The 57,671-nt window shown below is 47.5% G+C and carries 37 protein-coding genes and 1 pseudogene; 16 read left to right on the top strand and 22 right to left on the bottom strand.

Annotated elements, in window-relative coordinates; genetic code table 11:
- Positions 1–148: 148 nt before the first annotated feature.
- The 4 genes from IXB50_RS09445 to IXB50_RS09430 all read right to left on the bottom strand — a co-directional run bounded on the left by IXB50_RS09445 (position 149) and on the right by IXB50_RS09430 (position 8,397).
- Complete coding sequence (locus IXB50_RS09445; RefSeq protein ID WP_215608711.1) at positions 149–1,540, bottom strand: sensor histidine kinase; 1,392 nt, start codon at positions 1,538–1,540, stop codon at positions 149–151.
- Complete coding sequence (locus tag IXB50_RS09440; RefSeq protein WP_215608710.1) at positions 1,537–4,353, bottom strand: CHASE2 domain-containing protein; 2,817 nt, start codon at positions 4,351–4,353, stop codon at positions 1,537–1,539. The genes IXB50_RS09445 and IXB50_RS09440 overlap by 4 nt, the downstream gene beginning before the upstream one ends.
- A gap of 117 nt (positions 4,354–4,470) precedes the next feature.
- Positions 4,471–5,382, bottom strand: a complete 912-nt coding sequence (locus IXB50_RS09435) for a DUF928 domain-containing protein (RefSeq protein ID WP_215608709.1) — start codon at positions 5,380–5,382, stop codon at positions 4,471–4,473.
- A gap of 453 nt (positions 5,383–5,835) precedes the next feature.
- Positions 5,836–8,397, bottom strand: coding sequence for a CHAT domain-containing protein (locus tag IXB50_RS09430; protein ID WP_215608708.1), 2,562 nt, complete (start codon positions 8,395–8,397; stop codon positions 5,836–5,838).
- 184 nt (positions 8,398–8,581) lie between these two features.
- On the opposite strand from IXB50_RS09430, the gene IXB50_RS09425 reads away from it, so the two are divergent.
- A complete protein-coding gene (locus tag IXB50_RS09425) occupies positions 8,582–11,674 on the top strand; it encodes a beta strand repeat-containing protein (RefSeq protein WP_215608707.1) in 3,093 nt (1,030 codons plus the stop codon).
- A gap of 527 nt (positions 11,675–12,201) precedes the next feature.
- On the opposite strand, the gene IXB50_RS09420 is transcribed toward IXB50_RS09425, so the two are convergent.
- Complete coding sequence (locus IXB50_RS09420; protein ID WP_215608706.1) at positions 12,202–14,868, bottom strand: beta strand repeat-containing protein; 2,667 nt, start codon at positions 14,866–14,868, stop codon at positions 12,202–12,204.
- A 248-nt stretch (positions 14,869–15,116) separates the two neighbouring features.
- Positions 15,117–17,834 carry a beta strand repeat-containing protein gene (locus IXB50_RS09415; RefSeq protein ID WP_215608705.1) on the bottom strand — a complete coding sequence of 906 codons (2,718 nt, stop codon included), beginning with the start codon at positions 17,832–17,834 and terminating at the stop codon, positions 15,117–15,119.
- 279 nt (positions 17,835–18,113) lie between these two features.
- On the opposite strand from IXB50_RS09415, the gene IXB50_RS09410 reads away from it, so the two are divergent.
- The 5 genes from IXB50_RS09410 to IXB50_RS09390 all read left to right on the top strand — a co-directional run bounded on the left by IXB50_RS09410 (position 18,114) and on the right by IXB50_RS09390 (position 21,977).
- A complete protein-coding gene (locus tag IXB50_RS09410) occupies positions 18,114–18,875 on the top strand; it encodes an ABC transporter ATP-binding protein (RefSeq protein ID WP_215608704.1) in 762 nt (253 codons plus the stop codon).
- Between the two features lie 85 nt (positions 18,876–18,960).
- Positions 18,961–19,785, top strand: a complete 825-nt coding sequence (locus tag IXB50_RS09405) for an ABC transporter permease (protein ID WP_215608703.1) — start codon at positions 18,961–18,963, stop codon at positions 19,783–19,785.
- A gap of 14 nt (positions 19,786–19,799) precedes the next feature.
- Positions 19,800–21,134 carry a cytosine deaminase gene (locus tag IXB50_RS09400; RefSeq protein WP_215608702.1) on the top strand — a complete coding sequence of 445 codons (1,335 nt, stop codon included), beginning with the start codon at positions 19,800–19,802 and terminating at the stop codon, positions 21,132–21,134.
- A gap of 113 nt (positions 21,135–21,247) precedes the next feature.
- Complete coding sequence (locus IXB50_RS09395) at positions 21,248–21,499, top strand: UPF0175 family protein (protein WP_215608701.1); 252 nt, start codon at positions 21,248–21,250, stop codon at positions 21,497–21,499.
- On the top strand, positions 21,492–21,977 hold the full coding sequence (locus IXB50_RS09390; protein WP_215608700.1) for a DUF3368 domain-containing protein: 486 nt from the start codon (positions 21,492–21,494) through the stop codon (positions 21,975–21,977). Before IXB50_RS09395 ends, IXB50_RS09390 begins: the two co-directional genes overlap by 8 nt.
- Positions 21,978–22,094: 117 nt before the next feature.
- Here IXB50_RS09390 and IXB50_RS09385 read toward each other — a convergent pair whose 3' ends face one another.
- Complete coding sequence (locus IXB50_RS09385; RefSeq protein WP_215608699.1) at positions 22,095–22,778, bottom strand: HEAT repeat domain-containing protein; 684 nt, start codon at positions 22,776–22,778, stop codon at positions 22,095–22,097.
- Positions 22,779–23,373: 595 nt separating this feature from the next.
- On the opposite strand from IXB50_RS09385, the gene IXB50_RS09380 reads away from it, so the two are divergent.
- Together IXB50_RS09380 and IXB50_RS09375 are read left to right on the top strand one after the other, a co-directional pair.
- Positions 23,374–23,760, top strand: coding sequence for a hypothetical protein (locus IXB50_RS09380; RefSeq protein ID WP_215608698.1), 387 nt, complete (start codon positions 23,374–23,376; stop codon positions 23,758–23,760).
- A 641-nt stretch (positions 23,761–24,401) separates the two neighbouring features.
- Entirely contained in the window at positions 24,402–26,954 is a 2,553-nt protein-coding gene (locus IXB50_RS09375) for a DUF3536 domain-containing protein (protein WP_215608697.1), read from the top strand.
- A 30-nt stretch (positions 26,955–26,984) separates the two neighbouring features.
- On the opposite strand, the gene IXB50_RS09370 is transcribed toward IXB50_RS09375, so the two are convergent.
- Together IXB50_RS09370 and IXB50_RS09365 are read right to left on the bottom strand one after the other, a co-directional pair.
- The gene (locus tag IXB50_RS09370) at positions 26,985–27,587 is read right to left on the bottom strand and encodes a peptidoglycan-binding domain-containing protein (RefSeq protein WP_215608696.1); all 603 of its coding nucleotides are present in this window, start codon (positions 27,585–27,587) and stop codon (positions 26,985–26,987) included.
- Between the two features lie 251 nt (positions 27,588–27,838).
- A complete protein-coding gene (locus IXB50_RS09365; protein ID WP_215608695.1) occupies positions 27,839–28,777 on the bottom strand; it encodes a peptidoglycan-binding domain-containing protein in 939 nt (312 codons plus the stop codon).
- 550 nt (positions 28,778–29,327) lie between these two features.
- Between IXB50_RS09365 and IXB50_RS09360 the strand changes: the two genes are divergently transcribed.
- The gene (locus IXB50_RS09360) at positions 29,328–30,278 is read left to right on the top strand and encodes an ion channel (RefSeq protein ID WP_215608746.1); all 951 of its coding nucleotides are present in this window, start codon (positions 29,328–29,330) and stop codon (positions 30,276–30,278) included.
- Between the two features lie 223 nt (positions 30,279–30,501).
- Here the strand turns inward: IXB50_RS09360 and IXB50_RS09355 are convergent, their stop codons facing one another.
- From IXB50_RS09355 to gyrA, 5 genes are all read right to left on the bottom strand, one after another.
- Positions 30,502–31,614 (bottom strand): response regulator, encoded by a 1,113-nt coding sequence (locus tag IXB50_RS09355; protein ID WP_215608694.1) that lies wholly within the window; start codon positions 31,612–31,614, stop codon positions 30,502–30,504.
- Positions 31,615–32,501: 887 nt separating this feature from the next.
- Positions 32,502–34,676 (bottom strand): polyphosphate kinase 1, encoded by a 2,175-nt coding sequence (gene ppk1 / locus IXB50_RS09350; RefSeq protein WP_215608693.1) that lies wholly within the window; start codon positions 34,674–34,676, stop codon positions 32,502–32,504.
- Between the two features lie 28 nt (positions 34,677–34,704).
- Positions 34,705–34,911, bottom strand: coding sequence for a hypothetical protein (locus IXB50_RS09345; protein WP_215608692.1), 207 nt, complete (start codon positions 34,909–34,911; stop codon positions 34,705–34,707).
- A 262-nt stretch (positions 34,912–35,173) separates the two neighbouring features.
- Positions 35,174–36,796: a mechanosensitive ion channel gene (locus IXB50_RS09340; protein ID WP_215608691.1), complete on the bottom strand. Its 1,623-nt coding sequence runs from the start codon at positions 36,794–36,796 to the stop codon at positions 35,174–35,176.
- Positions 36,797–37,158: 362 nt separating this feature from the next.
- On the bottom strand, positions 37,159–39,963 hold the full coding sequence (gyrA, locus tag IXB50_RS09335; RefSeq protein ID WP_215608690.1) for a DNA topoisomerase (ATP-hydrolyzing) subunit A: 2,805 nt from the start codon (positions 39,961–39,963) through the stop codon (positions 37,159–37,161).
- Positions 39,964–40,275: 312 nt separating this feature from the next.
- Here gyrA and IXB50_RS09330 point away from each other — a divergent pair, with 312 nt between their 5' ends.
- Positions 40,276–41,211, top strand: coding sequence for a histone deacetylase family protein (locus IXB50_RS09330; protein ID WP_215608689.1), 936 nt, complete (start codon positions 40,276–40,278; stop codon positions 41,209–41,211).
- A 151-nt stretch (positions 41,212–41,362) separates the two neighbouring features.
- On the opposite strand, the gene glgP is transcribed toward IXB50_RS09330, so the two are convergent.
- Positions 41,363–43,993: an alpha-glucan family phosphorylase gene (gene glgP, locus IXB50_RS09325; RefSeq protein ID WP_215608688.1), complete on the bottom strand. Its 2,631-nt coding sequence runs from the start codon at positions 43,991–43,993 to the stop codon at positions 41,363–41,365.
- A 249-nt stretch (positions 43,994–44,242) separates the two neighbouring features.
- Between glgP and IXB50_RS09320 the strand changes: the two genes are divergently transcribed.
- On the top strand, positions 44,243–44,443 hold the full coding sequence (locus IXB50_RS09320) for a hypothetical protein (protein WP_215608687.1): 201 nt from the start codon (positions 44,243–44,245) through the stop codon (positions 44,441–44,443).
- Positions 44,444–44,456: 13 nt separating this feature from the next.
- Here IXB50_RS09320 and IXB50_RS09315 read toward each other — a convergent pair whose 3' ends face one another.
- A complete protein-coding gene (locus tag IXB50_RS09315; RefSeq protein WP_326520762.1) occupies positions 44,457–45,869 on the bottom strand; it encodes a hypothetical protein in 1,413 nt (470 codons plus the stop codon).
- Between the two features lie 229 nt (positions 45,870–46,098).
- On the opposite strand from IXB50_RS09315, the gene IXB50_RS09310 reads away from it, so the two are divergent.
- The gene (locus tag IXB50_RS09310) at positions 46,099–47,805 is read left to right on the top strand and encodes a phycobilisome rod-core linker polypeptide (RefSeq protein WP_215608686.1); all 1,707 of its coding nucleotides are present in this window, start codon (positions 46,099–46,101) and stop codon (positions 47,803–47,805) included.
- A gap of 191 nt (positions 47,806–47,996) precedes the next feature.
- Here the strand turns inward: IXB50_RS09310 and IXB50_RS09305 are convergent, their stop codons facing one another.
- Positions 47,997–48,980 carry a phycobilisome rod-core linker polypeptide gene (locus IXB50_RS09305; RefSeq protein ID WP_246564322.1) on the bottom strand — a complete coding sequence of 328 codons (984 nt, stop codon included), beginning with the start codon at positions 48,978–48,980 and terminating at the stop codon, positions 47,997–47,999.
- A 523-nt stretch (positions 48,981–49,503) separates the two neighbouring features.
- Between IXB50_RS09305 and IXB50_RS09300 the strand changes: the two genes are divergently transcribed.
- A complete protein-coding gene (locus IXB50_RS09300) occupies positions 49,504–50,421 on the top strand; it encodes a HEAT repeat domain-containing protein (protein ID WP_215608685.1) in 918 nt (305 codons plus the stop codon).
- 512 nt (positions 50,422–50,933) lie between these two features.
- Positions 50,934–51,143 (top strand): hypothetical protein, encoded by a 210-nt coding sequence (locus IXB50_RS09295; RefSeq protein WP_215608684.1) that lies wholly within the window; start codon positions 50,934–50,936, stop codon positions 51,141–51,143.
- Positions 51,144–51,413: 270 nt separating this feature from the next.
- Here IXB50_RS09295 and IXB50_RS09290 read toward each other — a convergent pair whose 3' ends face one another.
- Together IXB50_RS09290 and IXB50_RS09285 are read right to left on the bottom strand one after the other, a co-directional pair.
- Complete coding sequence (locus IXB50_RS09290; protein WP_215608683.1) at positions 51,414–51,902, bottom strand: globin family protein; 489 nt, start codon at positions 51,900–51,902, stop codon at positions 51,414–51,416.
- A 183-nt stretch (positions 51,903–52,085) separates the two neighbouring features.
- On the bottom strand, positions 52,086–52,640 hold the full coding sequence (locus IXB50_RS09285; RefSeq protein WP_215608682.1) for a globin family protein: 555 nt from the start codon (positions 52,638–52,640) through the stop codon (positions 52,086–52,088).
- Positions 52,641–53,353: 713 nt separating this feature from the next.
- On the opposite strand from IXB50_RS09285, the gene IXB50_RS09280 reads away from it, so the two are divergent.
- Positions 53,354–53,971 carry a phycobilisome rod-core linker polypeptide gene (locus tag IXB50_RS09280; RefSeq protein WP_246564320.1) on the top strand — a complete coding sequence of 206 codons (618 nt, stop codon included), beginning with the start codon at positions 53,354–53,356 and terminating at the stop codon, positions 53,969–53,971.
- A gap of 212 nt (positions 53,972–54,183) precedes the next feature.
- Here IXB50_RS09280 and IXB50_RS09275 read toward each other — a convergent pair whose 3' ends face one another.
- Positions 54,184–55,479, bottom strand: a complete 1,296-nt coding sequence (locus IXB50_RS09275) for a HEAT repeat domain-containing protein (RefSeq protein WP_215608680.1) — start codon at positions 55,477–55,479, stop codon at positions 54,184–54,186.
- Positions 55,480–55,765: 286 nt separating this feature from the next.
- Here IXB50_RS09275 and IXB50_RS09270 point away from each other — a divergent pair, with 286 nt between their 5' ends.
- A complete protein-coding gene (locus IXB50_RS09270; RefSeq protein ID WP_215608679.1) occupies positions 55,766–56,560 on the top strand; it encodes a phycobilisome rod-core linker polypeptide in 795 nt (264 codons plus the stop codon).
- A gap of 115 nt (positions 56,561–56,675) precedes the next feature.
- Here IXB50_RS09270 and IXB50_RS09265 read toward each other — a convergent pair whose 3' ends face one another.
- On the bottom strand, positions 56,676–57,284 hold the full coding sequence (locus IXB50_RS09265; RefSeq protein ID WP_215608678.1) for a HEAT repeat domain-containing protein: 609 nt from the start codon (positions 57,282–57,284) through the stop codon (positions 56,676–56,678).
- Between the two features lie 243 nt (positions 57,285–57,527).
- Positions 57,528–57,671 (bottom strand): annotated as a pseudogene (locus tag IXB50_RS09260) (bleomycin hydrolase); the annotation flags it as partial.

Below are 57,671 nucleotides of genomic sequence, written 5' to 3'. Positions count from 1 at the left end.
AATGAGGATTCAATTAGGTTATATCTTTTGATGTACAGGTTGCCATGGCAACCGCTTCAGACATAATTTTTGGATCTTATAAAATCCTTATCCCTTAAAAACCTTAAAAAGGTGAAATATATTTGAATCACAATCCGCCACTCTACAACTAAGCTTCCGACGCTTTAATCGGTAACATCAGGATAAAACAGGTTCCCTTACCTAAGGTAGATGCCACATCAATTGAACCACCGTGCTTATCGACTACAATTTGCCGGACAATCGCCAAGCCTAATCCTGTCCCACGGCCAACACCCTTGGTAGTAAATAAATGATCAAAGATGCGAGGTTTGATCGTCTCATCAATGCCCGCACCATTATCCTCAATAGTGATCAGAATATTATCATTGTCCTCAGCCAATCCAGTACTCACGATAATTTTATTAGTCTGAGCATCAAGATCACAGCAGGATAGCTCAACCTCATCAAAAGCATCAATCGCGTTTGCCAACAGATTCATAAAGACCTGATTGAGTTGTCCTGCAAAACATTCAATCTCTGGGATCTCTTGATAACATCTCTGAATGTGAATTTCAGCTCTGTTCTCCCGTTCCTTCAAGCGATGCTTCAAAATGAGTAAGGTACTGTTAAGCCCATCATGCACATTAAAAGGCACCTTATATTCTTTATCGGCACGGGAAAATGTTCTTAAACTCACACTAATGTTAAAAATCCGATCTATCCCTACAGCCATTGATGCCAACAATTTTTGTAAGTCTTGTCGCAAGAAGTCCAGATCAATATTGGCAATCTCATCCTCAATCACCTGATCAGATTCAGGAAACGTTTTCTGATAGAGATCAATCAACCGCAGTAAGTCATCAATATAGTCTTTAGCCGGTTCGAGATTACCTTGCAGAAAATTGATGGGATTGTTGAGCTCATGGGCTACACCAGCGATTAAATTGCCCAAAACTGACATTTTTTCACTCTGAACCAACTGTAGCTGAGCCTGCTGTAGTTGCCTCAGAGAGTTTGACAACTCGGAGGTACGCTGTTGTACCCTATTTTCCAGATCTTGCATCAGGTGCTGTAGTCGAGATTCAGCAACCGTCTTTTCAGAAATTTCCTGGGTTAGTAAGGTATTTTGTGATTCTAACTGTTGAGTCAGCAAACTTAGTCGCAAATGAAGTTTGACCCGAGCTAATACCTCCTCTTGCTGAAAGGGTTTAGTAATATAGTCCACTGCTCCCATCTCCAATCCCCGGACCTTATGGACTGCATCTGCAAGGGCCGTCATAAAAATCACAGGTATTGCCTGGGTATCGGCTTGTGCTTTTAAGCGTTGACAGGTTTCAAAACCATCAATCCCGGACATCATCACATCCAGCAGAATTAAATCAGGCTGTGCATATTTAGCCTGTTCAATGGCAGACATACCATCAGTTGCCACTAACGTCGTCCAATCATTTCCGTGGAGCGCATCGGATAGCACCCTCAGGTTCATGGCATTATCATCCACAAGTAAGATTCGAATGGGTTTACTTGAGATGGAAGTCATAACAGCTCTTGTGGTGATACGTGAGCATGCAACAGATGTTTAATCTGTTTGATTTGAAAATTAGCAGCTAATATTTGCAGCCGATCGACAAACTCTTGAGCGTGGGCGTCTGTCACTGCTATCTCTTTCACCTTCGTTTCAATCCCCTGAACATTGCCCATCATGGCTAAGTGATATAGCTCATCCATCACGGCAGAGGGCAAGGGTACCGCATTATAGGTTTCCCGCTCTAAAACGTTAGGGTGAGTCGTTTCCACAATAGGATGCTCGTAAATCCATTGCAGCCTTAGTATGGTCTGCAACGTATCCAATAATGCATCAAGATCAATTGGTTTAGGAAGGAACACACTCGCTCCAGCCGCTAAACTTTTCTGGCGGTCTGATTCAAAGACATTGGCACTCATGACAATCACGGGAATGGATTTACTCGTTGGAGTTGTGCCCATTGAAGGTTGGCACAACTGTTGAATTAACTCCACCCCACCTAACGTAGACGTCACTAATTCGGCAACAATCACATCAGGCTGCTGTTGTTGAGCCAGGGTCAACCCCATCAGGCCATCGGTTGCAATGCAGGTGCGAAACCCGATGGCCCCCAGAAAGTCGACTAGTAGAGACGAGTTTTCCGGATTATCATCAATCACTAAAACCGTTGGAACTGTTCCCTCAATCCCAATAATCTTCTTAACTGGTTTACTGGAGCGATGGTTATTGCCATAGTCCAGCACAGGTATATTCAGATCCACCCAAAATCGGCTACCTTCTCCAATCTGGCTACTCACTTGCAGCTGGCTACCCATGAGATTCACAATATGCTGACTGATGGCCAGCCCTAAGCCCGTTCCTTCTGCCTTACGCTGACCATTCACCATTTGCTCAAAGGGCTTAAAAATCATTTCCAGTTGTTCTGGAGAAATGCCCATGCCCGTATCCTCAACGCATATGCGCATGGGGCAAAGCTTCGAGTCTGAGTTGTTAGATATATCATTGACTAATGTCGAGTTAGCGGTCCTGGCGGTAGCTCTGTCTAATCGCTCAACACTAAACGTAACACTCCCTTGATCGGTAAATTTGATGCCATTACCAATCAAATTAATCAAAACCTGACGAAACCGTTTTTCATCGATCATCACGGTTTGGGGCAGTGGATGATCAAGGTCCAGATTTAATGTGACGCCTTTTGTTCGGGCCCTTACTTCACACATTTCCATCACCCCTAACAGTAATGACTCTAGGTCGGTTTCTGTGGGGAACAGCTCTAGTTTCCTGGCTTCCACCTTAGCCAGGTCTAAAATGTCATTGATCAACGTTAGTAAGTGGGCTCCACACTGGTGAATAATCGAAATTCTATTCTGGTCGTCGTCAGTCAGATGGTGGTTTTTTTGTAGAATTTGGGCATAGCCTAAGATGCCATTGAGTGGTGTGCGGAGCTCATGACTCATATTGGCTAAAAACTCACTTTTGGCTTGGTTAGCATTATCCGCTGCCTGCTTAGCGTCAACCAGCTCTTGGGTCCGCTCCTGTACTTTGGTTTCGAGGGTGGCTGCATAGTCCATCAGCTGTTGATTAGTCAGCTGCAAGCGTTGATTTTTAAACCGGCTAGTGGTTGCGATCGCACTTCCCACCCAAGCCACCAGTGGCGGCACTACTGGCAGCAGCAACCCCATCAAAAAACTGCCGTAGGCAATGCCTAGCAAGGTTACCACCCCACCAGTGGTGAATATGTTTGGCGTCAGTCGCCAGGACCGCTGCTGTTTCTGACGATGATTGTAGGTTTCCAGCCACCAATTACCCAGGGTTCCGGCCAAGGCCCAAGCCATGATCCAGGCCCATTGCTTGTACCGCGTCCATCCTGTCAAGAAAGGGCGCTTTCCCAGAGCGCTATCCAGCAGATAGCTCGTAATATTGGCATGCACCATCACCCCTGCCATGGGTGGATACTGGGGGCGAAAACCACCACTGTAGGGGGTGGCAAAGAAATCGTTGGTACTAGCAGCAATCGAACCGATATAAACAATGCGATCCCGCATCATATCGGTGGGTATATTTCCCGCCAACACATCAGTAATGGAAACCGTTTGAAACTGACAGCTAGGGCCATGCCAATCGAGCAGAATTTGATAGCCACCGAGATCATCATAAAAATAACCTGCGGCCTGCCGCACCATGGGCAGAAATGTAGCTTGCCCTAATTGATATTGCTGCCGCTCGGGGGCGACTGGCTCCAAGGTAATTCCATCTTGCTCTAAATAATCCAGCGCCATCTGGGTGCCTAACCCCGTCTTAAAGGATTGGTTGCGGCTATCTTCAGCTCCGAGTAAAATCCGCCGGATGGTTTGGTCCTTGTCCTCCACAAAATCAGCGATCGCAACTTGACCTAATTCATCCAACACCGGTGGCGGTGCCACTGGACGCTCCGAAATCGTCTCAACACCAATTAAATTAGGCGTAGTCTTAAAAACCTCTAGTAGCTCGTCATGCCCCGGAGCTTCAGGTAAATCCCGATAAAGATCTAGGCCAATCACTCGGGGGTTTTGGTCCCGTACAGCAACCAATAATTGAGCTAAAACCTCATCGGTAATGGGCCAGTCTCCTAGGGACTTAATATCAGGCTCATCGATAGTAACAACCACCACCTGATCGCTCATAGCTACCAGGGGCCTCAGCCGAAAAAACTGATCACGAACGGCCCACTCCAGTAAGTTAAAAACCCCAAAACTATTCGCCAAAATGACAGCTATTGTCACCCCTGGAGCGACTAACCAAATAGGCTTAGTTTGCTGAATCAACTGTTTCAGGCGAGCTAAAAACACTTACTAGATGATTATTCCCATGTCCTAAAAATCAGCATAATAGACAAATAAAGTCGGCAAATAAGGTCCAAGTAGACGTTTTTCAACCAATCTTTTTAGAACATACCTAAGCCAGCTTTATTCTCCCAAAAAAGAGCGCCCGATCAGAAAATCTAGGTCTACAGATGTCAAAAACTCAGCCCAACTGTCAGCAATACTGGGACTATGGGACGTGAGCTGTAAACTAGCAAGCTGGGCTGACGCGTCATACCACAGACCTTCCCGAGCAAAAACCTCAGTCATGCCTAACGGATCATGGCTAGCTATCGCCTGAGAAACAACCGAAGTAGGCTCAATTCGTTTAATCCAAGCATCTACATAGGGGCTGCCCGGCGTTAGGTAATCCTCTGTCTGTAACGTTATAAACCAGCGATAGGGCTTACCTACAGCTAACTCCGGCGCATCTTGGGGCAGCGAAACCTGCAAAATCCCCCCCTCTCCGCTGAGGGGAATTGTCCGTTCATAGACCACCGCTTGCGCTGCATCCTGGAGACTAAAAATTGCCTTGTGGGCCCTAGACGCAGGCAAATAGGCCATGAACGTTGGCCTTGATGAGACAGTGAGCCCATAGAAGCTAGGTGGAATCAATGCCAACATCACCCCAGTAGCTCCATTATCGCCACCATCCAGCTGAATTAAATCGTCATGGCGCGAAGAACCACCAGAACTGTGACGAGGGGTGGGATTATTCGGCGGGGGAATAAAGCTAGCACCACGGGAGACATCCCCATCGACAGGAACAGGGCCATCTAAAGGCGGTATAAACCCAACCCGCGAAGAGCCACCAGAACTGTGACGAGGAGTGGGATTATTCGGTGGGGGAATAAATTGGAAACTACTCCGTGATGGGTCTCCGCTACTTTGCAGGGGGGCTGTATTATCCGCCGATGGCACGAAAACTACGGCCCAACCGGGTGTTGCCGCAACTATCCACATGCCTACAGCAGAATAGATCAGCCCAATGAAGTTAGTTGGCAGGCCATATTTCATCGTAAATAACCTCACTCGATTCTAGCCAAGAATCTGATGCTCAAATATGCCAGTACATGTATGCCAATACATCAACTAGGCAACGTAAATAGGCACTGGATAATTGGATAACTACATGTACTTAATCATGGTAGAGGCAGGGCGCGAACACTGAATGAAATCAAATGCACCTGTAATAAGAAATTTTGCATCCTGAGAAATCTTTCATACTGAAGAAGCCCAACCCTAAGCGGCAAATAGTCTTAGTGACGGGATACTTTAGCAAAACCATAGAATCTCTTGAGAAGAAAAATCTTCCTAGAGAGCACCAATTAAGTTCAATATTACAAGGTCTAAAATAAGATCTGTAAAAAGATTTCTATCTAGTAGACATTTTTTAAGATTAATCATATTGACAAAAAGTTCTTTCATCCCGCCTTCACCATCAGGAAGCCCTCAGACAGCAGCAACCGATCAGAGCCAATTACCAATCAAGACATAAGCGGCCCAGAAAAACGGATCGGCAAAGTCATCACTATGCAACAGCTCTAGCTGTGCCTGACGCAGGGCTTCAGCCTTTGTCAGCGATGCCTGTCCCAAGTTCTCGTACACGGTGGTCATCAGTTGCTTGGCCACTTCATCCTTGACGGCCCAAAGGGTAGCAAGGGTGGAACGAGCCCCCGAACGCACAGCTAGCCCTGCCAATCCCAACGCAGCTCGATCATCTCCGGTGGCGGTTTCACAAGCACTCAGTGTCAACAGCTCAATCGGCCTACTACTGTCCGTCTGCCGACGTTTAAGCAGTTCTGATAGCTCGTTAATGTTGACCACACCATCCCAGGTCAGAAAAAAAGTTTGGCTAAATTCGGAGCTAAACCGGCCGTGGGTGGCTAAATGCACCACATTGACTCGGCGATCACTTAGGCTTTGACGCAGTGACTGCTTAGTAAATTTATGATTTAACAACCGTAATGATGGCAAGAGCTGGCTAATGGTTGTCACCTCCTCTTGGACCGCAGGTAAGGCACTAAAGCGGCCACGAGATTCACTAATGCCTGCGACAATGGCCCGAGTGTCTTGCTGACTAAACACACTGGCAGGCAATAGCTGCAAGCCTGGCGACAGCGCTATCGCATATTTTTCAATCAGGTACTGTTCACCATCATGGAGCGCGGCCATGGGCAGGTTGCGCAACAAGCCATCCAGCACAAACACCAAGGTTTGATCAGAATGCAGGATACCAGCTTCTTCCGCTGGACGAATGATCCAATCGTACAGAGTTTGGGAATAGGTCAGTTGTTGTGGACGATCCGCAGATGGATGCAAACTGGCCAAGAATGAACGCAAGGTAGTTTCCAGGGTTGCTTGGTCCACCTCTGTTGCATAGGCTTGCAGGGGTTGATCAGGCTGAGAATAAATCACCGACAGCTGGCCATCAAGAATAATGGAATACACCACAGTAGCCTTAGCATCAAGCTGATCAATAGGATTACTTTCTAAATCCAAACAGGCTTCCTGGAAAAAGTTATCTAACTCAGCAACTTGTAAATCTTCTAATACATCTCGGGCTTGCCTTAGGGAAGCTTGACTATTTTCAGCCAGCAGTAGGGCTACCAGCTCTCGATACACAGGCTCAACTTCCTCTCGATAGGAGAATTGAATATCTTGATTAATCGCAACCAGATCCCCTCGTAGGGACTGTAATGCCGTCACGGCTTTGGTATAAGCTTCCACAGCCGACTCTTGCTGTTGCTGCTGTTTGAACAACTTCCCTAACTGCCAGGCTGATTGGGAAATAATGTCTGGCGATTGAATCGATTCCGCCAGGGTAAGAGATTTTTGAGACAGGGTGAGCGCTGCCGACTCTTGGTGGTTTTGGTGATAGAGCTGCCCCAGTTGGGAAAGCGTATAAGCCTCGGCCCGTTGATCGCCCAAGCTTTTGGCAGCCTGCAAGGCGTCTGCCAAAAGCTGATTGATTGTCTGATTCGAGATCGGTCGTTGAGAATGGGGTAACCGAGCCAGACTGTGGGCCAAATTGATGGTGCCGTAAACGGTGGTCCGACTGGGGGGTAAGGTATTTAGCTGCTGCTGTATGGACGCTGTCACCCCAGAAATTGATTTGATATCGCCCATGTTGATGTAACTGGCTAGTTTACCAAGTCGGGCCTGCAGCTGATCGAGGGGCATGAGGGCGCTCGCTTCGGCAGCTTGAAAATACTCTAAGGCTTGGGCTGGAGAATCCAGTTTGAAAGCTAGTTTAGCAATGCTCAAATAGATGGAGCTAACATCCGATGTTGCACCGATATTACGGGCAGTCTCTAGGCTCTGAGCGAGGGCATCATAGCTGTCTCTCGGCACTCCAATCAGCTGTAATGTCTGTCCCAGACTCCGCAATGCAGCTACTTTGATATCGCTATCCGGCATCGATATCAGCTGTTGATCAAGGGCTTCTAACTGATGTCTGGCCCGGCGATAAAAGCCCAAGGTTTGCAAAGCCTGCGCCTGGTTAATTTGGACGCCTAAGGTACCTAATAGGTCTCCAGCCTCCTGGTAGTAATGCTCCGCTTGCTGCCAGGTTTCTAATGCGGCTTCGGCCTGGCCCGTATGGTTTAAGAGGAGACTGGCTTGGGTATTGAGGGTCTGGGCCCAAAGGATAGGCTCTGGAGCAGACGCATTGTTTAGGAGAGTTTGGCTTTGTTCAATAGATTGATTAGCCTGGGCCCACTGGCTCAATGCTTGATGGGCAGATGCTATGCCATTCCAGCTCATCACCTGGCTGGCTAAGTCCCCCTGCTGGTCAGCGATTTGAGCCGCTGTCTGCCATTGCTCAATGGCAGCGGCGAACTGTCCTGACGTGTAGTAAACTCGGCCAGCGCTCAGGGGATCCACTGACGCCCTGGTTTCAAGCGTAGTCGCTGGGGGGGGTGCGGCGGGTGCGGGTAAGGGAGTGAGCGCGATCGCAAACGCCAATACCAAGCCCAGTAGCCCTAAGCCCAACAGACGAAACTTTTGTGATTGGGAAGACAAACGTCTCATAGCATGCCCCTTAACCTATGCAGCCATAACCTATTCAAACCTTGGGCAATCTGAATCAGGATAATAAATCCTTGATGCAAGATGACGAATCCTTGATGTCCCCCTATAAATATCGCATTATCATCGGATAGGACATCTTCCCTCGTTACGTATAGCAAACTCTTCATAGCCCATTGACCGTCCTATGGTTAAAGCATCTTCCAAAAAGATAGATGTGATAGATGTCAATGTCCCCACCCAGCTTGAGCAGCTAAAAGGAAGTGTGAACCTCTGGCAACATGTTGGACTCGCCCTGCTAACAGGCAGTTATTGGATAGCCCCCGTCTGGGCCCAACAGGTGACGCCAACACCAGGTGCAGGTGATACCGATACAGTTATTAATAATCTAGGCCCCGTCATCGCAATCACTGAAGGAACGGTGCGCGCCAATAGTACAGATGCAGCCCTGTTCCATAGTTTTGATACGTTCTCACCAGCAACTACCCATGTGATTTTTGACCTCAGGGATAGTCAAAATACAGTTGCAACCGAGGCCGTCAATGTTGTCGTTGGTCGAGTAACGGGCAACCAGACCTCGTTTATTGATGGCGACTTAGCTATTTTGCAAGATAGGGGAACACCCTCACCAGATTTATTTCTAATTAATCCCAATGGCATTACGTTTGGGGCCAATGCTGGATTATTTCTACCTGGCTCCTTTATTGCCAGCACCGCCGATAGCGTGGTGTTTCAAGGTGGCTTGGCGTTTAGCGCCATCGACCCAGCAGCAGCTCCACTTTTAACCATCACAGCACCGGTCGGTCTACAGCTTGGGACTAACCCAGGCAATATCTTGAATCAATCAGAATTTGGCCTAGACATAGCACCGGAGCAAACCCTGGGATTTGTCGGCGGGGACATCACCTTTGATGCGGGCGAAATCTTTGCCGCAGAAGGTCGTGTAGAACTCTTTGCCGCAGCAGATGCCTTAGTCCCCATTAGCTCAGATAATCAACTCACCCTTGGCCATCAGCCAACCGTTAATGAGTGGCGAGATATCACCCTACGCAACGATGCCCAAATTCGAAATGATGGTGACGGTGGTGGCGCTATTCAAATCCAAGGGCGACGAATCTCGTTACAGTCTGGCGCACGTATCCGAGTCGAGAATGAAAGTGAATCTGGAGATATCGCCGGAGATATTGTGATCTACGGCTCAGAACAGGTAGATATCGATGGTGAATCATCGAGGCGCTTTACCCAGATCCAAAGCCAGGTAGAGGATAATACGACTGCCGGGAGTGATGGCAGCAACATCCTCATTGTGACCGATCGGTTACTAACATTAAACGGTGGAACGATTGAGGCAGAAACAGAAGGTGCAGGTAATGGGGGAGACATTACCATCACTGCGAATTATGTAGAAGTTAGTGGAGTCTCCCCCATTACTGATCAGTTCAGTCTGTTGGAAACAGAAGTTGACGATGATGCGACCGGTCATGCAGGTAACCTCACCATCATTACCGGGACACTGCTCGTAGATGATGGAGCGCTGCTAGTAGCAGAATCAGAAAGCTTCGGGGATGCAGGTGACCTCACCATTCGGGCCACAGAAGATGTCATCTTTCGTGGCAACGATGTAGATGGATTTAGCAGTCAAGTCAATACAGAAAGCGATGCTAGTGGTAACGGTGGTGACCTCACCATTCAAGCCAATCGGTTATTTCTTCAGGATGGTGCCATCTTGGATGTCGATGCAGAGGCCTCGGGCAATGCCGGCAATGTCAATATTCAGGCTACGCTGATCTCACTATCAGGGGTAGCAGGACGGGGCAATGGTAGCGGTATCAGTGTTGAGGTGGATGACACAGCAACTGCCCTGGCCCAAGGTGGCAACATTACCCTCAACACTGAAAAATTAGAAATGAGTGATGGGGCATTTATCGACTCCAGAACCCTAGCTGATGGGGATGCAGGTAATATCGTGATCAATGCACACGTTGCTGAACTCAACGGTGCTGTGGAATCACCCGATGGGGATGTAACCACCATTAATGCAGGGGTTGTTGGTAATGTGGCTGGGGATGGAGGCCGCATCGTCTTGAATGTAGACACCCTGAATTTAATAGATGGGGCAACTATTACAACAGCAACTCAAGGATCTGGGGCAGGCGGTAGTATTGATGTCAATGCTCAGACCATAAGTATTAGTGGACAGTCTCCGTCTGGAGTTCGCAGCAGCTTGACAGCTGAAGTTGCTGCTAGAGCATCTGGCCAAGGTGGTCAGATAAATGTTGAAACAGAGCAACTAACACTGAGTCAACAGGGTGAAATCACATCCAGTACAGCGGGGCTAAATGATGCCGGACAGGTATCCCTCAATGTCTCAGGGATACTGGCATTGAATAGCAATAGCCGCATCAACAGCGGGGCAACCGCAACTGCGGTTGGAGACAGTGGAGATATTCAAATCCAAGCCAACATCTTGAACTTGACAGATGCCCTAATCACATCCAGCAACGAATCTAATGGTGGTCAGGCCGGTAATGTAAAAATTAACACTAACCAAGGATTATTCAGCAACCGTAGTCAAATCACAGCCACTACGGCCAGTGGTGATGGCGGCAACCTCACCTTGGATATTGCCAAAATATTAGTGTTACGAAATAACAGTTTAATTTCCACTACGGCTGGTCAGTCTAGCGGTGGTGGAAACGGGGGTAACCTGACAATCACAGCTCCTTTCGTTGTGGCAGTTCCATCGGAAAACAGCGATATTGTAGCTAATGCCTTTGCAGGCAAAGGTGGCAACATTAATATTGCGACCCAAAACCTGTTAGGGCTAGAGTTTCGCTCCGTGCTAACGCCTGAAAGCGATATTACGGTCAGTTCGCAAGTTGGCATTGATGGCATTGTTACCATTAATCAGTTGGTGGTGAATCCTGAGTCTGGCTTGGTGACATTGCCTGAAAGTTTGGCTGACCCTAGCAATCAAATTACGCAAGGCTGTTCGGCAAGCGGTGGAAATCAGTTTATTGTTAGTGGTCGTGGTGGTGTGGCGACTAATCCGACGAGTACAGTGAATCACAATCTCACCTGGGCGGACACTCGCGATCTAGCCAATTTCTTAACGTCTACATCCTCCACCCCTGATCAGGCATCCACTATCAACCATGGTTCGGAACAGTTAGCTGAAGCAACAACTTGGCAAATCAATGAAGTCGGTCAAGTTAAATTTACAGGGGCTCAAGTACCACCTAACCAAGCTTACGCTACCTGTTCTCATCCTCCTAGTTAATCAATCGTAATTTCAAAGTTACGCCAAAATTAGGGCAGACCAGTACAAGCTTACGCAGCCAAATTCAAGAGGAACTGTATCCACAAGTTCTAGTTGCTCACAATGCGGAAACTACTGAGTTCGCGAATACGTCACAGCCCTTAGGGATAACTCTCCAGTATGTAAATTCAGTTTTTGCTAGTGCTGGAGATCTTTGGACTCACCATTATGCAAACAAAAGAGACAAGAATTTTTATCATCACTGCTTTAATCAGCATTAGCCTGATTTTTAGCGTATTTGGGCTGGTATTCTGGCTAGCGAACAATGGTAGTGACGGCAAAATCAAATCAGACCTATACAGACCAATTACTTCACTAAATACCTAATAGTCATGACATTGTAAGTAAGCCATAAATAAACTTCTTATTAACCTAATAATAAGCTTTTGTAGTTATGTCGATAAAAGTCCTGAAACATAGACGTTCTAGATATGGCTTCCCTACCGTAGGCGGGGTATTGAGTCATGTTTAGAAACAATACAATGGCATCATGATGAAGTATTAGTAGCATTAGTAGTAGCACAAGTTGCAACGTTAGCTCGCATAGGAACTGCAGCTACAAGTTCTACCTGCCCTGTTGTATTGATGTGCCAATTCGATGCTTCTATCTCCTCAGATAGTCCTGTAGTTATTACATCAGAAACCGTAGATAAATGACCGAGAAAAGGGGTTAAGTCACGGGTATCAACCCAGGTAAGATCGCGACTTATTATCTCAGTCGGAGCAGCAGGCACCCCACCAAGCCCTGTAACAACAAACTGATTCGCCCCGCCAGCACATCCCTGGGAAATCTGGTCGGTTGAATCCACCAAACTTGTCGACAGTTCTACCAAACCAGAATCTGGTTCAACTTCAAAATTACTAATTTCGACAGTACCAGTGACACCAAATTTAGAGCTCGCCGTAATGTCATTGTCAGGGGTAAGCTGATCGCGAAAAACCAACCCCAATAATCCCTGCGTCGTAATCTGAATGCTACCACCAGTACCAAATTCTGCATTGGCAACAATATCACTGTTTTCAATCCCAACAATTATAGGAGACATGATCGTAATATCTCCCCCCGTAGCCATCTCAGTCGCACTAGTAACAATTTGGCTATTCTGGCGTAGCAACAAAATCTCAGTCGCCCTTAGATTGATGTCTCCCTCGTTCCCTGCAGTCACCTTCGCCTGGAGTGTTCCATCATTAAGGTAAACCCGATCTGCCGCAATATTTAAGTTGCCAGCATCACCACCATTGATACTGTTAACCGATACATTCGCACCATCACGAATCGTGATCTGGCCACCGGTCAAATTAATCGAACCTGCATCAGAGTTGGTCATCGAACCAGACATAATCGAACTACGAAACAGACCATCCCTCGACTGCCCTGCAATATCAATCTCCCCGGCACGAATAGTTACAGTACCTGCATTACCTAACCCATCCGTAGACGCCGTAATTTGGCCACCGTTATACACACTTAAACGATTGGCTTCAATATCTAACGAGCCACCATTCCCTGTCGAACCACTCACCGCATTAGCCACCAGACCACTCACCGCGCCAACAAAATCCACAATTGGATCGGCAACTTTTATTTCATCTGATCGAATAGTAATATCCCCCCCATCTCCCTCTCCAAGAGTGTTTACGGCAACTTTCCCGCCTTCTACAACACTTAATCGAGGTGTGGTGATACTTAGGCTACCAGCATTCCCAGTAGAATCCAGTTCAGCACTGGAAAATAAACCACTTGAAAAAAAATCACCTAAATAGGTATTAAATCCAGTAATTTCAACTGAATCTGTGGCCATCACCATTAAATCACCTGAGTTGCCACCACCAAAGGTACTTGTTCCTACCTGAGCTCCATTTCGTAAAACTAACTCACCAACATTAAGCCTTAAATCGCCGCCATTCCCAATATTAGGACCTACCTCTAATACATCAACAGCAATCTTTGACCAATCTTGAGCGATCAATCGCTCGGCAGTAATTGTAATATCTCCTCCTTGTCCGCTATCGAAAGTCCCTGAGGCAAGAGTTGTTGCATCGCCATTTCCATCAGGATTACCAAGGATAAGAATATCGTTTGCATTGACTGTCATACCCCCACCAGCACCTTGAGCAAAGGTATCGGTAGTAACAAAAGCGGCTTGACTGAGTAACAACTTATCTGCCTCAATCACCAAATGATTACCTCGGCCCTCACCAAAAACATCAACGTAGATGATACTAGTAAAATCGCCAATAAATGTACCAGTCACCTGCAGCTGTTCGGATGCTCGAATAGTGACCGTTCCACCATCAGTCGGGCCCAGATTAGATGCCTCTAAACCAGCATTGCCGAGCAGTCTCACGTTACGACCTTGGACTTGAAAGGTGCCACCACCATCACCACTGACATCAGCATAAGCACCTTGGTCAAGGGTAATATCTTGAAAAGCAGTTGCGTTAGTATAGTCCAGCCCAAAAGTATCCAGCTCCAGAGCTACCTGACTGCCTGGAGCCACACTGCCCAGAGACAATTCCCCTGCAGGAGCATTCAAGAAACTGCCTATAAACTGAAGCTCTCCACCTAAGAACCCTAGGGATTCGCCCGAGTTAACCACTAAACTCGATTGAGCTACCGTAATCGGACTGGCAACAGCTCCAAACTGCAGCCCAACTGGGACACTAACTGACAGCAAAGGCGCGACACTAGGCTCGCGACTACTAAAGCTCAATCCATCGTCAAATAAAATACTCTCGGCTGTACTAGCAAAAAATGATCCTGGCAACAGAAAACTGGCATTTTGACCAAAACTAATGCCATTAGGATTAATTAAAAAGAAATCAGGATTGCTACCTCCTACTAGCTGCAATTGCCCATCAATCAGTGAACTATTAGGGCCTGTAATGCGACTAACCACGACATCGACCGCCCCTTGACCATCACTCAATTGAAATAGGACATCAGCTGAGTTAGGTGAAAAATCTTGAAAACTATGAAACAAGGTCGTTAGCCGCTGGGTGCCGCCAGTGATAATGACTGGAGCACTCCCCTCGACAATTGTGCCTACCGTTCCATCTACAACTACACTCTGTCCATAGCTGGGCATAGCATCGACTAGACCGACAACCGTGCTTAGCAAAATCATTTGCCAAGCCGATAACCTATGACTCATATCCATGGACCATACTAAGTAAAGATACTTAACTTATTTTTAGTTCTATAGTACTTAGCCCCTATGGATTTCAACCATCGTAAATTCCCTCAAGACAAAATTCTTCCGGTCAAATGAAATCGGCCATGGCTAAGCTCTCTTGTCGCCTATGGGTAGGATTACACCTCTGCTATTCAATCATAGCGATCCTCTGTTCACAAACAGAAATTACCTTCTTCCTTTAAGCAAATTTCTCAATATTGATGATTTCAGTTCTGATTATTTATGGATACTCCTGAGCAAGTCGCGTAGGGTACTTTTGAGAGAGTTGTGTTGCCAGTATTGGCGACTAACTCAATAGTACCTGCCGCATTGGTCTGCCAGGTGATGGCTTCGGCAACTTCCCCTCGCACAGGATTATTAGCTATAGGAACAAGGAAGTTGCCGAAGTATGGGGTCAGATCACGAGTGTCGACCCAGGTGCGATCGCGCCCTATAATATCTGTTGGATCTGCAGCAACTCCCCCTCGACCAGTCGTAAAAAATCGATTACCCTGCGCTTTACAGCCTTGAGAAATTTGCTCACTAGCATCGACTAACCCCATAGGCAGCTCCACCAAACCAGAATCTGGCTCAACGTCAAAGTTGTTGATCGCCACAGTACCGCTAACACCAAACTCAGAACTAGCCGTAATATCATTTTCAGGAGTCAATTGTTCGCGGAAAACTAAGCCCACTAGTCCCTGGGTGGTGATGTCAATATTGCCACCACTACCCAATACAGCATTCGCGATAATGTCACTATTTTCTAACCCAACAATTATCGGAGATCTCAGGGTAATATTCCCCCCTGTCGCCGTACCAGTGGCACTGGTCAAAATCTGGCTATTTTGACGCAACAATATGACTTCAGTTGCGACCAGATTAAGATCACCTTCGCTGCCGCCCGTCACCTTTGCCTGTAGCGTTCCATCAGTCAGAAAAAGTCTCTCGGTGGAAATCGCTAAGTTGCCAGCAGCTCCTCCATTGAGACTATTGACCGACACCCCAGCACCATCACGAATCATAATCTGGTTACCCATCAAGTTAACCGAACCAGCATCAGCATTCGTCCTCGAACCAGACATAATTCCACTACGAAACAGACCATCGCCTGACTGTCCCGAAACATCAATTTCATCTGCACGAATTGTTACAGTGCCCGCATCGCCTGCTCCATCTGTAGAAGCCGTAATTTGTCCACCGTTATAGACGCTTAAACGATTGGCTTCAATATCTAACGAGCCACCATTGCCCGTCGAACCACTCACCGCATTGGCCACTAGACCACTGACCGCACCTACAAAATCCACAATTGGATCGGCTACCTCTATTTCCTCAGCACGAATAGTAATATTTCCCCCATCCCCCTCCCCAAGTGTATTAACGGCAACTTTCCCCCCCAGAACAACGCTTAAGCGAGGGGTGGTGACACTCAGATTGCCAGCATTCCCCGTAGAATCCGGTTCAGCACTGGAAAATAAGCCGCTCGAAAAAACATCTCCTGAAAAGGTATTAAATCCAGCGATGTCCACTGAATCTATGGTCATCACCACCAAGTCACCAGAGTTACCACTACCTCCAAAGGTGGATGATATGACTTGGGAGCCCTCTCGTAGCACTAACTCCGTAGTCATCACCACCAAGTCACCAGAATTACCATCTCCAAAGGTGGATGTTGAGGCCTGGGCTCCATCTCGCAGAACTAACTCGCCAACGTTCAGTCTTAATTCACCCCCATTGCCAGCATCAGAACCTATTCCCCATACGTCAACGGCAAGTAGTGAATTACCTTGGGCAAACAAACGATCAGCCGTAATATCAATATCTCCGCCTTGCCCAACATCAAAGGTACCTGAGGCAAGGATAGTTTGCTCTAAATCTAAATCAGAATTCCCAAAGATAAGAACATCGTTGGCATTGATGGTCATCCCACCACTAGCACCTTGAGCAAACGTATCGGTGGTCACAAAAGCCGATTGACTGAGGAATAACTGATCTGCCTCAAGCACTAACTGGTTACCTCGCCCCTCACCACCAACGTTGGCGTAGATAGCACTGGTAAAATCAGCATTATTTGTACCAGTCACCTCTAACCGTTCAGAGGCTCGAACAGTCACCGTCCCCCCATCAGTCGGCCCCAGATTAGAGGCTCTTAAAACAGCATTACCCAACAAACTCACATTACGACCCTGGACTTGAAATGTGCCACCGCCATCGCCACTGACATCGGCATAGGCTTCCTGGTCAAGGGTAATATCTTGAAAAGCAGTTGCGTTAGTATAGTCCAGCCCAAAAGTATCCAGATCCAGAGCTACCTGGCTGCCTGGAGCCACACTACCCAAAGACAATTCTCCTTCAGGAGCATTCAAGAAACTGCCTATAAACTGAAGCTCTCCACCTAAGAATCCTAGAGACTCCCCCAAGTTAACCACTAAACTACTTGGAGCAACCGTAATCGGATTGGCAACAGCTCCAAACTGTAACCCAACTGGCACATTAACTGACAGCAACGGTGCAACATCGGGCTCGCGGCTACTAAAACTCAGTCCATCGTTGAATAAAACACTCTCTGCTGTACTCGCAAAAAATGATCCTGGCAACAACAAACTGGCATTAGCACCAAAGGTAATGCCATTAGGATTGATCAAAAACAAGTTTGGATCATTACCACCTGTCAGCTGTAACTGCCCATCAATCAGCGAGATGTCTGTACCAGTGACTCGACTGATAACTACATCTACAGCAGCCTGGCTGTTATCCAACTGAAATAAAGTATTCGCAGTCTGGGGAGAAAACTCTTGAAAACTATGGAATAAGGTCGTTAACTGCTGAGTACCCCCTGTAATCGTAAATGGAGCGCTCCCTGAAACAGTTGTCCCTACCGTTCCATCGGCAACTATACTCTGTCCATAGCTGGGCACAACATCGACCAAAACAATAACCATGCTTAGCAAAGTCATTCGCCAAGCTAACAATACAGGCTTCATATTCACAGGGTATCTAGCTGATTTAAGTACAAATGCTTAGCCCTGGTCTCATTATAATAATCAAATCCTAGGTATTTACATCATCCGTAAATTCCCTGAAGTGTCGATCATTAATTGCTACCCATGCTTCCAAACACTCGTTTCTAGAGTAACAATCAATATCTGAAGATAACAAAATAGGCAGTTTGCGAGGACTAGAGCCGCTAACCTAGAGAGTGACGTTCTCTGATAGCTCCCATGCCGGTCCCTCTGCTCACCTTCAAGGTCATCGATAAGGTTTATCAAAACGGTACAGTGGCCCTGCAGGGCGTCAATCTAATCGTACAGCCGGGGGAATTTATCAGTCTAGTCGGTCCATCGGGCTGCGGTAAAAGCACTGTATTACGCTTAGTCGCTGGGCTGGGTACCCCCACAGGCGGCCTGATGAACTGGCATGGTCCCAACAATCAGCGTAATTTAGCCTTTGTGTTTCAAGATCCAGCTCTGATGCCTTGGGCCAACGTTGTGGAAAATGTCTATCTACCACTCAAGCTTAAGGGGCAGCCACTACGCTCTGTTCGGGAAAGGATTCAAGCAGCCATTAATACCGTTGACCTTTGCGGCTGTGAAAAGAGCTATCCCAGACAGCTCTCGGGGGGGATGAAAATGCGTGTATCCATTGCCCGCGCCCTGGTCACTACCCCTCAAATCCTGCTCATGGATGAACCTTTTGGAGCCCTGGATGAAATGACCCGTAGTCGCTTGAACAGTGACTTGCTACATCTATGGGAGAAGAAACACTGGACTGTGCTGTTTGTAACCCATAATATTTATGAAGCAGTTTATCTCTCTACACGCGTGATTGTTATGGCAGCTCACCCTGGACGAGTCGTAGCAAATATCCCCATTGAAGCCGCCTATCCAAGAACAGATTCTTTCCGTACATCGTCACAATTCAACTACTATTGCCGAGAGATTATGGCAGCACTATCAGAGGTGGAGGGGGTTGGTGTGAGCTAGGGAAATGCTCAACAGAGAGAACAAAAGGAGTAGAGACGAGAGAAAAAATCAAAGGGTGGGCACAAGTCTACCGTAATAAGAGAGAATGGGAAAACAGGTATCACAAGTGTTTGACAAAAGAAATTCAAAAACGGCTTGGAATTGGTTGGCTCCAGCGCTAGTAGGATTAGTTGGGGTGATTAGCTGGGATATTTTTGTGCGGTTAACCAACACCCCTCCCTATCTATTGCCAGGGCCAGGACTGGTGATTAAAACACTTGTGGAAGAGTGGGGAGATTTATTTCCATCGCTATTGGTCACAGTTCAGATCACATTGGTAGCTTTTTTGACAGCTGTTGTATCGGGATTGTTGATTGCGATTTTGTTTGCCCAAAGTAAATGGGTGGAACGAAGCTTTTTTCCTTATGCCGTGATTTTGCAGACAACGCCAATTGTTGCGATCGCACCCCTAATCATCATCTGGCTCCAAAACAACACTTTTATGGCCCTGGTAGTCTGCGCCTGGATCGTCGCCTTTTTTCCCATTGTGTCCAACACAACTTTGGGCCTCAATAGTGCTGATCATAATCTACAAAACCTGTTTGAAATCTATGGCGCATCACGCTGGCAAACCTTGATTCATCTGCGATTACCCAGTGCCCTACCCTACTTCCTGGGAGGATTACGCATTAGTGGTGGTCTCGCCTTAATCGGGGCGGTCGTGGCTGAGTTTGTGGCCGGAACAGGCGGCACCCGCTCCGGCATTGCCTATCAAATCCTGATTTCTAGCTTTAATCTTGAAATTCCTCGAATGTTTGCGGCTCTGGCCATGACAACAGTCCTGGGAGTAGCCATTTTTGTTGGACTGACGGTATTGTCGGATCGATTACTCCAGCATTGGCATGAGAGTGCCATAAAACGAGAAAATTAATTGCAACAGAACTTATGGCTGGATTTATCGAGCTCTCTGACTCACCTCACTACTGGCTAACAAATGGTCGGATCCCTCTATGCTTGCTAGGCGATGATATAAATCTAGAGGCAATTCCATCACTACAAGCATGGCCCCATCAAGAAGAACTAGTGGCCGTGAATGTGGAAGTGCGAGGGAGTACGATCTCAAACATCATCTCCGCAGCACAAACAGATTTAGGCGACACCCCTTCGTTCGATCTAGGCCAGGGACTAATTTGGCCCTGCTTTGTGGATATGCACACTCACCTGGATAAGGGGCACATCTGGCCTCGTTGTCCTAACCCGGATGGCACCTTTATGGGAGCCCTGGAAACTGTACGCCAGGATCATAGTCACTGGCAGGCCGACGAGCTTTACCATCGCATGGAGTTTGGGCTCAAATGTAGCTATGCCCATGGCACCCAGGCCATTCGTACACACCTGGACAGCTTTGGCTCTCTAGGAAAAATCAATTTCACAGTGTTTGATCAACTTCGTCGCCAGTGGGCCAACCGCCTGACCTTACAAGCTGTCTGTCTTGTGTCTTTGGACTATTTTCTCACCCCTGAGGCAGAGTCTTTGACTGAGTTAGTAGCCGAATTTGACGGAGTGCTGGGGGGAGTGGCTTATATGAATGAAGACTTAGCCGCTCAGTTAGATCAGGTTTTTACGTTGGCTAAATGCTACGACTTAGACTTAGATTTTCATACTGATGAAAGCCTAAATCCTGAGGACATCACCCTACGCTATGTGGCAGAAGCAGCTCTACGTCATGACTTTCAAGGTGCGATCACCTGTGGTCACTGCTGTAGTTTATCCGTGCAATCACCAGCAGTCGTCGAACAAACCCTGGAGTTGGTAAAAGCTGCCAATATCGGCATTGTGAGTTTGCCTATGTGTAATCTCTACTTACAGGATCGTCAGCCTGCATACACACCACGATATCGCGGTGTGACCCTATTGCATGAACTTCATCAGCATGGTGTCCCTGTGGCCTTAGCCAGCGATAACTGTCGAGATCCGTTCTATGCCTATGGTGATCACGATGGCTTAGATGTATTTAAACAATCGGTGCGTATTGGACACCTCGACCGTCCTTTTGACCATTGGCCCAGAAGCCTAACGAGTCGCCCTTCCCAGCTCATGGGTCTAGAAAATCTTGGCAGATTAGCACCCGGCGCTCCGGCTAATCTGATTTGCTTTAAGGCGCGGACGTTGAATGAGTTAGTGGCAAGAATGCAGTGCGATCGCATCGTCCTACGCCAGGGAAAATCAATCGACACCACTTTGCCCGACTACAGCGAACTCGATCCCTGGGTCAGCTGAAATTCTGGAATTGCATTATCGACGCTCTCTCCCTACCATCCTCGACAAAGCCTTCAAAGGCGAACTCTAACCCCCGCTAGCATAGACCTATCCGCCCATCACCCAAACCACCCATGATAGAAATCCAACTCAGCCTACCCGAAAGCGTCTTCTCCGTTACCCGCAGTACCCCCGACCAGTTCGTCCAAGAGCTTCGCATCGCTGCTGCCGTTAAATGGTACGAAATCGGCAGAGTATCCCAATCCAAAGCCGCCGAAATAGCAGGCATCAACCGCCAAGCCTTTCTAGAAGCCCTCAACCGCTTTGAGGTCTCCCCTTTCCAAGTAACCCCAGACGAACTAGAGGAGGAAATCACCCGTGACTAGACGCTGGGCTGTCAATGCATCTCCCATCATTACCCTGACCAAAATCGGTCGGGTTGATTTACTCATCCAACTCTGCGATGAGCTGGTTATTCCGCAGGGCGTAGCTGATGAAATCCAAAATGGTGGCTACAACGACCCTGCCGTAAACTGGATTCGCAATGAAGGGCAGAAATATATCAAGCTAGTTGACCGTATTGCCCCCCAAGTCGCCAGTTGGGACCTGGGCATGGGCGAAAGCCACGTTATGTCCTGGCTGATCACACATCCAGATTTCGAAGCAATTATCGACGATAGAGCTGCCCGCAAAGCCGCTGCCATTCTAGGATTATCAGTACGGGGTACTGTGAGTATTATTGCCATGGCAAAGCGCGAGGGCTACATATCCTCTGCCCGTGATGAATACGAAAAGCTGGTTAATGTTGGGTTTCGCATCAGTACGGACGTCCTATTAAAAGCACTAAAACTGGCAGATGAGTAAATCTTGCTTCAGTATGTTCATCTAAAAAGACCAAATGTATAGTGTCCCTTGAAATCAATCGGAGCGACTATCAAGTTTGCCAACATCCTAGACTGTGAGGGAAAATGCACTTCAGGTTTATTTATTCTCTGACATCACAGAGTCTTTTTCCAAACGATCCAACGAAATTTGTGCGGCCTCTGAAACTTGAGGATGACTATCTTTGGCTAAATATCGCAGAGCCGATGATCCTTTTTTACTAGGCATATTACCTAGGGCTTCTGCTAAACGCTGCCGTACCAGCCAATCTTCAGACTGGGCAAATGCCAAGATTTCATCAACGGCACTCACATCACCAATTTCACCAAAGGCAGCAATGGCCGCCTGCTGCAAAATTACCTCTGGACTGTGTAGCGCCTGAATCAGTGCATCATGGGCACGGGGATCTTTGAGATTACCCAGGGATACCGCCGCACTAAAACGCACCAGCCAATCCGTATCCTCATAAAACGAGCGAATCAGCGGCTCAAACGCGCGCGGGTCTTCCAAATACCCTAAGGCTCCTGCCGCATCTGCTCGAATCCCATAATCTGGATCAGCCTCTAAAATCTTGACCAATAGCGGGAAACTTTCTGCTGTTTGCTTGATGCCCAAGGCAAAAATCGCCATCGAACGTACCTGCTGATTGTCATCATCGAGCACTAACTTGATCAGCTCTAGCGCATCTGGCCCAGGTACATCGCGCAAAGCAGCCAGTGACAGCTTCTTATCTTTGAGGTCGCCGGTTGTGAGTTTCTTAGCAAGGACGGCGAGATCGAGCATGACATCGTTTATAGGGTCTTATTTTTCTAATTATAGTTAGCCGCTCAGCTAGTGGGATCAAGCAAAACATCCAACAGCAGCAACGGAACCCATCACATTCTACAGGGCCAATCAGCCCGCTAATAGACCGCAATTTATAAATTACGATCCCCATGAATATAGTACTTAAATACTATCGAAATCCTTGAATTGAGGCATCCTGTGATTAGAAATGTGCGGAAATTCGAACGGGGTATTTGAAGGAATCAATATGGAAAGAAAATAAACGTTTCTTCTAGTTTGCTTTCCGCAACATTCGCAAAAGGACATCCTCACTATGGCTTACCTTGATCCCAACAAGCGTCAAAAGCGTCGCAATCGTCATCGTTATACCCCTGCGCCTACTGGCAAGCCTAGTCGGACTCGTTCCGGCGGTGGTCGTTAAAACTTCTAATTAAAATTCCTGTTTTTGTTTTTAGTTAAAATTTCTGTTTTTGTTAACGTTCGCTTAGGGCCAGAATTGTTATAGCTAAGGATATGAAAAGCCCCTTAGAGTAACGACTCGTTATGGTCTTTTCAATTGCACACATGTTAACAACCTACCCTGAGACTACCCATGACTACTCAAACCGTTCTGCAGTTTATGCAGAAAACCGCTGACAATAATGCTCTACAGCAGCAGCTTGAGCAGCTGCTTGGCTGTGGTGATGGCGACATTAGTTCCAGCGTCAACCTTGATCCCGAAGAGTCTCTAGCGATCAGCCAACGCGCCCCAAAAATAACTGAATTGGCTGCATCTATGGGCTATCAGTTTTCTAATGACGAACTTTTATCAGTTGTGGATGCTTTCAAGCAACATCAAAATGGCACCATTTCTGATGCAGCCTTTGCCAATCTCCTGGGCATTGCCCCCGGAGAAAGCGTTCGCCCAGCCGTCAATAATAACGTTAAGCGTCTGGCCAACTACCTATCCAAAACCTATTTGGGTGTGACCTTATCTTAGGTTGACCTTGAAATCTTGAGATAAACCACGTCCAAGTTGAAACCTGTAGTTTCCTCTACGGAAAAACCCCAGTTCTGGACGTGGACAAGGTTTAAAACACTGTGGCCTGGATGCTTAATCGTTGCTTTTGAGCATCCAGGCTTCCAGACTGACATTAATCAAGAGAACCCTCTTCCAGGTGCGATCCCCGCTCTTCATTCTTAAACACAGATGGGGTTACCACAGCCAAAATGCAGTGCTTACGAATAGCTTTTTCTCTTCTCTTCCTGGTGTTTTCTTTACCCTTTCTTCTAATTTAGAATCACCACTCCCAAAACGCCTCTAACCAATTCATATCAGGCACTTTCCTCGTAACACCAGAACTAACAAGAGAAAAAAATAATAAGTATAAGGATCGAGAATATTGCTTAAAGTAACACTGCCTTGAGAAACATAACGTCTCTGGATAAGAAATCCTAAGTCCGTTAGAGTAACATTGAACAACGCTCGGCTCCTGATATCGCAGCGAGCGATTACTCCAGATGATTAGGTATTGCAAGTTAAACGCCTAACTCTAAACCCACTACGGATATGGTGAGTTCCAGTGGCAGAGTATCGCCGTTCTCTCTTTAGATCTTTCCTATAGTGCAGTGTCACATAACATGGTTAATTCCCATTTTGTGACGGCCTCAGTCTCTGACTCTCAAGAGCTGAAGCCGTTGGCTGAGGTGCAGTCCTCGAATGTACCTTCGTCCGAAGTATATGTATGTGTTCACGGGCACTTTTATCAGCCCCCACGAGAGAATCCTTCCCTAGAAGCCGTGGAGCGGCAGCCCGGTGCGGCCCCCTTCCATGATTGGAATGAACGGATTCTGCAGGAATCTTATCGTCCTAATGCATTTGCCCGCATCCTGGATCATCAGGGTCAGGTACTCAAAATCGTCAACAATTACGAATTTATTAGTTTCAATATCGGGCCAACATTGATGAGTTGGCTGGCACGTCATGATATTGAGACCTATCGACGGATTTTAGATGCTGATAAGCGTAGCTGCGATCGCAACAATGGTCACGGTAATGCCATAGCCCAGGTATACAACCACATCATTTTGCCCTTAGCCAATGAGCGGGACAAACGCACGCAAGTACGCTGGGGCATTGCCGATTTTCGGAAGCGATTCCATCGTGATCCCGAGGGGATGTGGCTAGCAGAAACTGCCATTGATCAAGATACGCTGCGAGTATTAATCCAGGAAGGGATCAAGTTCACCATCGTCGCTCCTTCCCAGGTGCAACGCTGTCGTCAGATATCGCCGGAGTATTCCGACTGGCATGAAGTGGGCGGTGGTCAAATCGATCCCACCCGTCCCTACCGATGTTATGTCCCCGGTTTACCGACAGGGCAAAACTATATCGATATTTTCGTATATGACGGGCCGATTTCTGGTGACATGGGCTTTAGCGACATTCTCCAGTCGTCCCAGTCCTTTGCCGATCGCATCGGCCTGGCCATTCGCGGTGATCACAACGAAGCTCAGCTGATTTCGGTAGCCACCGATGGGGAAACCTTTGGCCACCATCGCGGCGGTGCCGAAAAGGCCCTGGCCTATGCCCTTCAGCACGAGTTTATCGATCGGGGCTGGCAGGTGATTAGCTATGCTCGCTATCTCAGTCTATTTCCTCCCACATGGGAACTTGAACTCAAGCCGGTTACCGCTTGGAGCTGCTCCCACGGTGTTGAGCGCTGGAAAAATGACTGTGGCTGCGGTGGCGGTGGCGAGTGGCACCAACAGTGGCGGGCTCCCCTGCGTCAGGCCCTTGATTGGCTGCGGGATGAACTGATTGAAATCTATGAAATTACCGGTGAGGAACTGTTCAAAGATGTTTGGGCCGCGCGCGATAGCTATATCAATGTGGTATGCGATCGCACCCCCCTCACCATTGAGCAATTCTTTAACCAACACCAGCATCACGAACTGACCCAGATTGAACGCACGGATGCCCTCTGTCTCTTAGAGATGCAGCGCCATGCCATGCTGATGTACACCAGCTGTGGTTGGTTCTTTGAAGAAATCTCTCGCCCCGAAGGCACCCAGATTTTGCGCTATGCCGCTCGGGCCATAGAGCTAGCAGAACAAATCTGTGGAGAAGGCGAATCCCTAGAAGCAGACTTTATCGAAAAGCTAGCCCTGGCTCCCAGCAATGTCCCTCAGTTTAAGGACGGTGCTGGGATCTATCGAGCCCAGGTCCAACCCACCCGCATCAGTGCAGAACAGGTGGTGGCCCACTATGCCATGTCCTCGGTTTTCCACACGTACCATCGGGAACAGCGTCTGTATTGTCATACACTTACTCACCAGGATTATCAAAAACAAACCATGGGGGCACTTACCCTCGCCCTGGGACAAGTCAGTATCGTGTCAGAAATCACCCAGGCAAAGGCTAGTTATACCTTTGCCGTTTGCCATTTAGGCGGACAGGAATTTCTCTGCGGCATTCGCCCCTTTAAAAATCGGCTGGCCTATGCACGAGCCAAAGACGCCGTCCTGAAAATCTTTGCTCAGGGTAGCGTCGTCCAAACCATTGCCGCCATCCAAACTCAGTTTGGAGAACACACCTTTAATCTGCAGCAGTTGTTTAGTGAAGAACGGCAGCACATCATGCAGTTGCTCAGCCAAAATACACTGCATCAGCTAAATCAGCTATACACCCAAATCTATCGGGAAAATTATGGCGTCCTGATGGCTTTCCATCGCGATCGCATGGATGTGCCTCGTGAGCTACAGGTCGCTGCTGAGATTACCCTCAGTCACCGTGCCATTGATGTTTTACGACAGCTTGAACAAGACCTCAGCGACATTGATGAAAACATTGTGGCCATTAGTACAGGTTATTTAGGGGAATTGGAGGGCATCGCCATCGAGGCCAACCACCTCCACTGCCATCTCACCATACCGACAGCCAAACCATTGCTAGAAGGTCTGATTTTACAAGCCTTGCGTCAAACACTACAAAGTGAACCCAATGCCACTCGCCTAGACTGCATTATGCATGTTAACCCCGTGGCCATCCAAGGGATTAAGCGTTTGATTAACCTGGGTATCAATTTAGGCCTCAACCTCAATTTAGAACGGGCTCAAGAAGTGTATTACCACTACACTCAACACTGCGAAGCAATACCTAATTTGGGTCAAGCCTTAGGCATTGCTAGCTAATTAAATGCCTCGCACGTTATACCTAGCCCATCAAGGTCGATATAACGTGCGAGCATCAAATCCCAATCGACGAGCTTCTCGTACTCGTTCCGCAGCAGCTGAACGACTGCTATAGCTACCAATGTTAATAAAATTACCTTGGCGGGCCGAATCCAGCGTGGCACCGCCCAAAGAGCGCTGCACCTGCCCTAACTTACGGGTGGAACCCGTGATAGCAGCCACATAAGGCCGATCATCATCTAGCGTAAAATCTCTATCGTTAACAACGACTTCTATATCATTAGTGGCTTCCTCTATACCCAAAATATCCAGAGTTGCTGGCCCCGCTACGCCAGTGACCGGTAAGTCATACACCTGCTGAAACTGACTGACAGCATTACTGGTCATCGGTCCATAGGCCCCATCGATAGGACCTGGGTTAAACCCATTGCGATCCAGGGCTAACTGCAATGCTTCTACGTCAATCCCTGAGTCACCAGGAACCAGAGATCGACCGGTGCCAGGGGGACCCGCAAATCCACTGGGGCTAGGTAACGGCGGCGGTGGTGGTGGTAATAGGGTCTGTGCATGGCTAGATAGCCCGACCAAAGCCAGAATGCTCCCCACAACAGCAGCCGTCAGTAACTTAGACATGACAAAATTCCCTGAGATAACGCTGACAGGTTCTAACTCAGCGCAATAATTTCGGCGGCTCAGCTAGAGGGTATACAGTCCCGCTACGTCGGATACACATAAACCACGTCCAAGTTGAAACCTGTAGCTTCTTCTACGGAAAAACTCCAGTTCTGGACGTGGACAAGGTTTATATACCGACTCAGCTGGATGGCGTATATATTAGCGAATGATTGACAAAATGTACTGACTAAAGTGGAAATACCTAAAATTTAATCTCTCAGTACCCGTGCTTCATAGCCAAGATCACTAGCAAAATCAGCCCAGTCATCTGCATCCTCATGCTCTACAAAGCGGCCAATGCTGATATATTCACCCTGGTTATTTCTTTCTACCGTTGCATTGGGGAAGTCTTGACGGACATTACTCAGTTCGGAGGGACCAGCAATGATAGCGGCGACGTAACGCCCATAGGAAGACCGACTGCTGCCAACACCATCGCTTGGAGACCGTCTGCTCCTATCCCTAGAGTTTGTTCTACGGTCATCGCGAAAATTGCGACTATCAGTGCTAAATCCCATATCGAGCAATGTAGTGCGATCAGCAATGCCATCAACCGAGAGTCCCGCAGTTCGCTCATAGGCCCTGACAGCCTGTTCTGTTTGCCCTCCATAAATACCATCGGTATCTAGATCGAAACCAAACATCCTTAATACTTGCTGCAATGTACGTACATCTTCTGAGCTCGAATCGGGGGTGACACGATCTCCACTGATAAACCCATGCTCGGGGTGGGATAGACCTACTGTTAGCCGATCTAAATCAACACCTAGCTCATCTAATGTGTCATCATCGGCAATACCAGTCACCTCAAGCCCACGAATGCGTTGAAACTGGCGCACTGCACGGGTAGTTTCCGAACCATAAACACCGTCGATCGCGGCAGGAAATAATCCGTTGCTGTCCAAACTTTGCTGCAACTCTCTAACTGCGGCTCCTCGATCACCTTCTCTGAGAATCGTTTGACGCTGAGCCATTAGAATTGGTGACTCAAATTGGCTGGGAGTCTGTGCCATGGCAGGCGCGCCCAATAGCCAGACACCCAAAAACAGCTTGACACTGAACCTAGCGGTATGGCGAGTAGTGGCAAATAACCCCGAAATGCTCATGTCCTGCTGTCCTAATGTGATCATGTCTAACAAATACAACATTCTGGCTCAGTGGAATTACGACCAGTTTTTGTCTAATATGTCCAATATTTCTATTAAATCATCCGTCTAGGGAATATCAGCCTTCGTCAATAGCAGCAGACATAATTAAGTAAAAAACATCCCTTATATAAAGCTAGCGTGAGGAAGCTCCAATCTCAGCGTTGTCTTTTTGAAAATTCAGCCGTTTGTAGCCACGTCTAATGTTAAACAGTGGACTTCCTCTCTTAAATGGAACGCTGGGAAAGCAATCGCTTTTAGCTACAATAAGCAAAAACAAAGCGTGAAAATTTGTAACACCTTCCGGTTTGAGATATCTTGAGTGGCTTAAGTGCTTGCCCGTAGAGTCTCAGTAGTTCCAAACTGAATGTCTAAAGTCTAGGTTCAGGATGGAACTCTTACAGCAAATAGGGTCAAACTGTATCGCCCAAACTACGACATAGGACGTTCTCTGACGCTGCCCTATGCCATGGGTTTAGCCTATCTAGCTGTAGGTTTTATTATGCCAGTGTCCCTAGGCTCACTTCGAACCGTCCTATCCCATCAAGACCGTATGCTAAAACCTCGACTCCGCCGTGCCTCGAGACGGTTCCTGTTGTATCGTGAGGAGCACTATCCGAATATTGAGAGGATTGGTGTTACCCATTCCTACTGGGGAGACCTATACCATATATTGCTAACCATTTCCTGGCCTGCGTTTATTATGCTGGTCAGTGGGTTTTATCTATTGGTCAATGGTCTATTTGCTATTGCCTATAGTTTAGATGCGGATGCGATCGAAAATATTCGTCCCGGTCATTTTCAAGATTTATTCTTCTTCAGCGTTCAGACCATGGCCGCCATCGGCTATGGAGCCATGTATCCCACCAGTAACTATACCCATTCGCTGGTGGTGATCGAATCGATTTTTGGGTTATTTTTTGTTGCGGTGACAACAGGCCTGGTATTCGCTCGATTTTCCCTACCCACTGCCCGTATTCTGTACAGTAATGTGGCCGTCATAGCGCCCTTTAACGGTGTACCCACCCTGATGTTTCGTACAGCAAACGAACGTCGTAACTATATATTAGAAGCGCAGCTATGGGTCACCCTGGTCAGGGATGAAACCACAGAAGAAGGCGAACATATCCGCCGATTCCACGACCTACCACTGGTTCGTTCTCATACCCCAGTGTTTAGCCTTTCCTGGACCGCCATGCATCACCTCACCAGCGATAGTCCGTTCTATGGAGAAACCCCAGAAAGCCTGCGTGAACGACGAGCTGAGATTATTGTGACATTGACAGGGTTAGATGAAACCTTGTCCCAGACTATCCATGCCCGTCATGCCTTTAATGCTTACGAAATTTTCTGGGATCACAAATTTGTAGACATCATTTCGACCAGTGAAACAGGACGCTCCATTATTGATTACAACCATTTCCACTCCATCGAGCCCATCGAGCACCATCCTGTGGTTCACCACCATGGTCAAGAGCAGCAGCTTACCACCTGGACCCATTAGTGTAGGGTAGACGAGCGCGGCGCGGCCAAAGTTCATCCAAATTGCGCAGCGATAGGCAGCGCGGCGCGGCCAAAGTTCATCTAAATTGCGCAGCGATAGGCAGCGCCGCGCGGCCAAAGTTCATCCAAATTGCGCAGCACAGACAAAAGGCTGACCAATCGGGCCAGCCTTTTAGCAGACTTTTATATATTGGGTTTACATATTCGAACCAAGAAGGCAGCCACTACACCAACAGGGTAAATAGCTTAACCATTAGCTTGGTCCGATTGATAGGCTTACCAATATAAAAGGAGGCACCGGACAATCTAGCCCGAATCCGCCCAATGAGACTAGCCTTCTTAGCCAAGAGGATAATGGGTACATCCTTATACTGAGGATGACGACGCAGATGGGAACATAAATCAAAGCCGTCCAAACCATCCATAACCGTTGTCAGCATAATCAAATCAGGCTGACATTTAGCTAAGTCCGCAACTGCTGTAGCAACATCATCAACAGACGTAATCGAGAACACCGTATCCTCTAAAAAATCTCGAAGTTCTTGAATCGCCTGCTGATCAGAATCAATGCATACTAGCTGATAGGAAGGAGAGGCGCTGTCTTTGATCGTCGTCGTCGTCGTCGTCGACCGGAATGTTGCATCTGGGCTGAGGACCTTCAAAGACGGCTCAAAGGAACGAGTAGATGCCTGCTGAAGTAACGCCTTGATATCATTCCCTGGAGCAGGTAGTTCCTCAATGACTGGGGGCTTCCTTTTAGGGACAGCAATTTCGTTATTAGGAGCACTGTCACGCTTTGATGAAAGTGCTTCAGCCTCCTTATGGCATTGCTCTACCAGAGTCCGAATGTCTAAAGTACAAAAAGCTGGATAGTCAACGATATTGCTAAAGTTATTGACCTCATAACTGCCTCGGGTGACGCGCAATAAAGACGTCACCGTAGTTACGGCTAAAGCACGCACCAATTGACCAGCCTGGTCAAAGGTAATGTGCTCTTGCTCAACCAGCCAACGGACAGCCCGATAGTCAGCAATCAAATCATCGCCCTGGTGAATGTATTGCCGATGATAAAGCTGCAGCTGTGCCAGTACCAAATCAGATATAGCCTCGGGAAACAGCTGACGTCCCTCGAATCTCAGTGCATCGAATCCATTCTGAGAACTCGTTGCAAACAAGAGCTTGCCCCGCTGTAACCACAGAGACCACCGAACATCATTGCAAACTACTAAGAGTTCGCCACTGACTTGACGCCCTACCAGCTGTGCCAGCAAAGTAAGTGGGTGTAGTGTTTTTTGAGTAATAGTGCCTGCTAAAACCATGTGAGAAGTTCCGGTCAAAGAACGGTATTCGAAGTGGTAAAAATCAGATAGAGCAAAGATAGATCAGGGACTAAAAAAACTATTTCGATATATGCATGGATTATCGAAAGTAAGTCTTGTCCCAGAAACAACTAACGAATGCAAGGATACACAGGCTAATTGCTTCGCACTCTCTTGATATAAATAAAGATGGGAAGTAATTATCAATTGAGTAGATACACCTAAATAGAAATTAAGCTCAAGTTACCCTGGGAATGCAAATCGTATTTCTCTAGAAATTCTTTTGAGGTGGCGTTAACGACAACTAAAGAATACAGACTCAAACAATTTGTTTACCCGGCTATATTGACCAATTTCAATCAGTCGCTATAAAAGTGCAAGTATTTCCATAGAAACTGGTCGAAAATTTATATCTTTAGCCTTATTGGTTTATATAAATGCAATTTAAAAATTTCATGTTGTAATTGATGCCCCTTCCGGATACGTACGTAACTCGTGCCCATCATTATGCCATGAGTGGATCAAATCCATAGTCCTAAGAGCGTTCAATGATTTGAACGCTTCTCAGGACACCTTCATAGACGCCACACAAATGCATCTGGCATACGTAGGTAGATGACTCATTTTTAACAAACTATCTCTCCCCCTTAACCATGTCTTTTCGCTCAATATCTATCAGCAAAAGTGCTGATAAAGCTACGCCTTTGTATTAGGAACATTATTAGTTATGCCCTTAAACTCAAGCTAAATTTCCTCGTGTTTCCCTCTTAAAAGCAACAACTTTTCTTGTTCTAAGGGTGTTAATAATAGTATTTCCTCTGGCATCTATCAGGGGTAAGTCTTTGTCGGTCAATGATCCCCGTCAGAGTATGCCTATCGAACTGATAGACTGAGGGCAACCAGTATTAGTAAGCTGGCTTTCCCTTCGTCTGCTGCATCAACTGCTCATGGGTGCTTCTTTCAGATTCATTGGGTTGAGGCTGACGTTGCACGTAGGTACCATCTGACTGCATCTCCCAAGCCTGACGGTTATCGGCAAGACAAATATCTAAAAGATTTGTCAGATCACGACGTAGATGGGGAGCTAAAACGGGCGTAATAGCCTCAACCCGGCGATCCAGGTTACGGGGCATCCAATCAGCACTGCCAATATAAAACTGCACATTCCCTCCGTTATGAAAATAAAAGATACGAGAATGTTCTAGAAAACGGCCAATAATGCTGATAACTCGAATATTGTCACTGACGCCTTCCACGCCAGGAGTCAGACAGCAAGTACCACGGATGATCAGATCAATGCTTACTCCGACTTGGGAGGCTTGATACAACGTTTGAATAATCTCGGGGTCTACCAGAGAATTCATTTTGGCGATGATGCGCCCTTCTGTGCCATAGGTCATTTCCTGCTTGATCAATGCCAACATACGCTCCCGCAAAGTAATTGGGGCAATCAATAGCTGACGATAGGCCTTTTGCTGTGAGTACCCTGTGAGGAAGTTAAACAAGTCAGTTAGGTCCGCCCCAAGATCTTCGTTACAGCTAAGCAAACCTAAGTCGGTATAAATGCGAGCAGTTTTAGGGTTGTAGTTGCCGGTCCCAATGTGGACATAGCGACGAATGCCATCGTGCTCCTTACGAACCACTAGGGCAACTTTGGTATGAGTCTTTAAGCCTAGTAGGCCATAGACCACATGCACCCCTGCTTTTTCAAGGGTACGAGCCCAATTGATATTGTTTTCCTCATCAAAGCGAGCCTTGAGTTCTACTAAAGCAACAACCTGCTTACCATTTTCAGCTGCTGAAATCAGTGAATTGATAATGGGAGAGTCTCCTGAGGTGCGATACAGGGTCATCTTGATGGTGAGTACATCGGGATCAGCTGCTGCTTGAGTAATAAACTGTTGTACCGTCGCTGAAAATGAAATGTAGGGATGATGCACTAAGCGATCTCGACGACGAATGATAGAAAATACATCGTCACCCTCACCATCAGCATCATCCCGGTTGATGTGATTCCATGGTGAGGGGACAACGGCTGACCAATCAGGGTCTTTATGCTCTGGCAGGGGGAGTCCAATCAGCGTCATCAGATCGCCTAGCCCCACCAGACCGGTTACCTCATAAATATCGTCCTCATTTAAATGCATCTCCGTCAGTAAAGTGGACAGGACCTCAGGAGAGGTCCCTGACTGTAGCTCAATACGAACAAGGGAGCCCCCTAGACGACGCTTCCGCAACTCCTGCTCCAGGGCTAACATCAAATCGTCCGCATCGTCTTCTTCAACAAACAGATCAGCATTGCGAGTAATGCGAAAAGTATAGTACTCCTCGACCACCATGCCGGAGAAGAGAAACGTAAGATTCTTACCAATCACCTGCTCCAAAGGCACAGCTGCCCAGACTGTGTCCTCAGACTGCAAGGACTTAGGCAATTGAATAAATCGAGGTAAAACCTTAGGGACTTTAATCCGGGCAAAGTGAGTCTCCTCGGAATCGGCTTCACGCACAACTACCGCTAAATTGAGACTGAGATTAGAAATATAGGGAAAGGGATGCCCCGGATCAACCGCCAACGGTGTCAGCACTGGGAAGATCTGGTCTTCGAAATAAGACTGGAGATAGGTTACTTGCTTACTGTTGAGATCGTCATAATCTAGCAGCTGGATACCATGCTCTCGTAATTGAGCATTAACTTGGAGAAAACATTCCTGCTGTTTGGCAAAGGCAGGCCTCAGCTTCTGACCAATTGCCTGCAGGTGCTCTACCGGGGTACGACCATCGGGAGTACGACGACTTACCTGGGCCTCAATTTGCTTTTTAATCCCTGCTACTCGCACCATAAAGAATTCATCCAGGTTATTGCTAAAAATGGCCAAGAATTTTAACCGTTCTAGCAATGGTGTCCGTGGATCTATCGCTTCATGGAGCACACGCTCGTTAAATGACAGCCAGCTTAATTCTCGACTGATATAGTAGGCTGGCGACTTCAAGTTGATATTAGCTGGAGCCTTTGCTTTGCCATCTCCAGTTTCAACGGCAGCCTCATTAGGGGGCGTTCTGTCAGCCTTTTTATCCAGCATTTGGTAGTATTCCTGATCTCTGACTTACTTAAAAAACATCACTCTCACGACCAACCCACCACTCACCCAACTTCATTAAATCGGTATGGATATCTGCCACCTGCTTAGCGTAATCATCTGGCGATAACTGGTGACGACGCTCCTGAAGTTTTTTGAGACGCAGCTGTATGAGCAGCCAAGGTTTACTGATACCGTCAGTCGCTTCAATATACTTTGCTAGCTCATTGCTGTTCATAGGTTTGTTTTAAAGGAAATGGCAAGAAAAAACGCCTGGGCAAGATGTGGCTATTGACCACTATCTTTACCTTACTTAAAAATCAAAAATCGTGACGTCCTACCAGCCCCTTAGAAAGCAATAAACCCGCAGAAAAGAAACTACATTAGCTTCTCTCTACAGGTTTATGGTGGGGTTAAGAACTGCTGTTTTATCTATAAATCTGCACAAAGCAGACATTAGAACCGTTAACTATACAGTTCTAATGTCAACAGTCTAATAACTACTGCTTAAGGCTATTAACCCACTCTCGCAGATTGTCAGCAGCCACATCACGACCACCAAGACCAAATGCGATCGCAATCGCCACGGCAATTGCTCCCAACAATAGACCAAAGGCCAGGTTGACAATGCTAGTGGCTACACCCATCTGCTGTAGCGCCATGGCACCGACAAAGGCAATGATGGCAACGCGAGCAGCTTGAGCCAACGTGTTAGAAGAGGACATGCCCATACCGTTGATCAAGCGGAATGCCAAGTTAGCTGCATAGAGACCAATGGCAAAGACAACAACACCGCTAAGTACACGGACGGAAACGCCCATAATATTCTTGACAATCTGGGTAAGTACTGGAAAGTCAAGGATTTCAGTAGCGGTAATAGCACCAAACAGCACAATGCCGACTAAAACAATGATGCCAACAATCTCGGAGGGAGTCTTTTGAGGAGCCTCTACCGCAGGCATAGGCTCACCTTCGGATAGGACAACCTCAGGCTCTGAACCACCGGATAGCTCAGGTAGACCCAAGATATTGGTAATGTTGTCAAACCCAATCCCCGACAGCAAACTAACGACCAAATCAGACACAAACTGGCCGATAAAGTAGAAGATCGTTAACACCACACCAGCGGCTAATACCTGAGGAATGATAAAGAGCACCCGCTCCAACATATCCACAGCAGGCCCTGAAATCGCATCGATATTGAGCTCATTTAGAGCCGCGATCGCAGCTGGGATCAAAATCAAGGTGTAAACCAGAATGCCAGCCAAGCTAGAGACAGACACACCTTCGGTGGGACGAGGAGCAAAGCCAAAGCGAGTACCAAAGCTATCCGCACCGGTAGCCATCAGCAGATTCGTAACAATGCCCTTAACAATATTGGCAACTAGCCAACCAATACCAAAGACAATGGCCGCTGTTAGTACCTGGGGAATGGCCGATAGGAACTGATTTAATAGTTCTTCAACAGGGCCTAGCAAACCGGGCAATTGTAGCGCACTTAGAACAAGTGGCAATGCCAGTAGGAAAATAAACCAGTAAACAACGTTGCCCAGGGTGTCATTAACCTGAAAGGCATTACCCTCACCGTCAACGCCCGTCTGCTCAGACAGACGCTCATCTAAATTAAAGCGCCCCAGGCCGTTAATAACGGCGGACTTGGCCACTTTAGCAATCACCCAGGTAATAAACAGGATGAGGCCAGCACCAGCCAGTCGAGGTACATACTCAAAAACGGTTTGCAGGAGACCGCTAATGGGCTCTGATACCGCCGTCAGTTTGAGGGCGTTCAAAATAGCAATGATGAAGAAAAGCATCACTACCCAGAACACGATGCCACCGATCGTATTTTCGATCGGCACATCCTCACCAAGGCCAGCCTTGGATGCCAATTGATTGTCTAGATTCGTCTGCTTTAGCAGAAACTTAGCAAAGGCCTTAGCAATTGTGGCAACCACTAGGCCCACAATTAGCAATAAAAAAGCACCCAGCAGGCCAGGCAAAAAGTTACCCAGCTGACTGCTAATACTATTCGTAAACTGTGGAATCGAGTCTGCAAAGGCAAGGTTGAACACCGGGTCCAAACCTAACCAATCAAACCCAATCACCCCGTGGAGTTGAGTCATTGTTTCTTCTTATACCTACTGAACATCTATACGTGCCGAGGGCGACACTCAACCTAAGCGCAAATCACATCTGCCCTTAAGAGTACCGCCTAATATCAATTTTTTTCCCCGGAAGTCTTACTAATAGCAGACTTTGTAATGAAATCCCTGTATTTCTACGTACAACTTTGAATTTCAAGGCTATATTTTTAGCTGTCAAGCCATAATTGGCTTATTTTCCGGATTTTATGACTGATTGCATCATGAATATTCAAAGATATGTATCACTGACGGGACTGTTACAGCACGAAACAGTCCCACATCGGACACATCGGCATCATTAGTTGCAGCCAAACGGATGCCCCATAGGTCTTCAAAGGAGATTAGACTTCGGCATCCTCATCGTCAGCCTCTTCCTCTAGCGCGGCAGGTTCAGCTGAGTCCTCTTCATCCTCTGATGCATCACCATCACCCTCGACTGTATCAGGCTCTGCCACATCAGAATCCTCATCCTCATCCGCTACGGCATCGTTCTCTAAAATGGCTTCGGAGGCTGTATTTTCGGCATCATTGATATCGCCAGAACCATTGGCATTGTCCGAACCATCGGCATTGTCCAAACCATCGGTATTATCGGCCTCTTCATCAATCTCTAACTCAGGTACAACGGCAACGGCTGCGATCGCATCATCCCCACCCAAACGCTGCAGCTGCACACCGGTCGCCATCCGCGACTGGATCGAAATCGCATCAATCGCCTGACGAATAATAATGCCACGCTGGGTTACCAGCATCAGCTCATCACGAGGACTGACCACCCGCAGTGCCACCAACTCATCATTCTTCTTACGGAATTTCATTCCCACCAGGCCCATACCGGCCCGATTCTGCAAGCGGAAATTATCCACTGGCACCCGCTTACCGAGACCGCCCGCCGCAATTACCAATACCCAGGGACCAACATTCTCCTCGACAGCAGCCTCGTCATCACCCGCCTCACCATCGCCATCGTCAGACGACCCCGAAGCCGCCACTTGATCCGTGACCGAAGCGGGCAAAATATCCATGCTTATCAGCTTATCGCCATCTCTCAGAGACATGGACCGAACACCACGAGTAGGTCGTCCCAAGGGCCGGAGCTGAGTGTTATCGGCCCTAAAGTGAATGGTCATACCATGCTGGGACGCAATAATAATGCTGTCTTCAGCCCGAGCTAACCGCACCCAACACAGCTCATCTCCCTCCTCCAGGGAGATGGCAATCAGACCGTTGGCACGAATATTACCAAACGCAGACAGGGCCGTTTTCTTAATAAAGCCCCCCTGGGTGAGCATGACCAAATACACATCTTCAGAAAACTCTTGCACCCCCAACACAGAGGTCACTTTTTCCTCACGGGGAATAGGCAGCATTTGCACAATGGGATTACCCCTTGCCACCCGAGATCCCTCTGGAATCTGATATGCCCGCAGGGTGTAAGCCACACCTCGATCGGTAAAGAACAACACATGATCGTGGGTACAGCAGGTAATGAAATGATTGATGGCATCGTCATCTTTCATGCGGGTACCCGACTTACCACGGGTGGCCCGGTTTTGAGCTTCAAACGTGGAGACGGGCATCCGCTTGATGTACCCCTGCTCAGTCACTAAAATGACCACCTGCTCATTGGCAATGAGAGAAATATCGGTCAGCTCATCTTCAGCCGCTTCAATGACAGTCCGCCGCTCATTAGCATGGTTATTGCGCAGCAGCAGCAACTCTTCTTGGATGATGGCCAAAATACGCTCGCGGCGAGCCAAAATATCCCGTAGATCGATGATTTTTTCCTGAAGCGCTTCGTGCTCCAGCTGAATCTTGTCAGCTTCTAAGGCGGTCAGACGACGCAACTGCATCTGTAGAATTGCATCGGCCTGAGCAGAAGATAGCTCGTAGGAGTCCATCAGCTCTTGCTTAGCCGTGGCCACATCAGCCGCATGGCGAATCAACGCAATCACCGCGTCAAGATTATCAAGGGCGATCAGATATCCCTGGAGAATATGATCGCGCTCTTCTGCCTTGCGCAGTTCATAGCGGGTGCGACGGGTAATTGTCTCCACCCGGAAGTCTACAAAGACTTCTAAAAATCTCTTCAGGGGCAACAACTGAGGTTCACCATCGACCAGGGCCAGCATGTTGACACCAAAGTTGTTCTGCAGTGGCGTCTGCTTGTAGAGATTGTTGAGCACCACCTTGGGATAGGCGTCCCGCTTGAGTTCGATCACAACGCGCATGCCGTCGCGATCGCTCTCGTCACGAATATCGGAGATCCCGTCCAAACGACGGTCATTGACCATATCAGCAATCTTCTCAATCAAACCAGCCTTATTGGTTTGATAGGGCAGTTCGGTGATAATAATCGCCTCGCGATCGGGCCGACCGGTATATTCCAGGGTCTCAATGGCGGCCACACCTCGCATGGTGACGGAACCACGCCCGGTCAAATACGCATCACGAATGCCATTGCTCCCAACAATCTGGGCCCCTGTAGGGAAATCTGGCCCATGGATATGGTTAACCATGAGTTCCTGACTAGTAATCTCAGGATTTTGGATCAGGGCAATGACACCGTCTACTAGCTCTCCTAAATTATGGGGAGGAATATTGGTGGCCATCCCCACCGCAATCCCCGAGGAGCCATTGAGCAATAGCTGCGGGATCCGCGCAGGCATGACGGTGGGCTCTTGCTGAGAACCGTCAAAGTTATCGGCGAAGTCAACGGTCTCAGATTCGATATCTTGTAGCAAGGCCGCACTGGTCAAGGCGTGTAGCCTCGACTCGGTATATCGCATGGCCGCTGGCGGATCGTTATCGATGGAGCCAAAGTTACCATGACCAGAGATCAACGGAGCCCGCATGGAAAAGTCCTGGGCCATCCGCACCAAGGCGTCATATACAGCCGTATCACCGTGGGGATGGTATTTACCTAAAACTTCACCAACAACACGAGCACATTTTCTAAAGGGTCTATCTGCAGTTAACCCCAGCTCATGCATAGCGTAGAGAATACGACGATGCACTGGCTTGAGACCATCCCTAGCATCCGGCAGGGCTCGTCCTACAATGACGCTCATGGCGTACTCCAAGTAGGAGCGGGACATCTCGTTGCGCAGATTGGTGGATACAATCCGCTCTTGGGGATTACTCATACAGAAAGGAGACTCCAAAGAATCCGGAAAAACAATACCTAACTTGACGGGTTCTTAGTAAGGGCTGCAAGTCCTCTAAACTAGGAACACTGAGGAAACGTTTTCCTGAGAAAATAAACGTTGAGAACGTATAAAATTTTAGCACATTACCAGCATTCTTGATGAACACTGTAACCCTATTAAATAAAGGGGTTTGAGATGAATCCTCTAGGCCCATCAAGCAGGGTGAATTAAAACCGAAAACCCCCTAGAGAGGGAGATTGAGAAAAGCATAGAATGTAACGTCTTTTAAAGACTCCGGAGAGAAAAATAATGCCCCCCTGTGTCGTGCCTTTTCGAGTGATTTATTCTGAGCGTTTTTTGGCCCATGACACGGGTCTGGAACATCCTGAAAATGCGGGACGACTGACAGCAGTGGTGGCGGCCTTGAAAGCTCATACCATCGCGACCTATTTAGAGTGGGTGGAGCCTTGCGATCGCAACCCCTTACCTTACATCAATGCTGTCCACGACCCCGCCTACGTCCTCACCCTCCAACGCATTGCTGAACGGGGCGGCGGCCATTTAGATGGCGATACCCCCGTCTCCGCCGCCAGTTACGCCATTGCCCTATTAGCCGTAGCCGCCTGGTTAGACGGGGTGGATTATGTCTTAAATACCGATGGAGCCTCAGGGTTTGTCTTAGCCCGTCCCCCCGGTCACCATGCTGAGTACGGTCAAGGCATGGGATTCTGCCTTTTAAGCAATGCCGCCATCGCCGCCCACTACGCCCTGGCACAGCCCGGCATAAATCGGGTGGCTATTCTGGACTGGGACGTTCACCATGGCAACGGCACCCAGCAACTGGTAAGCAACCACCCCCAGGTTGCCTACTGCTCATTGCATCAAATGCCTGCCTATCCAGGTACCGGCCAAGCCAGCGAAACAGGTGCCCATGGCAATGTGTGCAATATCCCCATGGCAGCAAGGAGCGTCCTCCAGGACTATCAAGCTCAATTTGAACAGCAGGTCGTCCCATTTCTGCAAAGATTCCAACCAGATCTCCTGCTCGTGAGTGCAGGCTACGATGCCACTGCCGCCGATCCCCTGGCGGGGATAAATCTCAGCCCCACAGACTATGGATTTTTTACAACAGCCTGTAACAAAATAGCCCCTCGCGTCCTGTTTGGACTCGAAGGGGGCTATGACTATCAAGCTCTTAGTCAATCAGTGATTGCCACCATTGAAGCAGCCATCAAAGCTAACTGAAAAGACAACAAACTCTTGAGGAAAAGAAAGGGTAAGGGCAAAGGTAGGTTTTCTCTTTCCTTTACCCTACGGTATACACACATCTCGGAGGATTGAACGACTCTTCGACTTGTGTGTACACGGCAGCTTTTAACCCTTTACCCAAATCAACCTAGGCAGTCACTTGCGCCAAGCCAGGGGCTGATTCAATATTCCCAATCACGATGCGAACATGGTCCGGATCGGCCCAGAGAATCAGACGAGGAAGATAGGAACTGCTCAAATGCTCATGCTTAGGTAGCACACGCAGAGAGAAGCCTTGTAAACCACTCTGACCATAGGCAACATTCAGGTTATATCGGCTACTGCCATCAGGGTCTTGGCCGCGATAAACCATCGCCGTTGCCCGACCGCCGCGCAGTTCACCATCAACATCAACCCCACCCTGGTAAAACTCTACCGAGACATCCGATGCCTGCAGATGACCAAGATGGACCCGTGCCGTTACCTGCAGAGGCTCATTCACCTGTAGATCCACATCGTGGGATAGGCCGATTTCCGCGATGGAAATCTGTTGCCAGTGCTGGTGCAATTCTGACTGCCATTGAGCTAGAGCCTTAGCCGGAGCATAGTCATCAGCGACTAGCTGACGGCCGCGATCCGATGCCGCAAAATAACCCAGATTTGCATAATCCTGGAGCATACGGGCCGTATTGAAAGCAGGGGTATTTAACCGGATAGCGGCCTTCATTTTAGCGACCCAGCCGCGAGGAATACCATGGCCATCCCGCTCATAGAAGAGAGGAACCACAGCAGTTTCTAGCAGCTCATAGAGGTCATTGGCCTCGACCTCATCCTGGTAGTCCTGATCGTCGTAGTCTTCACCATTACCAATGGGCCAGCCGGTGGCAACGTAGTCCGCCTCATCCCACCAGCCATCTAGGACACTGAGGTTGGGAAGACCATTCATTGCCGCTTTCATACCACTGGTACCAGACGCTTCACGGGGACGGCGAGGATTGTTGAGCCAGACATCACAGCCAGACACCATCCAGCGAGCCACGTGAATATCGTAGTTGGGAACAAATACGATGGAGCGATCTAACCCTTCATCACGAGTAAAGTGAATAATGTTGCGGATCAGTTCCTTACCAGGAATATCCTTGGGGTGAGCCTTTCCCGCAATCACAAACTGTACCCGTCGACCCAGAGAGTTTTCAACAATCTTACGCAGACGCTCTACATCTCTTAGGAACAGAGTCGCTCGCTTGTAAGTGGCAAAGCGACGGGCAAAGCCGATGGTGAGGATACTGGGATCCAATACCTCTTGGGCTCTCTCCATTTCGAGATGGGAACCGCCCCGCTCTTTAACCGCCTTGTACATCCGGTCCCTTACGGACACTACCAAATGGGAACGGCAGCTTTCATGGTTGCGCCAGATTTCCTCATCGGGAATCGCACTTACCTTGTTCCATAGGGCGTCGTCAATACCAGCGCTATCCCACTCAGCACCCAGGTAACGGTCATAGAGTTGCTGGGTGGACTTAGCCACACAACTACGGGCATGAACGCCATTGGTAATGGAGGTGATAGGCACTTCATCCACGGGTAAATCGGGCCACAGTCCACCAAACATGGTGCGGGATACAGCCCCGTGGAGCTTACTTACACCGTTAACAAATGAGGCCATCTTAATGGCCAAAACCGCCATACTAAAGGGCGCATCATTATCGGCATCGTTCTCTCTACCCAAGCCCAAGAAATGCTCATGGGATAGGCCAAAACGAGCCGCATAATGCCCGAGGTAATGGAATATCTTTTCGGGGGGAAATAGGTCAATCCCGGCAGGGACAGGAGTATGGGTGGTAAATAGCTGCGTAGCCTGGGCCAACTGCTGAGCCTCAATAAAGCTCATATTCTGGTCATCCATCAGCATGCGAATCCGCTCTAGGGCCAAGAATGCAGAATGGCCTTCATTGAGGTGATAGGCAGATGGCTTACGATCCAGGGCCTTGAGCATGCGGACACCACCAATCCCCAGCATCATTTCCTGGTGGATACGCATGTCGATGTCGCCACCGTATAAGCGATCGCAAATATCCTGATCATGGGGAGCGTTAGGCTCAATGTTGGTATCCAACAGATACAAAGGCACCCGACCCACATCTACTCGCCAGATCCGGGCATAGACCTTACGGCCTGGATAATCAACGGAAATACGCAACTCATTGCCCTGGCTATCGCGCTCCAGGGTCAACGGCATATTGTAAAAATCATTGATGGGGTAGCGCTCTTGCTGCCAACCATCCGCATTGAGATACTGAGCAAAGTAACCTTCTTGGTACAGCAAACCAACGCCAACTAGGGGCAAGCCTAAATCGCTCGCTGTCTTTAGATGGTCGCCCGCTAGTACACCCAAACCACCCGAATAAACCGGCAGACATGTGGTCAAACCAAACTCCATGGAGAAGTAGGCATAGCACTCATTAGCAGTCGGATTAGCCCGATGTGCGTCGTACCATGACTGGGCCTTTAGATACTGCTCTAAACGCCCCATGGCATGGTTCATCTGGGCAATAAATCCACCATCTTCCGCCACAGCCTGAAGACGATCCTGGCTGATGGTGCTCAGCATCAAGATGGGATTGTATCGACTGGATGCCCATAGCTCGGGATCCAACCGCTTGAATAAATCAATCGTCCCCACATCCCAATCCCAATGGATATTCTCAGCAAGCTGACGTAGCGGAGCTAACGAAGCGGGCAGTGTGGGCGTAACGTTAAAGGTACGAATTGGGCGCATAGGTTTTTGACGCGAGTGCTTCAAGTCCACGAATATTCTGGCCCTGAAAATCGCATTGAGGGTCAACCCTTAATACTCTTTTTGCTCCCGACACTTATTTTTCTATCCACAAACCAGCCAAGAGCAAGGACTATCACCAAAGCTAAAATTTTCCTGCAATTAACGACAACGAGATACACTTCATTGCATTCAGTTGCCTTTTATTGCAGTTTGTTTTTAGACGCAACATTACATTGCCCCAAAGCAACCATGGGAACTGACTCGATCAATGCCGTTATTGACATTGGCACCAATTCACTTTTATTGCTCGTTGCCCAAAAAGTTACTGGAACGTCATGCTTAAGTTCAAACCAGTCCTGGTTAATCCCACTGAGCAATCAGGCTCACACTGTTCGACTAGGCGAGAACTTAGCTGCAACCGGTTGTTTGTCCGATGGGATTTTACTTTGAAGACGGCCCAAACTCAAAGTCTTGCTCCCTTCAGTCGGCATCCTACGCCCCCTCTCTCTTGGAGCCCCCTTTGCGCCGTATCTTGCGGACTAAAAAAGACTTTTTTAACCACATTCCATTCCTGGATCATCAAGGCCTCAAATCGTTCTTCTTGATCCTGTAACCCTCCATTAGTGATGTAATAACTAAATCCATCAGCCCCCTCGACAAACTCGCCATTAAAAAAGTTATAAAACACATTGTCCTCTAATTTCTCTCGCCATACCTGTAGGCCTGCCGTTTGCAAGTCTTTCGCAGCGTCGTCCTCCAAACTGCATTGCAATTGCAGTTTTGCTGCCATTCTTTCCGTTGTTAGACAAGGGGCCAATTCGGCCATCTCTATGGCATCTTTAAGCGCTTTTCTGCTGTCATTGACAATGACAACACCCTTGCCAATAAACAGCATCCCCATGTCCAAGTGAAATTTTCCCGGCTGCTCTACACAGATCACTTGCTCAATGCTTTCTAAACCAAAATCCTCACATAAAATTCGTCTGACGTCGTCGTCGTCAATTTGATACATATAGGCTGTGGATGCGATCGCATCCTTGCCAATCAGAATCACAGGGTTACCGACAGCGTCCTCCCCAGTAATCATATTCCCACCTTCTATATAGGCTCGGATATACCCCACCTGTTGCCCCCTAACCTGAGCCGCATACTCCCTCTCTAAAGACGTTTTTAAGGCATTGACCCTGGTCCCCAGGAGAATCCACAGGTGATCATCCCGTAGGACTTCTGCTAGCGTCTCTGGGCTCACTTTTCCTTGCCATCGCTCCTGTCTACCCGCTTTCATCGCTAGTTCGAGGAGATCGTCATCAAACAAACTGAGGACAGCGACTTGACCATTTTGCAAATACTCCACACTATCCTCAGCCCACTTCGATACGGGCTTTTGGGCAATTACCAAGGTATAGTCCAGGGCTTTAAAACTCTCTTTTGACAGCTCTTGTTCAAGCTCTTCTCGACAGCCCTCGTCCGTCAAAATTTCCAAACGCAACCCAAGTTCCTTGACCGTTCTAGCAAAGAACCGTAAATGCTCAATTTCAGTCTCACCAGATGGATCGGTTTGACTGTGCATATAGTTCATATGCAAAACGTTTGTACGACCACTGGGCGTTTTCTTCTGAGGCAGTGACCTCGCTGTACCAACAGCAGGAAGTTGGGTGCGAATCTGTTCCTTAATCGATTCGATTTCTTGGCCATCAGCATCACCATTTTCAAGACTTCTTAGTCTTTCATGAAGTCCAGCCAACGATGGCTGCATGAGGTTTTCTGGTTTGTGATCACCGAGTTTGTCTGAACTCCCCATTCGAACGTTCATGTCGCTATCCCAATCACACAATGCCTGGTCAGACCACACACCATACATGATCAGGACATCCACTGAAGCCAAGCAAGCCTGATTAGGTATTTCCTGATTAGGTATTTAAAGAATCAGTGTCGAGGAATCAGGCTATTGAGTTGTAACAATTCCTCAAAGTTGATAGGGCCGAAGCTTAATAAAATGGTAGCAATGCATACTGGTTTAAATAGGCTGGATTACTGCTTTTGCTACGAACAACAGCTCGCAGACCTGGTTCAACCTATACAACTATAAAAATTGGAGACGGTGAATGGTCAGCACGTTTACAAATCCTGTTGTATATTCCGCAATTCGATTAGGGATTCACCCTTTTGATAGGACGGCTCCGGTTGAACTATGGTCCCATGACTCTTTAGAAACGGTTGAGTCAGTCATTCGTGCCGTTTATAGACAGGTTTTGGGTAATGCCCATGTGATGGAAAGCGAGCGATCATCCGTGGCCGATGCTGAGTCGCAACTACGCAGTCATCGCATTAGCGTGCGTGACTTTATTCGCCAGGTTGCTAAATCTGACCTGTATCGAAATCGCTTTTTTGAGCCTTGCTCCCGCAATCGGTTTATTGAGCTGAACTTTAAGCACCTATTAGGTCGTGCCCCCAATAGCTATAGCGATATTGCCGACCATAGCAACTTATTAGAATCCAAAGGCTTTGAGGCCGAGATCGACTCGTACCTGGATAGTGATGAGTATGAGCGCGCCTTCGGGGAGAATACGGTACCTTACTATCGAGGCTATAAGTCTATAGCGGGTCAAAAGGTAGCGGGTTTCGCCAACTTACTTAAGCTGCTGCGGGGAGCATCGAGCCACGATCATAATCTGGCCCAAGAAGAACAGGCCCGGCTAACCCAGGCCATCATGGCCAATCATATTGATGAAATTATCCCGATTACGGGTCTAGCTGATACGGGACAGTTCATTCCACCAATTCCGCCGCTTTCAGAGGAAGACAGGCTGACCCCGGCCCAGGTATATCAAGGCTATGAAACATTCCGTCAAACACCTCCTGTGGAGCAACTGATCAATGCTTCTGCAGATGATATTGAAGTGGTGATTCGGGCTGTTTATCGCCAGGTGATGGGCAACGCTCATATTATGGAAAGTGAGCGGCTAACGGCACCTGAGTCACAACTTAGAAGCGGCAATTTGAGTGTTCGCGAATTTGTTCGCCAGTTGGCTAAATCAGAACTATATCGCTCACAGTTTGTAGACAATTGCTACCGCTATCGAGCCATTGAGCTAAACTTCAAACACTTGCTTGGCCGCGCCCCTCAAAATTATGAGGAAATGCAGGCCCATAGTGCCATTCTAGATGCAGCGGGCTATGAAGCAGATATTGATAGCTACATCGATAGCGATGAATATCAAAATGCATTTGGCGAGTTCGTAGTCCCTTACTATCGAGGCTATCGTACAGCGGCAGGACAAACCATGTTGGAATTTACCAACATGTTGACATTGCTCAGGAGTGCTTCTAGCAGTGATAAAGACCCAGCAACCAACAATGCACCTCGGTTAACTGAGTCGGTTATCACCGCCAAGGCTCCCCGCAGCTATGAAGCTCGTCCGGTGGAAGATATTTTGGCGGAGGTTTTCAAGCCCAAGCCAAGCATCCCATCACCAGTGACCGAAGAGAGCGTCACTACTGGCCGGACTCCTGTTCAAGAGCCGTCAGAATTAGAAATCAGGCTAAGCGAACAAGATGCGCTGATCGCCAAACTGCGAGAACAACTAGCCGAGCTCCGGCCCTTGGCAGGAATTGGTGAAGCAATTACCCGCAAGGGATTACAAGCAAGCGCTACTATCCCTACAGAAAACAGCTATACCTTTATCCAGAGTCAGACAGATGAAAATTCGGCGCTGATCGAGCGTTTACGAGGGGAATTAATGGAAGCTAGAGCACTGGCAAACATTGGTGAAGCTCGTCTTAACAAGTGGCGTCAAAGTTCATTCCGTTAATTAGAAGTCTCGGGTATACCAGGGCAGGTATAATGCCTGCCCTTCGATATCGAGCGCTATCAGTCAGGATTTCGTATTAGACAGTTTTCTGGATTCCAAATATCTAAAACCCACCTATGCATAAATGCACAGGTGGGTTTTGTCATTAAATTGAAAATTCCTAATCCATCGTTACTAACGTTACCAAGTAACTATGGAAATGGGCGATATCCTTGTCGACTCTCAAATGTGAGTAACAGATCCCTTGCCATCATTTTCAGCTCCATCGGAATACGAGGTGAAGGAATGGCAACAATATCCTGAGGATATGAATCAGGAATTGCTCTAAGAGACGGAACACTCCCAGGACTATTCTGAAGCAGATTAGGCTTTAGTTCGGGGGCAGCATCGACAAACATGGACTTATCACTACTGCATGCCGCTCCAAATAAGGCAAATGAGCGAGTAAATCCAACGGCAGTCCTACCCGTCTGGGTGGAATAACCTCGGAGATAAGGAACTTGCATAGTGCCAAAGTTTTGGAAATACTCATCACCATCAAGGTATGAATCAATGTCTGCTTCAAAGCCTTGTTCTGACAAGATTTTAAGGTGCTGAGAAATTTCTTCGTAACTTTCAGGAGCACGCCCCAATAGGTGCTTAAAATTTAGCTCAATCGTAGTTACATTAGGGCATTTATCAAAGAATAGTGCTCTATACCGATCTGACTTTGCTAATTGCCGAATAAACTCAAGCACGCTAATATCACCGCTACGCACCTGGGATTCAGCCTCTCTGGAACGCTCGCTTTCCATGATGTGTGCATTGCCAAATACCTGCTTATAGGCTGCTGCAATCACCAAGTCCATATTTTCGCTTGATGCAACATCGCCTGTGCATTCCGCAATCATATTGCCGGCAACAGCATCCAGATACTTTGCGGGCAGGGTCTTTGCCTTATCCTCTGGTGCGATCTGGACCTGCACTCGACCATCAATCACTTCAGCAGGGGTGACGACAGGAGAAGCAACGGCAGTCGCAGATCGCCTTTTTTTCTTCTGGGTAACTATCTTCTTAACAGGCGCTGGAGCAGGAGCAGGTGTTGGAGCAGGAGCAGGAGCTGCTTGCTGATCTGGTTCTTTTTTATCAAGTAATGGCAGCTTCAGCTCCAAGACACTAGACAAATTTTTAAGCATTTCCCAAGCCCTAAGAAAAACAGTTCTGATAGTTTTGCAACTCTAAGCAATCGAAAAAGCTTCGACTATGCTTAGCTTTGAAGAAAATTAGTTTACAATTCTTATCCCTTAGCTAAATGGGGCTTCGAAACCCAAACGAGACATAGGATACAGACGTAATCGTATCAGTGGGGATGCGTCCCGTCAATGAACCTAGAAATGCCATAAAACGAACCATATCAATGTCGAGGCAAGCACCTCCCTTCGGAGTCAAACCCCTTTCCTAGCAGGAGTTTGACTGAATTCAAAAGCCCCAATCCAAATCAGTCAAGCGGAACTTTGAACCCTTGAATAGGCGTTTAAACATCAGCCACCCTAAGCTTAGAAGATTAAAAATATTTACAAAACGTAAATATTTAAGTGTGTGCATCATGACATGACGGCGATATGCCTACCCTAACCCTTTACTAGGCGTATGCTCTACAGTCGTACTAAAGTAGTTAAGGAATAAAAGTGATATGCATTAGTTCCGTCTTAATACACCATGGTTGACAACGCCCTAAACGCCCAAACTCAGGCTGAACTCGCTTTGGCTCAGGCCCATGTGGATAATATTATTCGCAAGGTGACTGAACAGATCGATACTCTGACTTTTGACCCCAACGATGGTGAATTGCTGACAGAACTGGTAGAAGGTTTTTCAGACAAACGTGGCATGGTGCGTCTAAGGATTGCAGAAACCTTGGGTCAGATTGGTGAACCGGCAACTCCCTACCTGACCAAAGCACTATCTAGTCACGAGAATCCGGTGGTGCGTCGGGCCTGTGCCAAGAGCCTCACCCTGATTGGCGATCCAACAGCGATTCCGGTATTGCTTAATGCCGTGCTCAACGATGAAGATACAGTGGTTAAAGGATCTTCTGTGGGAGCTTTAGCACGTACAGGAGAGGCTGCCGTTCCTGAACTGATTAAAATTCTAGAAGGAGACAGTCCAAATATTACTGAGAGTATGAAGGGGCACGCCGCTTGGGCCCTGGCGTTTATTGGTGCTGAAGCAAAAGAACTGTTATATCAGGCCTTAGAGACAGAGAATATAGCGGTAAGGGCAGCAGTGGTGGCAGCGATCGCAAAAGTCACCCAAGAAGAACCTAACGACAACAACTTTGCCATCCTCATCAATGCGCTCAACGACGATGCAGAAATCGTACGTAGTGAAGCAGCAGCAGTCTTAGGCAATCTTGCCCATAAACCCGCAGTCCCTGCCCTTTTAAAACTATTAGAACATCCAGTCTGGGAAACTCGCAAATCGGCTATTCTATCCTTAATGAAAATTGGCGACACCAGCGTTATTGAAAGACTAAAAGCCTCCAAAGAAAAAGAGTCAGAAGCTAATAGTGAGGCAATTTATTCCCTGGCCATTGGGCAACTGGAAAAACATCAGGAAACTGATGATTGGGATTAGATTAGGGGTATCCGCGTAAGCCGGGAAATTCTGATCAGGTAAGGACGTTAGTGGTTCGTGGTTGGTCGTTAGTCCCTGACTGGAGTTTAACGACTCACTAACAACTACTATCTTCCAGAAAACGCCCGCATTAAGTTAATAAGTAGGTATATCCAAATTAGGCTTCAGACACCGAGGCCCCCTTCCGTCCCACTTTCTTGAATGCCCCTTGGGCTATATCCTGGGGGAAACTAGACTCAAAGCCCCCAGGATTGGGGGTTTGGGGGCATATTCGAGGAGGTCAAACTCCCGATCCTCCATCTTATAAATGATTAGGCCAACCTACTTACCCTTAGTTAGCGCTAAACCTCTTCAGAGAGCAACTAATTACGGCGGAGTTAAACTGTTGCGCTGACATCCTCCGATCAATGGACACAACAGTTTCACAAGTGCTGTAAGCGATGGTGCCAAGGTTGGCCCAGAGTCGTTTAAAATCAAGTTATCAATCATCAGTAAAAATACTGAGACCTGCCATGAGTAACTTGCGTCAAGAACTTGAAGATCTCTTACAACAAAAACGATTGAACAAGGTTGGCTTCCATCATACTTACCAAATCAACCAGCTACTTCAGAAAGCTAAGCGAGCCCGCAAGTTACGTAATTTGATCATCACTCCATTTTTTAGATGGAAGCAAGTTTTAGCGGATTCACAGTTTGTTATTGAAACCCTGGAAGCAAATTAACCTAATACCAAATCCGAATTCATTAGACCCGATTAAAAATAGACAATCCCGTAGGGGCACTCCCTTGTGGATGCCCTTCGATATCGGACGCTATCAGCCAGGATTTCGTATAAGTTCTCTCACCAAATCACGCAATAATTTGTTCTCTCTATTATGCAAAAATGCAAAACGCCTGACTACCTTTCCTAAAAAGGATTAGTAGTCAGGCATTTTGCATAGCTTTCTAGCCATTATCCCAGAAACTTAATTTCACGGGATAACAGTAGAATCCTAGGACATGGAGTTGATTAGGTAGCTAAGCAGACCATTGTACTCAACTAGAGCTTGAGCAGAAAGGTCACGAGGAGCACAACCACGAGAACGTAGAGCACTGAGGCCAGCAACATAAGTATCAGTACCGATACTTAGAGCTTTGTACACTTCACGTGCACCAGAAACACCCCACTCATCGATGGGACCAGTGCCACCAACAACTAGGCTGTAGTTGATCAGACGTAGATAGTGAACGATGTCACGCTTGCACTTCTCTTTCTGAGTGCCAGCATCCATGTCACGGCCCTGGCCATTAGGATACTTGCTGTAGATAGCGTCAACAGCTTCTTGAGCAACTGCATCGTAGTTACCAGCTAGCTTATCAGCAGCTTCCATACGAGCAGCAGCACGCTGAAGACTACCTTGTACGGACTCAAGGTCAGAGCTGCTGGGAAAACGAGCGCCCTGATCAGCAGCAGCAACAACCGTAGTTACAACGGATTTCATAGCTAATGTTATCTCCTATTGTTTAATTTGGCGTTGCTGATCCCCTGCAAAGACAAGACTATCAATCATGAATAAATAATCGATAGGTCAGACAGGTTGATCACTCAAATCAGCAACGACTTTGAACAAACTCAATTCAGAAAATGCGTACCAAGTCTAAAGGACTGGCAAGAACGCATCCAACTAGCTGATAGCAGCGCCTACAGCATCAAAGTAGCCAGCAACTTCAGCAGTTAGAGCAGCACAGTCACCTTTAGTAGCACCCATTGTGCGGAACTTACTACCAGCTTGAGCTTCAGTGTTAGTGTCGTTAACGTGAGCAACGGCACATGCCTTCATGATTGCTACTGCGCGAGTAGTGTTACCAACGGGAACACCCAGTGCGGAGTAAGTCTCCTTGAGGCCGTTCAAGCAACGATCGTTAAGAACGGAAGCATCGCCAGTTAGTACAGCGTAAGTGATGTAGCGAAGAACGATTTCACCGTCGCGTAGGCAAGCGGCCATCTTACGGTTGGTGTAAACACCGCCGCCAGGAGCGGTTAGACCAGGACTCTCACAAACGATACCGGCAACGGCATCAGTCACAATGCAGCTAGCGTTAGAAGCAATAGCGTTAACAGCATCGAGACGCTTGTTACCTTCAGCGACAAACGACTTTAGAGCGTCGAGGTCACCACCGCCAACAAACTTACCACCTGCATCTGCAGAGGCTACAGCTCTTGAAAAAGCGTCAAGCATTAGACTCTCCTTACTTTATTAATTAAGGACTGATTAATATGTATCAATCGCACCCCGACTTCATTCATCAAGGGCGACCAACCAAGATTTAAGTTACAGGAAACAACGTACCTAGTACCCGCTTTATGAAAAACAAAGTTACAAAGCTTCATCTTTCAGCCGATCTAATCTCTACATTTTGGACACTTTTGTTACCGACATAAGGGCTCAAACCAACGTAAGTAGCTAGGAAATATTTTCCCCTCAATCCAAACGCAATCTATGAACATTTACACCACAACATAGAAAAGTCGATATCTTTAGTCCTCTTTATCCCAATAGCTCAAGGCAACCGCTAGATGCGCAGCTACATATCTTTACAAGACACACAGGTAGGTATATAGCTTACCTTTTTGCAGCAAAGCTATACATTTCAGGACATCTGGGCAGCAGCGAAGCTGTTTCGGTAGAAGCAATATGGACCATTTCTGAGAGCTGCGCAACACAGCGCAATGCATTGAGTAAATATACTTATCAAGTTTTATTCCGAATGGTCATTAGTCCTTTAGGATGGCTATCACAGCGACCAAATCAATACAGAAGCCTTTAGCTATTTACTAGAATCAATGCAAATGCAAACATTAGCCACTGATAATCAATTTATCCCTGCAGCTTCAAATGGATACTATTCTTTAGAGAATGTTGAGTCGGGTAATTCTAGAGCGCTATCTGTTATGGATAAGCGTGATTGTTTGCAGGCTGTATATCGCGCCATCTTCAAAGACAATCGCAATATCGATTTTCACCACAACGAAGCTCTGGATTCTGCCTATCTCAATAATGAGATAACAACTCAGGAGCTGGTACGGGAGTTAATTTGCTCCGATATGTTCGTTAACTTCATTTTGGCGACTAATAGTAACTATCGCTTTGTAAAGCTATGTTTTGAGCGGGTTCTAGGCCGTCCCGCGATTCAGGCAGAAGTCTTTAAGTGGAGTTCTCTACTCGCCTCTGAAGGGATTCAATCCTTTGCGAATGCTTTGACCACCAGCGATGAGTATATGGCTGCCTTCGGTTTTCATCAGGTACCCCATCGGCGTTCTAGAAAACTCTTCTCCAGTGACCAAAATATGCCTGCCCTACCTAAAGAGCTGAGCATTAAGCGCTATCAAGGGGAAGGTAATGAGAATCAGTTTAAAAATATTGGTGCGATTAACCCCCTCTGGGAAGGCAATATGCCCCCAGCTATTATTCGCAAAATTGGTGCTGTGGCGACAGTGGCGGGTGCCATCGAAGTGGGTCGTGTGGTGCTAACGCTTGCGATGCAGGCTATTACTGGTGGTCATATGTAAACCAGCTAATCACTCTAAGCAAGACATTACCCTGTGAAAAAATCAGAAGTCAGGAGTCAGAAGCCGTCAAGGTGATGACTTCTGGCTTCTTTTCTATGTATGCTAGGCCCCCAGCACGTAGGATGTGTTGCGGCGCTAGCCCAACGCACCTAATAAATAAGAAGATTGGTGCGTCACGCAAAGCGATGACACACCCTACAGCAGCTGGTACTTCAACCCTTTAAGCTTGATAGCTTGGCCTGTACCAAGGGATGCTCAGACTGCAACGAACTCTGGGTCAGACCACCTAACTGATCCAACGCGATCAGAATGGCATATTGTAATTCCCAGGTCCCGGTATTCCAGGCAGACTGCAGTTCGGCAATAGCATCAGACTTACCTAAGCGGCCAAGGGCGATCGCACCTGCTACCCGTGCCTTCTTAAACTGGGATTCTTGGTTATGCAACGCTTTAACCAAGAGATCATAGGCTGGGTCATAGTTGAGCCAACCAAACAGACGCATAACATGATAGTAGCCACCATAGTCATGGTGGGCCTTATCTTCATAGGCTGCTAGCAAGGCTGCGGGAGCCTCCTGAGGATATACCTCCAATAATGTTTTAGTCGCTAAATAACAACGGCCAAAGTCCGTCTCATAGAGTTCATTTACCGCAAACTCGATAGTTGGAGTTTGGTCATACTCATGGACTAATTCGACGGTGTCGGGATGATCGTAAATAACCTGATCTAGATAGGGTTCCACATCTTCAGCAAAGGTAATGGCCCGCTCTTGCATGCCGACCACGGCCAGGCACTGAATCGCCCGCAAACGGAACACCATGGATACAGGACATTGGGCAATCTGGGCAATAGCCGAGTAGTAGTTGGTATTGATCAGGTCCTGTAAACAGCTGCGACGGACATTGACATTGGCATCCTGCAACATTTCTACAATGCGAGGCATGGCAGCGATGTCAGTACCCAAGCGATATAGCGTTGCGATCGCAGCACTCGCCACCATCAAATCCTCCGCCTGCATCCAAGGTCGAATGCGATCAGCCGCTGCCTTATATCCCAGCTTTCCCAAGGTCTGAATAATCACCCGATAGTTTTGCCCAGGCCGCTTGAGAACATTTGTAATCTCTTCCAGAATTGTCTCATCTAATGAGACATGGTCCGGGGCATGTTCTTCACCGGCAATTTCCCCAATAGCCCACACTGCATTCTCTACGGTGTAGCAATCGTCATCTTCTAAACACACACGAATGGTAGGCAACGCCTGGGCAGCCCGTAAATGACCTAAGGTCTCTACGGACTTGCGACGCACAATACGATTGTCGAGATCGTCCCCTGGCTGATGAATTGCCTGAATCAATGCCTCCACCGCACGTTCTGATGGATACTCTACTAACCGAGATGCCGCAATATAACGATCTGTCGGATCCTCAAGCTGCTCGGTCGGCGTACTCAAAAGTGTAATAGCTTGCTCTTCAGTGAGATGAAAAATACTAAACGACGTTTTTTTCATAACGTACGACTATCCCTTCTTAAAACTGTAACTAGAACGACACAAAACATTGAATTTTTGTTAACTTCTTTCTCATATCCAAGATTCCTCCTTTCATTTTCCCTTACTGTCCAAAGTATGTACCCAGATTCTTGCCCTAAAAAACGATGTTACTGATTTAGTAGGATAAATCGCGCTGGCATCAATGCCATTTGCCATGATCTTTTAGATTAAATCCTTACGAGGATCAGTAACAACAAAAAATACATTGGAAAACCCTGTTTGAGATTGTCAGGAGAACATATTAATGGGAAATTTAACAGCTTCCGCATCCCTTGGCTTGGATGCGTTTGAAGGTGCGCCAATTGAACTACGCCCCTTTGCCAGTGAAGATGACCTACAGGAAGTGATTCGTGCCGCGTATCGCCAAGTGCTAGGAAATGTTCATATCCTTGCTAACGCTCGTCTAGAAAGTGCTGAAGCCCTTTTACGCAATGGTGATATTACCGTGCGTGGTTTCGTTAGAGCGATTGCTCAATCGGAACTCTACAGCTCTCTTTTCTTTGACGGTAACTCTCAGTATCGTTTTATCGAATTAAACTTTAAGCATATCCTGGGTCGTGCTCCCCATGATCAAGCAGAGATCAGAGCACACGTCAGCCTTTACAACGATCAAGGCTATGCTGCTGAGATTAACTCATATCTCGATGGCAACGAGTATATCGATAACTTTGGCGAAGCGACGGTTCCCTTCCCCCGTAGCATTCGCTCCCAAGCAGGCATAAAGAATGAAGGGTTTAACCGGATGTTTTCCCTACTGCGAGGTCCGGCCACTAGCGACCTCGGCAAGGGTGCTAAGCTAATTTCCTCCCTCGCAGCCAACACGGCTACTCCCATTAAGGCCCTGGCTAAAGGAAATTCAACCTATGGCAATCTTGGCAAGAGCTTTAAGATTGCGTTTGCTAGCAGTCAATCAGCTGCACGCCTTAAGCGGGTTAGTCAACAAACAGTTGTGGTGACCTTTGCTCAAATGTCCCAAGCTGTTCAAAACATCCACAAGTCGGGTGGCAAAATTTCAAGCATCACTGAGTTAGCTTCCTAAGTAAGCAAGTTCAGTAAGTTTGGGACTAAATCTGGGTGTCATTCTCATAACACAGCATTGAACGGCAAAAGCCAGCTCAATGCTGTGTTTCTCTATGAAAGGAGAACTTAGAACCTTAATTTTTAGAATACTGTTTGACTAAGTCCAAACGAGATAACGCACTTGTTGCCGATTCACGTAAATAGCTGTCAGCGTCAACATCTTGACTAAACTCAGTCAATACAGCAATGGTCTTATCGTTATCAATAGAACCTAGTGCATTGAGGATTGCAACTGATACTGCTATATTTTCGGTTGTCTTGAGAGTACTGATCAAAATATCTAAGGCAGGCTCTCCCACTTGCCCCAACGCCATCACAGCAGAAATATTAACCACTGGAGCAGGGTCTTCAAGAGCTTGTTGTAATGCCTTTAGTCCCTCCTCAGAAAACGGTTCACCAGGGTGACGTACAGCCACTTGAGTTAGGGCTTTAGTACAGCTTGCCCGCTCGGTGGGACTCTCGCTACTCTGTAGTCTATTCACAAGGCTAGGAACAGAGGCTTCCCCAATATAGCCTAAAGCTTTCACTGATGCTCGCCGGTAAACAACATCCTCCTCGCTCAAATTAGCCATCAAGCGAGCAATGGTCTGATCATCATAGGATTCAGCCAACGCCACTATAGCCCGCTCGCGCAGATTGGGATTGGGATGTTTTAATTGCTCAAAGAGAGAATCCGCTGTCATCGTTTTTAATGGAGATTTTTTTGAAGATCTTTATTAAAGCGTGATTGTGAAACCACAACAACATAATTAAAAAGCTACTTCATTTTAGAGAAGGCTTACAGCAAAAAGAACCTGGAGACTCTCAAGAATCTCCAGGTTCAAACTACTTAAATGTAGTCAAATGCTTAATGTAAGCAAGCCCTTAGGAAAGGGTCCTTTCAGCAAAGGGTCCTTTCAGCAAAGAGTCCCTTAGGAAAGGGTCCCTTAGGAAAGGGAGTTGATTACATAGTCAACTAGAGCATTGTACTCAGTCAATGCCTGAGCAGACAAATCACGAGGAGCACAACCACGGTTACGAGCAAAGCTAAGAGCAGCTACGTAAGGACCAGTAGGTAGGTTAAGAGCGCG

This window comes from Leptothoe spongobia TAU-MAC 1115 (assembly GCF_018739885.1).
GTDB classification, from domain to species: domain Bacteria; phylum Cyanobacteriota; class Cyanobacteriia; order Phormidesmidales; family Phormidesmidaceae; genus Leptothoe; species Leptothoe spongobia.
Note: the sequence above shows the minus strand (reverse complement) of the source record. Positions and strands in the feature narration are given on the sequence as shown.

Bases quoted from the DNA above. Each gene is read 5' to 3' on its own strand.
- IXB50_RS09415 (WP_215608705.1), bottom strand. From the start codon at position 17,834: ATGGTTATTGTTTTGGTCGATGTTGTGCCCAGCTATGGACAGAGTATA.
- IXB50_RS09300 (WP_215608685.1), top strand. From the start codon at position 49,504: ATGGTTGACAACGCCCTAAACGCCCAAACTCAGGCTGAACTCGCTTTG.
- glgP (WP_215608688.1), bottom strand. From the start codon at position 43,993: ATGCGCCCAATTCGTACCTTTAACGTTACGCCCACACTGCCCGCTTCG.
- IXB50_RS09340 (WP_215608691.1), bottom strand. From the start codon at position 36,796: ATGACTCAACTCCACGGGGTGATTGGGTTTGATTGGTTAGGTTTGGAC.
- IXB50_RS09290 (WP_215608683.1), bottom strand. From the start codon at position 51,902: ATGAAATCCGTTGTAACTACGGTTGTTGCTGCTGCTGATCAGGGCGCT.
- IXB50_RS09275 (WP_215608680.1), bottom strand. From the start codon at position 55,479: ATGAAAAAAACGTCGTTTAGTATTTTTCATCTCACTGAAGAGCAAGCT.
- IXB50_RS09285 (WP_215608682.1), bottom strand. From the start codon at position 52,640: ATGCTTGACGCTTTTTCAAGAGCTGTAGCCTCTGCAGATGCAGGTGGT.
- IXB50_RS09425 (WP_215608707.1), top strand. From the start codon at position 8,582: ATGGTTAAAGCATCTTCCAAAAAGATAGATGTGATAGATGTCAATGTC.
- IXB50_RS09435 (WP_215608709.1), bottom strand. From the start codon at position 5,382: ATGAAATATGGCCTGCCAACTAACTTCATTGGGCTGATCTATTCTGCT.
- IXB50_RS09345 (WP_215608692.1), bottom strand. From the start codon at position 34,911: ATGAACAGCAATGAGCTAGCAAAGTATATTGAAGCGACTGACGGTATC.
- IXB50_RS09380 (WP_215608698.1), top strand. From the start codon at position 23,374: ATGACTACTCAAACCGTTCTGCAGTTTATGCAGAAAACCGCTGACAAT.
- IXB50_RS09295 (WP_215608684.1), top strand. From the start codon at position 50,934: ATGAGTAACTTGCGTCAAGAACTTGAAGATCTCTTACAACAAAAACGA.
- IXB50_RS09270 (WP_215608679.1), top strand. From the start codon at position 55,766: ATGGGAAATTTAACAGCTTCCGCATCCCTTGGCTTGGATGCGTTTGAA.
- IXB50_RS09400 (WP_215608702.1), top strand. From the start codon at position 19,800: ATGGCTGGATTTATCGAGCTCTCTGACTCACCTCACTACTGGCTAACA.
- gyrA (WP_215608690.1), bottom strand. From the start codon at position 39,963: ATGAGTAATCCCCAAGAGCGGATTGTATCCACCAATCTGCGCAACGAG.
- IXB50_RS09430 (WP_215608708.1), bottom strand. From the start codon at position 8,397: ATGAGACGTTTGTCTTCCCAATCACAAAAGTTTCGTCTGTTGGGCTTA.
- IXB50_RS09265 (WP_215608678.1), bottom strand. From the start codon at position 57,284: ATGACAGCGGATTCTCTCTTTGAGCAATTAAAACATCCCAATCCCAAT.
- IXB50_RS09310 (WP_215608686.1), top strand. From the start codon at position 46,099: ATGGTCAGCACGTTTACAAATCCTGTTGTATATTCCGCAATTCGATTA.
- IXB50_RS09385 (WP_215608699.1), bottom strand. From the start codon at position 22,778: ATGCTCGATCTCGCCGTCCTTGCTAAGAAACTCACAACCGGCGACCTC.
- IXB50_RS09365 (WP_215608695.1), bottom strand. From the start codon at position 28,777: ATGTTGTATTTGTTAGACATGATCACATTAGGACAGCAGGACATGAGC.
- IXB50_RS09360 (WP_215608746.1), top strand. From the start codon at position 29,328: ATGCTAAAACCTCGACTCCGCCGTGCCTCGAGACGGTTCCTGTTGTAT.
- IXB50_RS09375 (WP_215608697.1), top strand. From the start codon at position 24,402: ATGGTTAATTCCCATTTTGTGACGGCCTCAGTCTCTGACTCTCAAGAG.
- ppk1 (WP_215608693.1), bottom strand. From the start codon at position 34,676: ATGCTGGATAAAAAGGCTGACAGAACGCCCCCTAATGAGGCTGCCGTT.
- IXB50_RS09410 (WP_215608704.1), top strand. From the start codon at position 18,114: ATGCCGGTCCCTCTGCTCACCTTCAAGGTCATCGATAAGGTTTATCAA.
- IXB50_RS09420 (WP_215608706.1), bottom strand. From the start codon at position 14,868: ATGAGTCATAGGTTATCGGCTTGGCAAATGATTTTGCTAAGCACGGTT.
- IXB50_RS09445 (WP_215608711.1), bottom strand. From the start codon at position 1,540: ATGACTTCCATCTCAAGTAAACCCATTCGAATCTTACTTGTGGATGAT.
- IXB50_RS09320 (WP_215608687.1), top strand. From the start codon at position 44,243: ATGGGAACTGACTCGATCAATGCCGTTATTGACATTGGCACCAATTCA.
- IXB50_RS09280 (WP_246564320.1), top strand. From the start codon at position 53,354: ATGGATAAGCGTGATTGTTTGCAGGCTGTATATCGCGCCATCTTCAAA.
- IXB50_RS09330 (WP_215608689.1), top strand. From the start codon at position 40,276: ATGCCCCCCTGTGTCGTGCCTTTTCGAGTGATTTATTCTGAGCGTTTT.
- IXB50_RS09370 (WP_215608696.1), bottom strand. From the start codon at position 27,587: ATGTCTAAGTTACTGACGGCTGCTGTTGTGGGGAGCATTCTGGCTTTG.
- IXB50_RS09395 (WP_215608701.1), top strand. From the start codon at position 21,248: ATGATAGAAATCCAACTCAGCCTACCCGAAAGCGTCTTCTCCGTTACC.
- IXB50_RS09305 (WP_246564322.1), bottom strand. From the start codon at position 48,980: ATGCTTAAAAATTTGTCTAGTGTCTTGGAGCTGAAGCTGCCATTACTT.
- IXB50_RS09405 (WP_215608703.1), top strand. From the start codon at position 18,961: ATGGGAAAACAGGTATCACAAGTGTTTGACAAAAGAAATTCAAAAACG.